This is a genomic window from Synechococcus sp. CCAP 1479/10, from assembly GCF_019038515.1.
Lineage (GTDB): Bacteria > Cyanobacteriota > Cyanobacteriia > PCC-6307 > Cyanobiaceae > Cyanobium.
This window is the reverse complement of record NZ_JAFKRJ010000027.1, coordinates 1-53,570: the sequence shown is the minus strand read 5'-3', so window position 1 is coordinate 53,570 and position 53,570 is coordinate 1. Positions and strand designations below refer to the sequence as shown.

Here is a 53,570-nt window from a genome sequence, read left to right as displayed (position 1 = left end):
CGATCGCTTCGCCCGCCTCCAGGGCCGCCAGCAGCTGGGGGATGCGGGCCGTCTGGTTGTGCTGGTGGAAGCTCAGCAGCGGCGCCTTGATGCCGAGGTGGTGCAGCAGCAGGCCGCTGCGGCGGGTGTCCTCGCAGGCGACCCGGTCGGCCCCCGCCAGCACCCGCCGGGCCCGGGGGGAGAGGTCGTCGAGGTTGCCGATGGGGGTGCCCACCAGATAGAGAACGCCGGCGGCGGGTTCGTGCTCCTGCACCGATTCCTGCACAATGCCGTTTTCGGGTCTCCATGATGCCGTCTTCCTTCGCCCTGCCCGACGGCATCGGCCGTGAGCCCCTGCTGGCGGAACTGCGCCGGCTGGCCTGGGGGGCGGCCGACATCCTGCGGGCCTATGCCCGCGGCGAGCAGCCCCCCTACGGTTTCCCGCCGGCCATGAGCGTCGACCACGGCGGCGAGGGGCCGGTCTCGGCGGCGGATCTGGCGGTCAACCGCTGGCTGCTCGACGGCCTGGCGGCGGCCTTCCCGGCCGCGGGCTGGACCCTGCTGAGCGAGGAGACCGCCGCCGAGATGCTGGTGCCGGGCCAGCCCCTGGACGCCGAGTGGCTGTGGATCCTCGATCCCCTCGATGGCACCAAGGACTTCCTGCAGGGCACCGGCGAGTACGCCGTCCACCTGGCCCTGGTGCACGGCCAGCGGCCCGTGCTGGGGGTGGTGCTGCTGCCGGAGCCGGAGGAGCTCTGGTTCGGGCTGGTGGGGGCAGGCGACGCCGGCACGGGCGGTGAGGCCTGGCGCGAGAACCGGGCCGGTGAGCGCACCCCCGCCACCCTCAGCGGCCGCGGCGAGGAGCTGGTGCTGGTGGCCAGCCGCAACCACCGCGACGACCGCCTGGAGCAGTTGCTGGCCGAGCTGCGGCCCGCCCGCAGCCTGGCGATCGGCAGTGTCGGCGGCAAGGTGGCCACGATCCTGCGGGGGGAGGCCGACCTCTACATCTCCCTGTCGGGCCGCAGTGCCCCCAAGGACTGGGACATGGCCGCCCCGGAGGCGGTGCTGGTGGCCGCCGGCGGCGCCTTCAGCCATGCCGATGGCCGGCCCCTCACCTATAACAACGGCGACGTGCGCCAGGCGGGCTGCCTGATCGCCAGCCACGGCCCGGCCCACGCCGATCTCTGCCGCCTGGCGGCGGCGGCGATGGCGCTGATCGATCCGGGTTTCGCCGTCTGAGCGGGAACCAGCCGATTCAGCAGGCGAGCAGCGCCAGCCCGCAGGTCCTGGCGGCCTCGATGAGTGCGTTGTCGCGGCTGGCGAGGGGGAGACCTGCGCGCATCGCCAGTTCCAGATAGGCGGCGTCGTAGCTGGTGAGACGGTGCTGGGCTGCCAGGCTCAGGACGTCATGCCAGACGACGGCCGGGTCTGCGGGATCGATGGCCAGATCGAGCTGAATCACAAGGGTGAGGAACTGGCTCCGATCCGCTGCGCTGATCCGGCCGCGCCGTTCGGCCATCAGCAGCACGTTGGCCAGCTCCCAGAGAAACAGCGCCGGCACGCAGAGTTCGGACTCCGGCAAACGGGCCAGGATCGCCTCTGAGGCCGCGGTGCGCTCGTCCTCGAAACACCAGGCGCAGACAGCGGAAACGTCGGCGACGAACCTCAGCACCGGCGGCCTTCGTCCCGCAACTCATGGATCGAGAGGCCGTTTAGGCGACGGCCGGTGGCGAAGCTGCGCAGACGCTCGATGGCTTCGATGCGGCGCTCGCGGCCATGGGCGTTGACCGGAACCAGCCGTGCCAGGGGCTTGCCGTGGCGGGTGATCAGGATCTCCTCGCCAGCGGACACCTCCTCCAGCAGGCTGGAGAGGTGGGTCTTGGCCTCGAAGGCCCCGACGGTCTTCATCGCCCGATTCCAACCAGTTGCCAACCAGTTTAGGGCTGAGGGCCCAGCCGCACGGCCAGGCCCCCCCGCAGCGATCAGACCGCCGCCGGCTCCTGCTGGGGAACGCCCCGCAGGGTGAGGTTGATGCGGCCGCGGTTGTCGATCTCCCGCACCCGCACCGTCACCTGGTCGCCGACGTTGACCACGTCCTCCACCTTCTCGACCCGGGCTTCGGAGAGCTGGGAGATGTGGATCATCCCCTCCTTGCCGGGCAGGATCTCCACGAAGGCGCCGATCGGGATCACCCGGGTGACCGAACCGTTGAACACCTCCCCTTCGCTGACGCGACGGGTGAGACCCTCGATGATGCGCTGGGCCTCCTCGGCGGCGGCGCCGTCATGGCTGGCGATCGTGACGATGCCGCCGTCCTCGATGTCGATCTTGGTGTTGGTGCGCTCGGTGATGCCCTTGATGGTGCGGCCGCCGGGGCCGATCACCGTGCCGATCAGTTCCGGATCGATGCGGAAGCTGAGCAGACGCGGGGCGTGGGGGGAGAGGACGTCGCGGGGCTTGTCGATGGCCTCGAGCATCTTGCCGAGGATGTGCAGCCGGGCCGGACGGGCCTGGTTGATCGCGTCGGCGATGGTCTTGACGGCGAGGCCGGAGATCTTCATGTCCATCTGCAGGGCGGTGATGCCCTTCTCGGTGCCGGCCACCTTGAAGTCCATGTCGCCGAGGAAGTCCTCGATGCCCTGGATGTCGGTGAGGATGCGCACCTCCTCGCCCTCCTTGATCAGACCCATGGCCGCGCCGCTCACCGGGGCCGCCAGGGGCACGCCGGCGTCCATCAGGGCCAGGGTGCTGCCGCAGACCGAGCCCATCGAGGTGGAGCCGTTGGAGCTGAGGCACTCCGAGACCACCCGCAGCACGTAGGGGAAGCTCTCCTTGGAGGGCAGCACGGGGATCAGGGCCCGCTCGGCGAGGGCGCCGTGGCCGATCTCGCGCCGACCGGGGGAGCGCATCGGCCGCGTCTCACCGACCGAATAGGGGGGGAAGTTGTAGTGGTGCAGGTAGGTCTTCTCGCTGATGGGGTTGAGGTCGTCCATCTCCTGGGCATCGCTCGGGGTGCCGAGGGTGGCGCAGGAGAGCACCTGGGTGAGTCCCCGCTGGAACAGGCCCGTCCCGTGCACCCGTTTGGGCAGCACGCCGACGGCCGCCTGGATGGGACGCACCTCGTCGAGGCTGCGGCCATCGACCCGCTTGCCCTCGACGATGATCTGCTGGCGCATCAGCTTCTTGGTGAGGCCCTTGTAGGTGTTGCCCAGCAGCTTGCCGTTGCTGCTCACGGCCACCTTGATCGGGTCCTCGCCGCCGAGGGCGGCGATCTTCTCGCCCACCTCGGCCTTGATGGCGTCGAGTTTCTCGTCCCGTTCGGCCTTGGTCTGGCCGAACTGCTTGAGCACCTCACCGATGCCCTTGGCGCATTCCTTCTCCAGGAACTCGGGCAGGGCGGGGTCTTCGCTGCGCTCCTCGGGCAGCACCTGCTCGATGCCGAGCTCCTTGAGCAGGGCCAGCTGGGCCCGGATCAGTTCGCCCACGGCTTCATAGCCGAAGTCGATGGCCTCGATCACGTCCTGTTCGGGCAGCTGGTTGGCGCCCGCTTCCACCATCACCACGCCGGAGGGGGTGCCGGCCACCACCAGATCCAGTTCGCTGCGCTCGATCTCGCGGAAGCTGGGGTTGAGCACGAAGTCGTCACCCAGCAGGCCGACGCGCACGGCGGCCATGGGGCCCATGAAGGGAATCTTCGCCAGCAGGGTGGCCATCGAAGCGCCGGTCACGGCGAGCACGTCGGGCGGAACCCGCTCATCGAGAGACATGCAGGTGGCGACGATCTGCAGGTCGTCCCGCAGCCAGCCCGGGAACAGGGGCCGCATCGGCCGGTCGATCAGGCGGCAGGTGAGGATGGCCCGCTCGGGGGGGCGGGCCTCACGGCGAAAGAAGCTGCCCGGGATGCGGCCGGCGGCGTAGAGACGCTCCTCGTAATCGCAGATCAGCGGCAGGAAATCGATGCCTTCCCGGCCTTTCGAGCGGGTGGCGGTGACCAGAATCGCTGTATCGCCGCATTCCACCATCACCGAGCCCCCGGCCTGGGGCGCAAATCGGCCGCTGGTCAGCCGGATCTCCCGACCATCGAAGGAGATCGACTGAGTGTGTCCTTGCACTGGGCGTTATGTCCGTTTTGTTGTCGCCGACCATTCTCGCATCCGCCGTTCCAGGCCATGAAGAAGGCGCCCTCACGGGGCGCCTGATGCGACCGAAAGCCGTTGCGGTGAAAGGGCTGGAGCCCCCGGCTCACCAGCTGGACTTGACCACGCCGGGGAGCTCACCCTTGTGGGCGCGCTCGCGCAGCTGGTTGCGGCAGAGGCCGAAATCGCGGTAGTAGCCGCGGGGCTTGCCGGTGGCCCAGCAGCGGTTGCGGATGCGGTTGGGGGCGCTGTTGCGGGGCAGCGACTGCAGCTTGCGGTGGATCTCCAGGCGCTCCATCGGATCGCCGGCCGCATCGAAGGCCTCCTTGAGGGCGGCACGGCGCGCTGCGAAGCGCTCCACGATCTTGCGGCGCTTCACGTCACGCGCGATCATCGACTTCTTCGCCATGCGGCCGGAGGAGGGGGAAACTTCAGCCCGCCATCGTACCGTCTGGCCCGCCCCGTCCACCCAGGCCGACCCGGGTCAGGGGCCCTGGTGGCTGGGGCAGAGATCGGCCAGGCCGCAGCCGGCGCAGCGGGGCTTGCGGGCCACGCAGACGGCCCGGCCATGGAAGATCAGCCGGATCGAGAGGGTCTCCCACTCCGGCCGCGGCACCAGCTTCATCAGGTCGGGTTCGATCTTCTTCGGGTCGCTGTGGCGGGTGAGGCCGAGCCGGTTGGCCAGCCGTTTCACGTGGGTGTCGACGGTGACGCCGGCGTTGATGCCGAAGGCGTGGGCCAGCACCACGTTGGCGGTCTTGCGGGCCACCCCCGGCAGGGGCAGCAGCTCCTCCATCGACGCCGGCACGGCGCCCCCATGGCGTTCCATCAGCAGGCGGGAGGCGGCCACGATGTGCTTCGCCTTGTTGCGGTAGAAGCCGGTCGACTGCACGTAGGGCTCCACGGCGTCGCTCTCGACGGCGGCGGCGGCGGCGGCATCGGGGAACCGCTCGAACAGGGCCGGGGTCACCTTGTTGACCCGCTCATCGGTGCACTGGGCCGAGAGCATGGTGGCCACCAGCAGCTCCCAGGGTGTGCGCCAGTCGAGGGAGCAGGTGGCCTCCGGGTAGAGGACGCCGAGCCGCTCGAGGATCAGGGGCGCCCGGGTGCGGGGGCTGGGGAAGCGGGGCACCTCAGCGGCTGAGCAGCTGCTGGATGGCGGGCAGCTGGCTGGTGTCCTTGACGATCAGCACCAGGGAGAGGCCCACCAGGAAAACGAAGCCCGACTGCATGAAGGCCATCTGGTAGCGGTCGGCCAGGGGCCGGCCCCGCACCCCCTCCAGCAGCAGCAGGGCGAACTGGCCGCCGTCCAGCAGGGGCAGGGGCAGGGCGTTGAGCACCGCCAGGTTGATCGAGATCAGGGCGGTGAACAGGAACAGGCTGCTGCCCCCCTGGCTGGCCAGGGAGGCCCCCATCTCGACGATCTTCACCGGCCCCGACACCTGGGGCGCGGTTTCGCCGAAGTGGGTGAGCAGGGTGCCGAAGCCCTCCACCGTGCGGCGGGTGAGCGCCATGAAGTCGTGGTTGGCCTGGAGGATCGGCTCCAGCGGGCTGGTGGGCGGCCGGAAGGATTCGGTGCCGTTCGGCTGCAGCTGGGCGCCGATGCGGCCGATGCCGCTGCTGTCGGTGGGGGTGAGGGGGAGTTGCAGGAGGGTGCCGTTGCGGTCGGCCTGCAGGCGCAGGGTGCGGCCGGGGGCGTCCTTGATGCGCTCCACCAGGGCCATCACCGCCTCCTGGCCGCCGGCCAGGGGGGTGCCATCGACCGCCACGATGCGATCGCCGGGCTGGAGGCCGGAGCCGGCCGCCGCCTGGCCGGGCTGCACGGCGGCCACCACCACACCGGGGGTGGTGCTGAAGCCGGAGGGGATGCCGAGCACCAGCCCCTGGGCCAGCAGGACGCTCCAGGCCAGCAGCAGGTTGGCGATCACGCCGGCGGCGATCACCAGGGCCCGCTGGGGCAGGGGCCGGTTGCCCATCAGATCGGGATCGTCGGCGGCGATGGTGCTGTCGTCCTCGTCGTCGGGGAAGGCCACGAAACCGCCCAGGGGGATGGCTCGCAGGGCGAACAGGACGCCGCGCCGCTTGCGCTGGATCAGGGCGGGCCCGAAGCCGATCGAGAACCCGCTGACCCGGATGCCCTGCCAGGTGGCGGCGAAGAAGTGGCCGGCCTCGTGCACCACGATCAGGCCCGCCAGGATCGCCAGCGCCGTCAGTACACCCATTCAGTTTTCCGGCTCTATTTGGCCCCATTCTGCGGGAACCGCCGCGGCACCGGGACGCTGGCGCCGCCGGAGGGGAGGGATAGCATGACCTCGTCGATGGGCGGGTCTGCCTGCATGGCCGAGCAACAGACCGGTGGGCAACCAGCCGGTGGGCAACCAGTCGGTGAAGAGCCTGAAGAACTGCGCACCTCCCTGCGCCACGCCCTGCCCGGGGGTGTTTCGGCCAGCATCCGGCTGTCCACGGGCCGCACCGTCTACGTGACGGTGGGCGATGTCAGCCGCACCGGCGCCTGCGTGGTGCGCCGGGGATCCCTCGAGGTGACGGCCGATGAGGAGGTGCTGCTCGACATCAGCGACTACGAGCAGCACCAGAGCGTCTCCCTGCCGGCGCGGGTCCAGTGGGTGAACAGCCGCAGTTACAACACCCTGGTCGGGCTGGCGTTCAGCGACGGCCCCCTGCTGCCCGGCACCATGCTCGACCAGTACTTCGACCAGACCCTGCAGACGCGCGGCAGCGTCGACGGCTGAGCCCGGAGGGCGAAATCGTTGCCGACCCTTCCGCAGGCCCGTGCTGCCTTCGCCCTCCGTGCTTAGGATTTCCGGATCGGCTGCATGGATGTACAGCCCACCGTCGGTCCTGCCGTGAACGCCAGATTTCTGCTCCACCTGCTGACCACCGCGCCGAAGCGGCGCCAAGGGCAGGCGGGTTTTTCCATGTTCGCCGGCATCCTGGTGCTGCTGGCCCTGGTGGTCGGCACCGTGGGGCTCTCCAGCCTGGTGGCCAGCAACCTGCTCGGCAGTCGCGAGCAGGGCTCCAGCAGTGAGGCGCGCAGTGCCGCCGAAGCCGGCATCGACGAGATCATCGCCACCTGGAACCAGCCCCAGAACCGCAAGCTGCTGGTGTCGGGCCAGGCGATGAGCACCTGGGCCGGCTCGACCACCACCCTTCAGAGCCCCTGCGTCACCACCGACGGCAACGCCACCAGGCCAGGGGGCACCGGCCAGCCCACGGCCCAGGCCAAGAGTTTCGGCGACGGTGAGTTCCGCGATCTGGCCGATCCGAGCAAGACCAACAGCGGCGACCGCCAGTTCGCCCTGGTGCGCGTCACCTACTCGGCCGGTCCCTCCGGCAATACGAACCGCCGGGCGATTTCGGTGGCCTCCACCAAGACCGGCGGGGTGACCACGGTGGGACCAAGCTTCACCGGCAACTTCAGCGACCTGATCAACCTTGACGACCCCGACGGCACCGGCGCAGCACTGCCGGGGTCCAACGGGGGCTTCATCACCGTCGAGGTCCAGGGGCGTGTGATGCGGGGGGGCACAGCCGTGGCCACCGCCACGGTGACCCGTGAATTCGAGGTGCTGCCCAAGTGCTGCGGGGCCTCCTTCGGCTCCAACGCGGCCACCAACCTGGGCTCCGACAAGCGGGCCTGCGGCGTCGAGTTCGGCCTGATCACCGGCATCAACGGCGGCACCCATTTCTCCTACTGGGCCAACGACCGGTTCACCACGGTGAACAAGGCGAACCAGGTGGTGAACATCACCAGCATGATCGGCATCGTCAACAAGGGCGACACCACCTTCGACCGCGCCAACTGGCGGGTAGCGCCGAACAGCAAATCGGTGAACAGCGCCGCGCTTGGTACTCCCGACGATGCCAGCTGGTGGGGCAACATCAATTGCCCCCAGTGCGGCACCGCCAGCGACAAGCTGGGCCGCAGCATCTCCGGCATTCCCATCATCCCCGGCACCATCGATCTGCCGGAGATCGGCAGTGAGACCACCGCAGGCAACTACTACTACACCTGGAGTCCCAACGGCTGGGCGGCCGCCACGATCGGAAGCAACTACAACTTCCCTGCCAGTGCTCTGACCAACACGTCAACCTCGACGGCAAGCGTCACGGCGAATGCCTTCAACCCCAACCCGCTCATGCAGCTGCAGAGCTCGGGGGCGGCATGGCGATTCACCTTCCGCACCAACACCCCCACCACTCCCACGGCTGTCAATCGCCCCAGGGTGGAGGTCTGCACCCTCGCCACGTGCACCAGCACGTCCTGGGAGAATGTGTCGGATGATCGCATCGCCGATAACTTCGATGCCGGTTCCTATTCCGGCAACACCGGCAACACCAACATCACCCCCTCCACCGCCCAGTGGCTCAACCCCAGTTCGGGGGCGGTGCTCGGGCCGTGGGTGGAAGTTGATCCGGCCGATGGCGCGCAGAGCACCACTGTGGGGAAGGTGCGCATCGCAGCAGCCACCAGTTTCGGCACCTCAAGCAACGCACTGCGCATTGGCAGCGTCGATGGCAAATCCACTACCGCCAACGCGGTCAGTGTCAGCCGTGGCATCAATCTCACCGGCTTCGAGAATTCCGGGCCTCGCCTGAAGTTCCAGGCCATCGCTTTCAACTTTGATTCGTCGACAGCTGACACCATCACCGTTCAGGCGTCCAGCAACGGCACCACCTGGGCTGACATCGGCACCATCACGACCGACAGTGCCAATACAGCCAGGACCTACATCACCAATCCCATTCAGCCGGCCAACGTGGGTGCAAACACCCGCATCCGCTTCATCAACACCACGGCCCTCGCGGCCGATGAAACCGTCACCATCGACAACGTCCAACTGGCCCCTCGGGGCGGTGTGAACAGCTTCTGCGAATACACCACCACCTCTCCCCAGACGGTCCTGCCTGGGTTCCACTGCGTCGGACCGCTCATCAACCTCAACAGCGGTGGCGGCGTGAGGATGGACACCACCGGTGGGCCGATCTCCTTCTATTACAGCCAGACCGGTGACATCCGCGGTTCCACGTTCGGAAATCCGCTGATCTCCACCAGCGACACGGCCACGATCCAGCATTTCCGCTGCGCCACCCTTTCCGATAACTGCACCACAGAGATCCCCGATTCCGATCCCTATTCGGATGTGGGGGTTCCCGATCGCCTCAACTTCTTCGGACGTGATAACGGCTCCCTGACCGGAACGCCCGGCCAGCAATTCATCACCATGGCCGCCACCGGAACGGCCACAGGCAAGATCTCCCGTGCCTGGTTCTACTTACCCTGGGGCAACCTGCGGCTGAGGTCCGATGGCTGTCAAACCGGTGTTGATCCGCCGGGCTTCGCCACCAACCCCAACAACTGGAGCATCAACGGCAGGATCTGGGTGAGCAGCTTCCGGCCCTGCGGCGCCTTCCACTTCCGGATTCCGCCGTCTTCCTCGGTGGGCCTGTCGGCGGCGTTCTCCACCGGTTTCAACCCCGACTACGTCCAGTGGACGGGCGTTGACTGGGTGGCGCGGGCCGTCTCCTCCTCCCGCAACTACCAGTGATGGCCGCCCCGGCGCGCCACGGAACCTCCAGGGTGTGGGCCCGCCAGCCCCGGGTCTGGAGGGCCGGGGGTTTCACGATCGTCGAACCCCTGGTGCTGGTGATCCTGCTCGCGATTGTCGTTTCCGGAACGGCGGTGGTGCTCACCAGCGTCAACCGGTCGTCGGCGGAAGCCCGCCGGGTGGTGACGATGGATCGGGAGATTGATTCCCAGCTCGCCGAGATCAAGCAGCTCAGCGGACGGCTCACCTGCTGTTCCTCCGTCTGCACCGTGACGCCGCCCACCACCTTCGGCCCCACCGCGAACTGCGCCACCAACAATCCGCTCGATTCCCGCTACTTCTATCCCCAGCGGGACGACCCGGCCACCACCGCCACCATCGTCGGCACCAGTCCGGCCACCTCCGATGAGCGGGCTGCCGTCGACCAGCTCTGCGCCAGCGGGGCCTTCCTGAACCCCCTGGTGACGGCGGTGAATGCCCTGGCCCAGCCCGCCGGGGTGACCCGGACCGCCGCCGCCCAGGCCAACAGAACCATCCGTGTCATCTACACCGACACGGTCAATGCCCGGGTGACCCGGGTGGCCAACATCACCCCGCCGATGGCCCGCTGGTGCCCATGAGAGCGCTCCTGCCGAAGGCACCCGTCGCTGGCCTTGCCCGTGGGTTCACGGTGGTGGAGCTGATGGTCACGGTGGCCATCATCGGTGTGGTCAGTTCGGTGCTGTTCACCGTCTCCCAGGACAGCTGGCGCCGCGAGCGCGCCAACGCCGCCACGGTGGAGCTCGCCGCCTGGCTGGATCAGATTTCCCGCTCCCCGGAGCAGAACGGCGTCAGCTGCCAGGTGACCGTGAACACCGGCACCCTGGCGCCCGGGGCGGTGCTGGCCTCCGTCAACCCCACCAACTGCGCCACCGAGGCTGACGTACGACTGCCGGGCATCAACATCAACCAGAACTTCCAGGTGGCCGCGTCGGTGGCGACGACGCTGACCACCACGGGCACCCTGCAGTGGTGGTTCACCCCCCGCGGGGCGATCAGCACCACCGCACCTGCCGTCAATGCCGGCAGCGCCGCCACCGACATCAGCGTGCGCATCAGCGTGGCCGGCCAGGTGCCGGTGCGCTGCGTGCGGCTCTCCGGCACCCTCGGCCTCCAGCGCATGGGTCGCAACAACGCCACCGGAAACCCCAACACCGACTGCACCGCCTGGAGCGTCCGTTGACATGAACCGAACCCGCCTACGCCCCGTACGCCCCTCGGGCTTCACCCTGGTGGAGCTGCTGATCGGCACGGTCCTGGGGGGAATCGCGGTGGCCGCCGCCGCCTCGGTGATCGTCTCGCACCTGAATTCCACCAACGCCACGATCTGGTCGGTGCAGCTGCAGCGGGATCTGAGCAAGTTCAACTACCTGCTCAATTCCGAGGCCGTCGAGGCCTGTCGGATGCAGGCCGGCACGCCTCCCGCCAACGACACCGCCTGCGTGCCGGGCACCTTCGCCACCCCGCTCAGCTGTGCCACGGTCACCGGGCCGGCCACCAACTTCAGCCTGCTGGTGCCCCTGGATGTGGCCAACGCCGACCCGGTGGAGCGGGTGATCACCTACCGCTTCGATGCCGGCACCGGCCGGGTGCTCAGGGATGGCCCCCGCATCCTCACCAGCGGCCGGCTCGACCCCACCGTCGCCAGCAACCAGAACAACGCCGTGGTGCTCGATGGCGTCACCGCCTTCACCCCCACCGTGTCGGCCGACTGCCGCTCGGCGACGATCGCCGTCACCCTGGCGGTGCCCACCTACGCCATCACCCGGAACCAGACGATCAGCGTGGCCGCCGGCGCCGCGCACTACATCCGCTGACCCACCCCTCCATGCACTGGGATCGCGGCTACTACTCGCAATCCACCTACACCTGCGGCACCTACCGGGAACTGGCCCCCAACTGGCTGGATTTCGCCTCCCTCGTCAAGGGCCACACGCCGCCGCGGCCGCGGGACGGCAGCCCGTTCTCCTACCTCGAGCTCGGCAGCGGCATGGGTTTCGGCCTCGCCCTGCTGGCGGCCAACTACCCCGAAGGATCGTTCGTCGGCGTCGATTTCCACCCCGAGCACATCAGCCATTCCGAGTGGCTCGTGGCCCAGCTGGGCCTCACCAACATCCGCTTTCTCGAGGCCGATTTCGTGGCCCTGCAGCGGGATCCCTCGCCGCTCGGCTGGCTGCCCGGGCACACCGGCCCGTACCACTACGTCACCGCCCACGGCATCGCCACCTGGATCGGCGAATCGGTGCAGGAGGCCCTGCTGGAGCTGGCGTCCCTGGCCCTGAGGCCCGGGGGGCTGTTCTACTGCTCCTACAACACCCATCCGGGCTGGCTGGCCCGCTCGGCCTTCCAGAAGCTCTACGCTCTCGAATCGGGCCGCAGCGACCCCAGCCAACCGCTGGCGACGATCCACCGAACCGTCGCCAGCCTGCGGCGGCTGATCGGAACGGCGGACGCGCCCACGCCCCTGGGCAGCGCCTTCCCCTCCCTGGATGGCGAGCTGGCCTGGATCAGCCAGGACAATCCCGACTACCTCTGCGGTGAGTACGGCTGCGAAGGCTGGCAGCCCCTCTATGTGGCCGACATGCACCGGCGCTGCAGCCGCCACAAGCTGCGCCATCTCGGCAGCGCCACCCTGCCGGAACTGTTCGACGAGCTGCTGGCCCCCTCCCTGAAGGAGGCGGTGCTCGAGGAGGAGAACCCCCTGATCCGCCAGACCCTGATCGATCTGGCGACCAACAAGGCCTTCCGCCGCGACCTGTTCGTCAAGGGGGCCCTCCCCCTTACCCGTCTTCAGGCCGAGGAGCGGCTGGCGGCGCTGGCGGTGCAGAGGCTGGAGGGTCCGCCGGCGGCTGCCGCCGAGGACAAGGACGACGACCCCTATCTGTTCACCACCACCTTCGGGCAGGTGGTCGGCGATCCCAAGGTCTACGGGCCGATCGAAGCCGCGGTCCACGACGGGCCGCGCACCCTGGCCGAGCTGGTGGCCCTCAGCGACAAGACACCCGAGGGGGTGTTGCTGATCGCGGCCATGCTGCTCCACGTCAGCCGGATCGGCCTCGATCGCGGCGACGCCGGGGAGGCGGCGGCCCCCGAGGCCCAGCGCGTCAACGCCGCCCTGTTCCAGCTGATCGAACAGGGCCGCTCCTACGGCTCCCTCCTGCTGCCCCGCCTGGGGGCGGTGACCTCCATCTCCCCGGTGGAGGTGCTGATCCACCGGGCCCTCACGGACGGCCTGGAGGGGCCGATGCTGGGAACCTGCGTGTTGCTGGGTCTGCAGCAGATGGGCGTGCAGCTGCTGGAGGCCGACAAGACGGTCGTCGAGGACCCCAAGGCCCAGATGCGCTCGATCGAGCGCATCACCGCCGACTTCATCGCCCTGCGGCTGCCCCAGCTGCGGCGGCTGGGGGCCCTGCCGCAGTGAGGGTCTCGGCCCCGAAGTAGGGCACCAGCGCCCCGGGCAGCCTGACGCTGCCGTCCGGCTGCTGGCCCGCCTCCAGCAGGGCGGCCATGGTGCGGCCCACGGCCAGGCCGCTGCCGTTGAGGGTGTGGAGCAGGCGGGTGGTCTTGCCGTCGCGGAAGCGGATCGAGGCCCGCCGGGCCTGGAAATCGCCGCAGGTGCTGCAGCTGGAGATCTCCCGGTAGGTGCCGGCGCCCGCCAGCCACACCTCCAGGTCGTAGGTGCGGGCGGCGGAGAAGCCCAGATCGCCGGTGCACAGCTCCAGGCGCCGGTAGGGCAGCTCCAGGGCCTCCAGGATCGCTTCGGCATCCAAGGTGAGCTGCTCGTGGGCCGCCTCGGAGTCCTCCGGGGCCACGAACCAGTAGAGCTCCACCTTGTTGAACTGGTGCAGGCGGATCAGGCCGCGGGTGTCGCGGCCGTAGGAGCCGGCCTCGCGGCGGAAGCAGGGGGTGTAGGCGGCGTACTTCAGCGGCAGCTGCTCGGCGCCCAGCACCTCGCCGCGATGCAGGGACGTGACCGGCACCTCGGCGGTGGGGGTGAGCCAGAGGTCGTCATCGGCGCAGCGGAAGCTCTCCTCGGCGAACTTGGGCAGCTGGCCGGAGCCGGTGAGGCTGGCGGTGTTCACCAGCACCGGCGGCAGCACCTCGGTGTAGCCCCGCTGGCCGTGGCGATCGAGCATGAAGCTGATCAGGGCCCGCTCCAGCCGGGCGCCCTGGCCCAGCAGGGTGACGAAACGGCTCTGGGCGATGCGCACCGAGCGCTCGGTGTCGACGATGCCGAGCCGTTCGGCGATCTGCCAGTGCTCCTGCAGCTCTTCGCCAGCGGCGGCGACGCGCGGCGTGCCCCAGCGCTTCACCTCCACGTTGTCGGCCTCGCTGCGGCCGCTGGGGCAGAGGGGCGAGGGCAGGTTGGGCAGCACCATCAGCTGCTCCAGCAGCTGCGTCTCAATCCCCTTCTCCTGCTCCTCCAGCTCCCCCACCTGGCGCTTGATGCGGTTGCCCTGCTCCCGCAGCTCCTTCACCTCCTCCCCGCCCGGGGCGGCGCCGGCCCGGATCCGCTCGCCCACCTCCTTGCCGATGCGGTTGCCCTCCGCCTGCAGCTCACTGCGCCGCTGCTCCAGGTCGCGGGCCTCCAGGGCCAGCTGGCGCAGGCCTGAGAGGTCGGTGGCCATGCCGCGCCGCGCCAGGGGGCCGGTGATCAGCGTCGGGTCGTTGCGCAGCAGGCGCTGATCCAGCACGGGAGGGCCAATCGTCTTGGGGGCAGCCTACGGACCGGCGTCACAGGTGGACACCGGCCCTACAGTTGGCGGACCTTCTGACCACCTGACCATGCGATCTGTTGGTCTGGCTGAAGCGAAAGCGCAGCTCTCCGCCCTTCTGGATGCGGTCGAGATGGGCGACGAGGTGGTGATCACCCGCCGCGGCCAGCCTGTGGCCCGGCTGGTGCGGGAAAGTCCTGCCCCAGACGAGGAAGGTCCGCTGTCTTGGCCGGAGCGGCTGCGGCGGTTCCACGACCACCAGCCCCCCTTTGCGGGGAACGCGGTGGCCCTCGTCGATGAGCTGCGGCGGGATCGGGGATGACGCCCCGACGCCGGGACCCGATGGTGGGGACCTATGTCGACACCTGCGTGTTGCTGTCGCTTTTCCTGAACGACACCGGTTTCCCTGCGGCGGAGCAGTGGTTTCTCAGCCAGGGCAATGCGCCCCTCTGGATCAGCCACTGGGTGCTGGTGGAGTTCGCCGCCGTCGTGGCCCTCTGCGTACGCCGGGGTGACCTCACCGAAGACCGTGCCGGGGCCATTCACGCCGAATTCGAGTGTTTCCGCCGCGAGCGCCTGCGATTGCTGGAACCGCGGGGAACCGATTTCCTGCACGCCAGGCAGTGGTTGCAGGAGCTGGGGAGCCTGCCGCTGCGCGGCGGGGATGCCCTCCACCTGGCCATCGCCAGCCGGGAGGTGTTGGTCCTCGCCACAGCCGACCAGGCGCTGATCAGGGTCGCCGCCGCCCTGGGCCTGAGCCACCACGCGATCAGCCCTGACCCTTAGCTCTACGGACCGGAGGTTCCTTCGATCACCTGGCGATCGCAGCGGCTGTAGGCCTCGGCGGCGGTGGGCAGCAGATCCATGCCGTTGCGGATCTCCGGGGGCAGCAGCCGTTCCAGCTCCGCCACCGCCGCGTCGTAGGCCTGCTGGGCGTCGCGGTACTCCTCGCTGCCGGGGGCGTGGCGCTTCTGGGCCACCATCCAGGGCTTGGCGGCGTTGGTGAGGCGGGCCGAAGCGGCCTGCACATCTTCCTGGTGCACCCGGCAGTAGCGGTAGCGATCGATGGGCGCCGGGGCCGGCGGCGCCACCACCGCCGGCGGCTGTACGGAAGGAGCCGGTGGTTTGTCGTGGTCCCGGAGCGCGGCGGCCAGGCAGTCGGCCTGGCGCCGCAGCGCCTCCTCGGGGGTGGCGGCGCTCTCGGCCTCGCCGCGGCAGGCGGCCCGCTGGCTCTCGCTCACCTCCACCGTGGGCCGCCGGCACGCAGCCAGCAGCAGCAGCGGCAGCAGCAGGAACGGCAGCAGGAGCGCCGGCCGCGGGGCTGGTGGGCGGGCACGCATGGGGGCGGCGGTCAGGGGAAGCTGGAGGTGCGCGAGCGACTGGAACTCGACAGCCCAGTGAACGACGCCCCCAGCCCGTCGCTGAGGGCCAGGGTGTAGGCCGGTTCGCGGCTGTTGTTGAGGGTGGGCGCGAAGGCGTCGACGTTGGTGAGCAGCACCGAGGACACGTTGGCCGTGCCACCGGTGAGGTTGAGGGTGCCGTTGTCGTTGATGGGCGGGCCCGTCCGGGTCATGGTCCGGGTGCCGCCGTCGTAGGCGTAGGTGATCGTCTGTCCCCCCGCCAGGGTGAGGGTGAGGGAGGTGCCGGGGACGGCCGTGGCCGAGGCCGATTCGGTGATCTCGCTGTCGAGCAGGTGGTTGATGCGGCCCCAGTGGTCCTGCAGCCGCCGCAGCGATTCCTGCTGGGAGGACACCCGGATCTGGGTCACCATCACGTTGCTGCCGGTGGCGAAGATCACGCCCATGATCACCGAGGTGATCAGCAGTTCGACCATGGTGAAGCCCCGGTGCCGGGGGCGCCGCCGCTGGTGCTGAAGGTGGGAGATGGGGTGGTTCATGGCGTCAGAGGGTGCCTCCGTAGCTGCTGTCCGGGCAGGTGCCGCCGCTGGAATTGCTGGAGCCCACACTGATCAGGCCGAGGCCTTCGGAGATGCGCACACAGCGCATCGGCCCGCCGCTGCCCGCCAGGGAGATCTGGATCACCACCGGGGCGTTGAGCTGGGCGTCGGCGGCCGCGGCATTGACCGTGCCGCGGGGGGTGAACTTGAAGCTGGTGGTGCCGCCCGGGGCGATCGTGTAGGTGGAGGAGCCGAGGGTTTCGCTGATCTGCATCGGCTGGCCGGTGAGGCAGTTGTTGGCGATGGTCGGGTTGGCGATGGCCGTGCCGGCGATCAGCTCCGAGGCGCTGGCGAGGATGGCGCCGCCTGTGAGGTTGCCGCCGCTGATGGTCACCTGGCAGGCATTGCCCTTCAGCGATGTGCGCCGCACCCCCTCCAGCCAGCCCGCCAGTTCGGTGGCCACCGCATTGACCCGCTCGCGCCGCCATTCATTGCCGGAGGCGGCGAGGCCGACGGCGGCGAGGATGCCCACGATCACCACCACCACGGTGGTTTCGATCATGGTGAATCCGGCGTTGGAGGGGTGTTTTTTCATCAGGGGCACCAGGCGACGGTGGTGGGCACGAGCGTGACCCGGCGCAGCAGTTCGCCGCTGCTGCTGTTCGTGTAGGTGATCGTGTAGCGGTGAAGGTTGCGCACCACGTTGGTGCCGAATTCACTCACGGTCTGCTGCCCCTGGTTGGCGGCGTCGATGCTGTAGGTGATGCCGGCCGCCGTGAGGGTCGAGGGGGTGGCGCCGATGTCGGCCACCAGCTGGGTGATCAGGCTGGTGGAGTTGCACAGGGCCTCGAAGAGCTGGCCGGCGCTGCTGTTGCCGTTGGCCGCCGTGGAGGTGGGTGGCGGGAAGAAATCGTTCTTGGAGAGCTCCACGCTGCCCAGGCTGGTGCAGGTGCCGGTGCTGCAGGTGTAGCGATCGTTGAGCCGCCGCACCCGGGCCAGATCGGTGTCCACCAGGGCCTGCTGGCGGTAGCGCGTCTCCGCCGCCGCCGAGGAGCGGTTGGACTCCACGAACAGCACCGAGGTGCCGGTGAGGGCCAGCACCAGCAGCACCGACGACACCATCAGTTCCACCAGGGAGAAGCCACCGGCGCCGCGGCTGCGGCGGGGCGGGGGAAGGGGGGGTGGATGGAAGGCAGTGGGATGGAAAGCTTTCACGGTGGCTCAGGAGTAGGTGTGTCGTCTGACGGCCCTGGTGACGTAATCGATCGCAAAGGACTCATAGAGGGAATCGTCGCCGCCGCAGAACTTCATCAGCCCGCAGACGCTCTCGAGATCGGTCGGGGAGATCGTGACGCTGATGTTGCCGTTGGCCCGGAAATCGTTCGTCCAGATCACCCCCTTGAAGTCCGGGGTGCCGCCCATCTCGATGTTGCCGAGGGGGAAGTACAGGAACATGCTCTGGGAGGCGCCGTTGCCGTTGCCGAGATCCAGGTATTGGGCCCCGCAGGGGGCGGGCGCCCCGGGGCGGCAGCCGAACAGGGCCAGGTCGGCGGCACGGGGGGCGCCCTGGGTGCTGGTGGAGCAGGTGATGGCGCCGGCATCGGAATCGCACTGGAAGATGCCGGAGGAGCCGTTCCCCCGGGTGACGCTCTTCTGGCCACTGGTGGAGGCGTTGGGGAAGTGCAGCCGCACCGGGATCGTGCTGGCGGCGGTGCTGCCGCTGGTGTCGAAGAACAGTTCGACGTTGTTGCCGGTGCTGAGGCGGTTGAGGCTGCAGGAGATGGTCTGGAACGTGCCGGGAGGCGAGGCGCCGCCGTTCTCGTCCTCGCGGGTGCAGAGCGTGTTCCAGGGGGCGGGCCAGCTGGCGAAGTTGCGGCTGGCCAGGGTCAGGTCGCTGGTCACGCTCACGTTGCAGTTGGCCGGGGGCGAGGTGCTGCGGCAGGTGGCGTTGGCGGTGGGCAGCGGTGGCGGCAGGTTGACGTCGACCACGTTGACGCTGGTGTGGGCCAGGCCGTCCACGCAGCCCCCGGCAAAGGACGCAATGCAGGTGACCGGATCCACGTTGAGGTTGTAGGCGCCGCCGGAGATCACCAGATCGCCGGTGTTGTCGTCGGCGGCACCGGCCACGAAGCCGAAGCCCGGGGCCAGGCTGCAGCGGCGGATGTCGTTGCCGAAGCTGTTGCCCAGGCCGCGCAGGCTGCGGTCGAGGCACTTGGGCACCACCTCCAGGGTCTGCTGCAGGGTGCTGGCGGCCACGACCGAGCCGCCGCGCAGGGCGAAGCCGCGCACGGTGAGGGTGAGCTCGCCGGCGGTGGGGGGCACGGCGGCGACCCCGGTCATGGGGTTGGCCAGGGTGCCCTGGCGCACGCTGGCGGCGGTGGCGGCGGAGCAGTCCACATCCACCAGCCGCCAGCGCTGCTGGGAGCCGTCGCCGACGTTGATCGTCTGGGCGGTGGGGAGGGCCCCGGCGGTGGGGAAGGTGGCGCCCACGTTGGCGAAGGCCCGGCCATCCGGCACCTTGACGGCGTTGTTGACGGCGATGGCGGCGGGCGTGGATGTCTCGAGCAGGCAGGCGTTGACCAGCAGCTGGCGGTTGCGGTGGCGGTTCAGCTCACTCACCACCGCCGTCATGCCGATGTCGGCCGCGGCCCGGGCATCCCGGGCCTGGCTCTGGTAGGCCGAGGCCAGCTCCGCCATGGAGGAACGCTTCGCCACGGCCAGCCCCCCGAGGAGCACGGCCATGATGATCAGGAAGCAGGCCACCATGAAGCCCCTGGCATCGCGGGGCCTGCGGGAGCCCGCCAGCGTCAGCAGCAGCAGCCGGCCAGTCATCGCTCCAGGCCTCCTCCGACGTGGACAGGAACCCCATTCGCCGCAGCACTTCTGCTGCCCCTTCAACGTACCCCCGGATCACCCGGAGGGATTGAGAACCGTGACGTAATCGGCTGGGGGGATCGGAAGAGAACGATGACAATCGGCCATGAAAAAAGCCCCCCGGATGGGGGGCGGTTCCCGGTTCATTCCGGCAGGGTTCAGAGCACCTGCACCACCTCGTTCACTTCGGGGATCGCCTCGCGCAGCTTGCGCTCGATGCCCATTTTCAGGGTCATGGTGCTGCTGGGGCAGGAACCGCAGGCGCCCTGCAGCCGAACCTTCACCACCGGGCCGTCGATCTCGACGATCTCCACGTTGCCGCCATCGGCCATCAGGTAGGGACGCAGCTCGTCGAGCACCCGCTCCACGTTCTCGATCGTCAGGGCGCGGGGGTCGCTCTCCACGGCGGGCGCCATGGTCCCGGCGTCGGCGGTCTCGGGGCTGGCGGTGTCGGTGGTCATGGCAGATGCAGAGGGTCGTTTGGTCAAGCTTAGGGAGGCCGGCGCCCTCCGGGCCGGGGGCAGGCCAGGGGACCTCCCTAGGATCGCTCCAGCTTCTTCCGTGGCTGCCTGAGTGATCGGGCGCCGGCCTGATCCCACCCCATGACCGACGTTCCCGCCCAGCGGATCCGTAACTTCTGCATCATCGCCCACATCGACCACGGGAAATCGACCCTGGCCGACCGCCTGCTGCAGGACACCGGCACCGTGGCCGCCCGGGACATGCAGGCCCAGTTCCTCGACAACATGGAGCTGGAGCGGGAGCGGGGCATCACGATCAAGCTCCAGGCCGCCCGCATGGAGTACAAGGCCGCCGACGGCCAGACCTACATCCTCAACCTGATCGACACGCCGGGCCACGTCGATTTCTCCTACGAGGTGAGCCGCAGCCTGCTGGCCTGCGAGGGCGCCCTGCTGGTGGTGGATGCCAGCCAGGGGGTGGAGGCCCAGACGCTGGCCAACGTGTACCTGGCGCTGGAGAACGATCTGGAGATCATCCCGGTGCTCAACAAGATCGACCTGCCCGGGGCCGATCCCGACCGGATCAAGGCGGAGATCGAAGCGATCATCGGCCTCGACACCTCCACGGCCATCAACTGCTCCGCCAAGACCGGCCTGGGGGTTCCGGAGATCCTGCAGGCGGTGGTGGACCGGGTGCCGGCGCCGCCGGACCAGGCAGACGAACCGCTGCGGGCCCTGATCTTCGACTCCTACTACGACCCCTACCGGGGCGTGATCGTCTACTTCCGGGTGATCAGCGGTGTGATCGCCCGCAAGGACAAGGTGCTGCTGATGGCCAGCGGCAAGGTGGTGGAACTCGACGAGGTGGGGGTGATGGCGCCGGACCAGCGGCAGGTGGACAGCCTCCATGCCGGTGAGGTGGGCTACCTGGCCGCCTCGATCAAGGCGGTGGCCGATGCCCGCGTCGGCGACACCATCACCCTGGCGGCCAACCCGGCGAGTGAACCGCTGCCCGGCTACGCCGAGGCCACGCCGATGGTGTTCTGCGGCCTGTTCCCCACCGATGCCGACCAGTACCCCGACCTGCGGGAGGCCCTCGACAAGCTGCAGCTCTCCGATGCGGCGCTGCAGTACGAGCCGGAGACCAGCAGCGCCATGGGCTTCGGCTTCCGCTGCGGCTTCCTGGGCCTGCTGCACATGGAGATCGTGCAGGAGCGGCTGGAGCGCGAATACGACCTTGACCTGATCGTCACCGCGCCCTCGGTGATCTACCAGGTGAACATGATCGACGGCAGCACCATGATGGTGGACAATCCCGCCACCCTCCCCGATCCCCAGAAGCGGGAATCGATCGAGGAGCCCTATGTGAAGCTGGAGATCTACACCCCCAATGTGTACAACGGCGCCCTGATGGAGCTGTGCCAGGAGCGCCGCGGCGAGTTCATCGACATGAAATACATCACCACCGACCGGGTGACGCTGCACTACGAGATGCCGCTGGCGGAAGTGGTGACCGACTTCTTCGATCAGATGAAGAGCCGCACCAAGGGCTACGCCTCGATGGAGTACAGCCTGATCGGCTATCGCAAAAATGAGCTGGTGCGCCTTGACGTGCTGATCAACGGCGAGAAGGCCGATCCCCTCACCACCATCGTCCACCGTGACAAGGCCTACAACGTGGGCAAGAGCCTGGTGGAGAAGCTCAAGGAACTGATCCCCCGGCAGCAGTTCAAAATTCCCATCCAGGCCTCGATCGGCAGCCGCATCATCGCCAGCGAGAGCATCAGCGCCATCCGCAAGGACGTGCTGGCCAAGTGCTACGGCGGTGACATCTCCCGTAAGAAGAAGCTGCTCAAGAAGCAGGCCAAGGGCAAGAAGCGCATGAAGGCCATGGGCCGGGTGGAGGTGCCCCAGGAGGCCTTCATGGCGGTGCTGAAGCTGAATCAGTGAGCCGGCTCTGAAGCGGCGGGCCGGGCCTGAATCGGAAGGCTCCGCGCCCTTTCGTGCAGCGGGTGGTCTCACCCTTTTGCAGCGCCAAACGGATTCTGTACAGGATGTACAGATCTGGACATCATGCTGGCCGCGCCTCAACGTCCCCTGGCTGCGCCTCAACGTCCCCTGGCTGCGCCTCAATGTCCCCTAGCCGACCGCGCGATTCCGCCCGGCCCACCACCCGTACCTAGTCCGTCGAGCGGCGCCGGTGCTGATGGACGGGCCCGGTGGCGTCGGTGCGGAAGAACAGGCTCGGGGTGAGGCCCACCCGCCGCATCTGGCGCCGGCCGCGGAGCTGCATTACCACCAGCCCGGCGCCGGTGACCCCCTGCAGCAACAGGGTGGTGATCAGGCGCACGGGGTTGAGCAGGTGCTGCTGCAGCGGTGTGACGGGGGCGAGCTGCCGCTGGCTGAACAGGGTGGCGGCGTCATGGATGGTGACCGCCGGCAGCAACAGCAGCAGGATCAGCCCCAGGGGCAGCAGGGTGCGGTGCAGCGCTCCGGTCCAGGGTTGTTCGCGGGGGTGGCGCCGATGGCCGCCGCCGATGAGATAGAGGCCGAAGCCCACCGGCAGCAGCGGCAGGGCGGGGGAGAGGCCGATCAGGCCGTTGAGCCGGCCGGCGGGAGCCTCGACGCTGGCGAAGCTGCCCGCCAGCAGCAGGGTGCTCAGCTCCAGCACCAGCAGCAGCAGCCCCACCAGCCGCAGCTGGCCCAGGGAATAGTCCAGCTGGTGGCGATTGACGATGCTGTCGACCTCATCGCGGGTGTCCCTGTGCCGGCGATCGTTCATGGGGCGCTGGTGCGTCATTCCCATGGCAACACTGACAGGCGAAGCCCGGATCAGGGATTTTCAAGCCAGATCTGAAACTCTGCCGGCGTCAGGATCAACAAGGGGAGCAAGGGGTTCCTCAGGGCGAGGAGATCGGCATCGCCGCTGACGAGGACCGGCACGTCAGCCGCCAGGGCCAGGTCGAGAAACACCTGACCTTTCGGGTCGCGAACCTGGATCTGACAAGGCTTGAGGGAGCCGGCATGGGTTTCACACCACGGCAGCACATCCGCCAGCAGCCGATCAACGTCGGCCCGCGTGAGCCGAAACTTGGGGCAGGCGAGCACACGGATCAGTTCGCGGGCTGAGGATTCGCTCAGCACAGGCGTGATGGCGGCTGTCTGCCAGGTCCGGCGCAGCCAGGCCAGGCGGCCGTTCTCAAACAACAGCGCCGAGACCAGCACATTCGTGTTGTGAACAACGCGGATCGTCACGCCTGGCGGGACCATGCCACCGCGGCGGCCACATCCTCTTCTGTGATTCCCAGCTCCTCCAGGCGGGATCGAACCTGGGAGGCCGCATTCGGGTGGACAGGGGTGAGCACGATGCGACCGTTCTCGGTCGCCACGTCGTAGTAGTCAGCGATCCCCACGGCCTCCACCACGGCCTTGGGCAAGGTGAGCTGGTTCTTGCTGGTGCGCTTGGCCAGGACCATGAACGCCGCCGGCTTTGTCCGGAATAAAGGATTCCTTACTTTGGGCCGGCGGCAGCCCGTGACCCCTCGGGGGAACCCTGAAAAGGCGTTCGCTGTCATCGCCATGCGCTCGTTGCACCGCCACCGATCCGGGGAGCGGGGATTCGCCTTGCCCCTGGCCATGGGGGCGTCCCTGGTGCTGCTGCTGGGGAGCCTCTCGGCCCACACCGCCAGCCTGCAGCTGCGTCTGCAGGGGATCCGGGAGCAGCAGCAGCGCCGGGCGGAGGACCGGCTGGCCTCGGCGGGCCAGCAACTGCTGGCGGAGCTGCACCGCAGCCATCCATGTCTGCTGGCGCTGCCGCTGCCGCAATGGGATGTCCAGGGCCTGGCCTGCGCTCCGGCCCAGGCGATCGCGGCCCTGCGGCAGGGCCAGGTGCTGGGGGGCTCCTACCGCCTGGTCGCCTGGCGCCCGGAACTGCAGCCGGCCGAACTGCTGCTGGAGCTGGCCGCCGGCGGGGGCCAGCCGGCGCGGCAGGGGGCCTTCACGGTGCAGCTGGCGCCGGCCCAGCCACCGACCCAGCCCCAGCCGCAGATCACCGACGTGCGGCTGGTGGGCCTGCGGGGGGTGGCGCCATGAGCCTGATCGAACGGCAGACCGGATCGGCAAGGCAGAATTGGAGCTGATACCTCCAGAAAGGCGGCGGATTTGGCGATGGTAGGGCGATTTCTGCAGGAACCTGCCGGCAGCTTTTTCCTGTTCGGTCCCCGTGGCACCGGCAAGTCGACCTGGTTGCGCCAGGCCCACGGCAGCGCCTACCGGCTCGACCTGCTCGATCCCGAAGCTCAGCGCCTCCACCAGGCCAGGCCGGAACGCTTGCGCGAGAGGGTGGCCGCCGAACCCGGCATCGCCATGGTGGTGATCGATGAGGTGCAGAAGGTTCCGGGGTTGCTGGATGTGGTCCATGCTCTGGTGGAGGAGCATCCCGGTCTTCGTTTCGTCTTGACCGGATCCAGTGCGCGAAAGCTGCGCCGCGGCAGCTGGAATCTGCTGGCCGGGCGCCTCGTGTCGGCGTCAATGCACCCCTTTCTGGCGGCGGAGCTGGGGGCTGATTTCAGTCTGGAACGGGCTCTGCGCTTCGGGCTGGTGCCCCTGGTCTGGGAAGCGAAGGATCCGGAGCAGACCCTGCGGGCCTACGCCTCGCTGTACCTCCGGGAAGAGGTGCAGGCCGAGGCGCTGGTGCGCGATCTTGGCGGCTTTGCCCGGTTCCTCGAAGCGATCAGCTTCTCCCATGGCTCCACCCTCAACCTGTCCGCCGTCGCGCGGGAGTGCCAGGTGGGCCGCAAATCCGTCGAGAACTATCTGGCAATCCTGGAGGACCTGCTGCTGGCCTTCCGGTTACCGGTCTTCAGCCGGCGGGCAAAGCGCCAGGTGGTGGCCCATGAGAAGTTTTTCTACTTCGATGCCGGTGTGTTCCGATCCCTGCGGCCGGCCGGCCCGCTGGATTCCCCTGCCGAGATCGAGGGCATGGCCCTGGAGGGTCTGGTCGCCCAGCATCTGCGGGCCTGGATTGCCTACCGCTGCAGCGGCGATCAACTCTTCTACTGGCGCACCAAGGCGGGTCGGGAGGTGGATTTCGTGCTGTACGGACCCGACAGCTTCACGGCCCTGGAGGTGAAGCGCAGCCGCCAGATTCACTCCAGGGATCTGCAGGGTCTGAAGGCCTTCCAGGCTGACTACCCGGAAGCCACGGTGGCCCTGCTCCACCTGGGCGCGGAGCCGCTGCGGATCGATGGGATCCTCTGCCTCCCCTGCGGGGATTTCCTGAAGGGGGTGGATCCGCGGCAGCCGCTGCCGATCCATTGACGAGCACCGACACGCCCGCAGGGTCCTCCTGTCGACGGCTTCCGCTGCTGTCCTCGGCTGGGAACTCTGGAGAAGTCGTTGCTGCCATCGCCATGCCCAGACGTGTTTGTTGGCTTTGTTTTGATCACCCCCCACGGTCGTGGAGGGTGGCGCCATGAGCCTGATCGAACTGCTGACCGGATCGGTGCTGTTCACCGCCGCGGCGGGATCCTCCCTGCAGCTCTGGGCCCTGGCGGCCGCCGCGGCCGTGGCCGAGCAGCGCCAGCAGGAGCGGCTCGAGCAGGCGGAGGCCGCCCTGTCGCGGGCCGAAACCTCCCTGCGCGCCCTGACTCCCTCCGCCGGCGATTGCACCACGGCGACGGCCCAGCTGCTGCAGGCCCTGGCGGCCCAGCCCCTCGCCCCGGGGCTGGCGCGCCAGCTGGAGGTGTCCCCCAGCGGAGACGGGGTGGTGCTGCGGATGGCGGTGGCCGGCGAGCCCGAACCGCGCCAGCGGCTGTACGCGCCGGCGGCCTTCGGGCGTTGCGGGATCCCGCAGGGAGGGGGCGGTGGCACACCCTGAGCCGGGGGGCTTCACCCTGCCGGAGGCCCTGCTGACGCTGGTGCTGGTGGGGCTGCTGGCCCAGCTTGGGTTCAGCTCCGCCAGCCGGGAGCTGGCCCTGGCTCGGCTGGAGGGGGCCAGCCGCCGGGTGATGGTGGGGCTGGAGCGGGGACGGGATGCCGCCCTGCGCAGCGGCCGCCCCTGTGCCCTGAGCCTGGAGGCCACGGGCTGGCGGGAGCCCCAGGCGGGCGGCCTGCCGGCCTGCGAGGGGGCGGCCCTGGAGCTGGGGGAGGGGATCGGTGGGCCGGATGTGACGGTCAGCCACAACTTGCCGGCGGCGGTGCGCTTCACCAGCAATGGGCTGATCATCGACGGCGGCACCGTGCTGCTGAGCACCGAGGGCACCGATCTGGTGCGCTGCGTGGTGGTGGCCCTGCCCCTCGGGGTGACCCGCCTGGGACGGCAGGGGCCGGGCGGCTGCCTGCCGGATCCCCAGTCCTGAGCCGCCCTCTCTATCTGTACTGGAGTTGCGCCATGGCCTTGCTGTGTTCCCACGGCCGTTCCGTCAGGGGGCCGGCGGGCTTCTCGCTGGTGGAGCTGCTGGTGGCGGTGAGCCTCGCGCTGCTGCTCTGGGGGGTGGTGCTGCAGGCCCTGGTGGCCGATGGCCGTCAGGTGGAGCGGATGGTGCGCCAGGTGCGGGAGCGGGGCCAGCAGCGACGGGTGCTGGCCCTGCTGCGGGGGGACCTGCAGCGGGCCACCCGGGTGGACGTGGCCCTGGGGACCGGTGCCGCCTGCGCCCTTGGGGGCCGGGATCCGGTGCTGCAGCTGCAGACACCGGCCGGCCCGATCACCTACACGGTGGGCAGCCCACCGAGCGCCATCTGGCGCCGGCGGGTGCTGATGCGTTGTGGTCCGGCCTTCGGGCTGGATGGGGAACCGGGCACCGGAGCGGCCCAGAACCGGGTGCTGCTGGATGGGCTCACCCAGCCGGGGCTGGAGGCCACCGTGGAGCCCGACGGACTGCTGCATCTGCGGCTGCGGCAGGAGTTCGAGCCCTCAGGGGGTGGAACCCAAAGGATCCAGACGGAGGTGCGGGTGGGGGGGCCTTCCTGAGACGAGACCATTCCAGAGATGCGTCACCACAACGGCGTCGACTGAGCCTCTGAACGGAGACCAAATTGGCAACCTGAGAAAGCAGGCCCTGCGACTGGCGGAACGGCGGCTACAATCAGCTGTCGGCAAAAGCTCTGGGATGACAATTGATTCTTTCCGAGAAACGCTGATCGCCGCAGGCATGGAAGCAAATACCGACAAGATATCCACCCACCATTACGAAAGACCATACGCAAAGTCTTTGTATCGCTTTCGAGATAAGGGCCCTTTTGCGATGCTTGAAATCGGGTATGGATCCGGTGCGGGTGTCAAGTTCTGGAAAAGTCTGTTTCCTGAAGCATTTATCTACTGTTTTGATCGAGATGTCGAAGGCGAAGAGGATCGTGTCAAAGTTCTGAAAGTTGATCAGTCGGATCTGCAAGGCCTGCAGTTGGCCATGAAGCAAATTGTCCATCCCATTGATTTGATTGTTGACGATGGTTCGCACCACCCTTCCCATCAGATTCTGACGTTCTCTTCCTTGTTTCCAGCTTTGCTGAGTGATAATGGCTTGTATGCCATTGAAGATATCGAGACATCCTATTGGCGAAATGGCTCGCTGTATGGATATGCAATGAATTATGGACTTAATGATCCCTGGTCAGTGATGGAAGCGTTCAAAGTCGCCTCTGATTACGTCAATCGACGCTTTCTTTGTGAGGAGGATAAGTCTCTTCTTCAGTATCGGATGTTGAGTATTGGGCTAGATCCTGATGCGATTGAATCGGTAGAGAGTATTCTTTTTTCGAGAAATTGCATTTTTCTTGAGAAGCTTAATGCGTCAATGAATGACATGGATTCATACAAAAACTCTTTTGCGTCATCTAGGTTTCTCTCTGGCTGATTTCTTGAGAAGTGAAGAGAGTATTTGGCACTTGGAAACAGCTTCTGTAGGTTGTCTGATTCGTTGTTCACGCTCTGTAGTGTTTCCATAGGTCAAAATCTTTTCTTGACAAGACTACAATTCATTGTAGTCTTGCATACTGTGCATGATCCCTTTTGTCAATCTTTGTTCCCGGCTCTAGTCGGCGCCCTTCGTCCTTGGACAACGACTCAGTAGTCTAAATTTGGTGGGCTTTCGTTGATGGGCCTTGAATGGTAGTCGTACATGCTGACTCTTCTGATGAGATAACTGCTAGTTCCAGAAAGATATGAAGATCAACATGAAGTCAACGCCACTAGTTAACCGTGGTGTAGGCAGAAACTGGTTAGGACGATCAACTGACAGGACGTCACAGTTGGCTAGCCACTTGGTAGAGAAACTTCTCACAGGATTGAATGTAGTCAAGATTGTTGTAAATTGTTGACTGGCTTTTCTGCTGAATCTCCTCTTTGAGCTTGCGCCTGCGGTCAGGATCACCCATCAGATCTTTGAATAGGGCAATGTATTCATCTTTGCTGTTGGCGATTGGCGCATCATTAACCTTTGCGTACTCGTACGAGCGAGACACTACGGACGATCTTAAGGTCTTGCCTCGTAAGGTAATGCAAGGAGGTCCGCACCAAGCCGTCTCGATAAACGTAACTCCAGCACCGTAATGGATCGGATCCAGATTTAGATCCAAGAGCTGATTAAGACTGTGGTAATCATTCATTTCCATTCTCTGGACAAAACAAATCTGATTGAATACGGTTGGGGCATTCTTCTTTATGCGTTGAACAAAGCGCTGGTTCAGTGTATCGTTCTCTGATGCAGCGATAATGATGAGTATGGACTCGTCAATCTTTGCGATCTCTTCTAGGTAGAAGTCAAAGGCTGGATGAATCTTGTGGAGAGACTGCAGACATCCCACTAGAAATCGATCAGGAGGGAGCAAGAAATAGTCCGTGCTCTTTTCGATGGGCGCCGACTTTTCAAGTTCAAAGTAGCCGAGATAGCCATTTATTGATATAAGTCTTTCGGTGTACTCACTTTGGTCTTCGCAATCATGAAAGATCATTGATCGGAGATAGTAGTCAATCTCGGAGAGCCCCGTTGTATGGGGGAGCCCCCATCCAGTTACCTGCAGAGGAGCAAGCCGTACCATGGGTAAAATTCCGTCAAGGGGATTCATCCCGATATCTGTGATGAAGTTTATGTCAAGATGAAGGCCGGAAATCTGCTTACAGGCACTGCCAAAGTCGGAGGCAAGATAAACTGATTGATCAGCATGATTATTGATATCAGTATGAGCAAGATCTGATTTTACGCCGTGCCGATGGATGAGGACAACTTCAAATAAATCCCGGCTGAGGTTCTTGATCAGTCCTGCGTGAGCTTGAAGATTGCTGTGCTGAAAGAAGGCTCTAGACATAAAGCCGATTTTGACTTTTCTGTTCACCCTACAAAAAACAGGAGTGGATGGGACTGATTTGCATTGGGGTGAATGGGAAGTCGAGTTTTCCTCGATGATTTGACGAGCGACGTATCGGATGTGCTGGTAGTAGGCTTCCAGCAGCCACTTCAAGTTGATATCGCCGTGATAAGCTAAATAGAAAGTATGACAGGCCGATGTGGCTACAGACAATGATCGGATGAATCCAAAGGACTGTTCGTCCAACGAGAGACTATTGAGATTGACGATGAATGAATCAAGAGCCTGCGATAAATCGTTGGCCGATACCGCAACTTGCGGCATGATAAAGAGCGTATTCAGTTTGCTGATCTCATCTCCAGTTATCTCATGAAGGAGAGCGTAGGCTTTGCGTGCGGCTTTCCAGTGGGACTCTGCGTTCAAGGCTTGTCCGAGAATGTCAAGCGCTTCGATATCTTTACGGTCACGCTTCAGCAGATGACAGGCATACCTCCTGGCAGGATAATAGTGGCCTGTATCCAATAGTATTCGAGCCGCCAGTTTAGTCGATGCTTGGGAATGGTCTTGATCAGACTGGTTGGCTTGCAGCAGACGCATGGCCGAGGACAAATCGCCCTCTCGATAACTGATGTAAGCAGAGATGTAGCTCATCTCACTATCGGTAAAGAGATATCTGTTTGCTGCTTCCTCCACAAACAGTGAGCGTAACTTTGCATCTTCAAGACCAGCTGCAATAACTGCGGCTTCTGTGGTTAGCAACGAAAATCCGCTGATGTAGTCAAGGGCCTTGATTATGTCTGAGGGCTGGATCGTCAGGCGTTTAAGCGCACTGGCAATAATGATGATCAAGTCACCACGAAAGGATAAGCTAGTGGTTAGGAGCTTTAAGGCGCTTCGGATTGATGCGCGATAGTGGCCACATTTTCCTAACGCAGTCGGAAGGACCAAATCAAAGTCATCAACGGCTTCTTTTCTGAGCCGTGCTAGCTTCAGTGCAAGCAGAGCCGCTTTGCGGTACTCTCCAACGCGGCAAAAGAGACAAGCTCTGCGTGCTTCCTCCTGCATCAGTGCCTCCCGGCTATGACGGCTGGTGGCATTCATGGGCAGGGTAAAACGGTTTTCACAGTCTAGCAAGCATCACCGAACATCGGATCAGCTAATTTCTTTGTCTTGTGATGTTTCCCGCAATCACCAGCAGGCCAATGAGCTTGACTTTGCGGCTACAACTGGAGCAGAAAGGCTGGAGAATGGATCAACGACCCGTTGAGTATGGTCGGTTTTCTCTGTGCAGATGCTGAGAAGCCCGAGCATTGGCATTTTTTTGGAGATGGGCCGGTCCATTGGACTATCACAAACCCTGAAGTTTGTGATTCAGGTGAGTGCACAGCTCAGGTTTCCGTTGGTCGCGACAGTAATCACTGCTTGTGAGGCCCCAGTTGAGGTTGCCGCAAGGCATCGCAGACCGGATACGGTTCCTCCCCAAGTGGCAGAATATGTCTGGGATGCCGTGCCACTGCATGTGACACCTCCACCCGTTGGCTCAACGCCAACGCCACCTGAGCCTTTGAAGGTGGCACATTCCTTAGCCAAGCCGATGATTTCACCGATCGCAGCACCGGCAGAAGCAGCATTCCTTGCGCGAAGGAAGTTGGGCAGGCCGACGGCGGAAAGAACCCCAACGATCGCCACAACGATCATTAGTTCGATGAGAGTAAAACCTTGCGCTCCATTCGGCTTCTTCTCCCTCAGGCTACGGAACAAGACTAGTTTTGTCTTTGGGGAGATTTTCATTGAAGGGAAGAGCGTTGAGACGGCTTGCCGAGTATGGCGCGTCGAGCAAAGATGAAATATTCCTATGGCTAGATGATAATTCAGAAGTTCATGTTTCGCACAAATGCCTTAAAAAAAACAAGCCCCATGAAGGGGCTTGAGCGTATAGGTTCTGAACGGGTGCTCAAGTCAGAGCGCAAGTGAGGCCGCCATCGGTGGCGACGGTAATCGTGGCCACCGATGCAGCAGCGGAAGTCGCCGTTAGGCAACGAATGCCGGAAACCGTTGCACCCCAGGTAGCAACATAGTTCTGTGAGCCATCTGAGGAACAGGTGACGCCACCGGCGGTGGGTGCAACCCCGACGCCCCCAGAGGCTTTGAACGTGGCACATTCCTTGGCAAGGCCCACAGCTTGGCCGATGGCAGCACCGGCGGCAGCGGCAGTACGGGCACCGAGGAAGTTGGGCAGGGCCACGGCGGAGAGGATGCCCACGATCGCCACCACGATCATCAGCTCGATCAGGGTGAAGCCTTGAGCCACCTTCGACTTCTTCTCGCGCAGGCTGCGCATCAGCGCCAGTTTGGTCTTGGGGGAGATGTTCATTGGAAAAGCTGGGAAGCTCCTGACTCGATCCAGTTTATGCACCGTAAGGAGTGACGTCCATGAGGTCCCCGTTGTGGAGGGCAGAGCGGCATTGTTGTATCTCCTAAGGTTCGGAACCCTTGATGGGGCAGGGTTCGGCGGGTTGCCCACTCTCTGCAGCACTGGCGGAGTGACGGCCTTTTCATTGTTCATTACGATCCAATTGGCGTCGGGTCTTGCCGAGTTCTAATGAAGCTCTTATGAAAATGATGGGTTTTTCTCGGTTGCCAGGTCAGTTCGGCTGGCCTTCCCAGGCGTTTTCGATGCGCCGGCGCCTGCTGGGGCTCAGTCTCCTTGCCGTTCTGGGGGGCTATGCCCTCCTGATCGGCGCCACCGCCCTGCTGGCCAGCCAGGAGCGACGCGACCAGCACCGTGCCACCGCCGCCAGCGTGCGGCAGGTGCTGCTGTCGCGGCGGCCCGTGCCAGGCACCCTCAACGAGATCAGTGACGCCCTGGCCCGGTTGATCAGCCCAAACTTCCTCGGCTGGGTGGAGACCGAACAAGGCGTTCCCTATGGTGCAGCCGACCAGATCCGCCTGTTCTCCATTCCCACCGGTGTGCCGCTGACGCGTCTGCCCGCCCAGGGGAACGGCCTCGGCCAGGTGGCCGTGCTCCACTTCGGGGGACTCACCTATCTCACCAGTTCGGAGCAGATCCATCTCGGGTCGCGCAAGGTGCGCCTTCGCTTCCTGGAGGACATCACCCAGAAGCTCGCCCAACAGCGGTTGCTGCTCACCGTTCTGATGGTGGCCGCCGGCCTGGCCACCTTATTCACGGGTCTGCTGCTGCGGCCGGTGCTGGTGCGGGGCCTTGCCCCTCTGCATGATCTGGGGCTGCGCATGCAGGCGATCAGTTCCGACACCCTCGACAGCCAGCGGGTGTCGGTGGCCGCCCAGCCCCGGGAGCTGGCCCCCATCGCCGAGGCCTTTAATGACCTGCTCGATCGTCTCTCGGCCTCCTGGGAGCGCCAGAGGGGTTTCGCCAACGGCGTCAGCCACGAGCTGCGCACCCCGATCAGCCTGATCCGCAACTACGCCGGCCGCCTCAGGCGTCGCTCCCATGGGCTCTCGGAGGAGGATGCCGCCCAGCTGGGGCTGATCGAGGAGGAGGCGGGCCGGATGGGGAAGCTGGTGACGGATCTGCTCGCCCTCACCCGCATCGATGCCAACCGCACCTTGATGCCCTTCGAGCCCTTCGATGTGGCCCAGGCGATTGAGCGGGTGGCGGAGCGGCTGCGTTCCCGCTGCCACGGCCGCCTGCGGATCTGCCCCGGCGCCACCCAGGGCTCACGCACCTTCGCGCTTGGGGATGCCGACCGCTTCGAGCAGTGCCTGGCGAATCTGATCGAAAACGCCCAGAAATACGATCCCAGTGGCGGCCCGATTCAGCTACGGCTCGATGCCAGCCTTGATCGGGTGGTGGTGCACGTGATCGATGCCGGCCCGGGCGTTCCCGACCGCGAGAAGACGCTGATCTTCGAGCGTTTCGGCCGGGGGCGCAACACCGCTGCCATCCCCGGCAGTGGGGTGGGCCTGGCGGTGGTCAGGGCGCTGATGGAGGCGATGGGGGGGAGCGTCTCGGTGGCGGATTTGCCGGAGGGGGGCGCCGATTTCCAGCTGCGCCTCAAGGGCGCGGCTCCCCTTCACGCAGCATGAAGCCCACGCCGCGGACCGTCTGGATCAGGGTGGGAAGCCCTTCGGGCTCGATCTTGCGGCGCAGGTAACGGATGTAGACCCCCAGCAGATTCTCGTCGCCGAAGTGGTTTTCGCCCCACACCTCGCGCAGGATCTCCTCCCGCTCCACCACCCGTCCGGTGCCGCGCAGCAGGCAGAGGAGCAGGTCGTATTCGCGCACGGAGAGGGAAATCGCCTGGCCCGCCCGGATCACCTCCCGGGTGGCGGTGTTCACCGTGAGATCGGCGCAACGCAGCAGGTCGGATTCGGCCACACCGCGCCAGTAGGCGGTGCGCCGCAGCTGGGCGCGGATGCGGGCCAGCAGCTCCTCGATGGAGAAGGGTTTGAGGATGTAATCGTCGGCCCCGGAATCGAGCGCCTCGACGCGGTCGCGGATGTCGTCGTGGCAGGTGAGCATCAGCACGGGGGTGATGTCACCGCTGGAGCGCAGCCGCCGGCAGATCTCGACGCCGCTGAAATCGGGCAGCGTCCAGTCGAGCAGCACCAGATCGGTGCAGGCGTCCCTCAGGTGCATCAGCGCGCCCTGGCCGTCTTCGGCCTCGGTGACGTCGTAGCCCTCGCAGTTGAGTTCCCCGGCCAGGAACGTGCGCATCCGCTGGTCGTCCTCGACGATCAGCAGCCGCGACTGGGAGGTGGCCTCCGCCATCCTCAGCGGGGCGGCCCTTCCTTCAGCATGAAGCCGACGCCGCGCACCGTCTGGATCAGGGTGGGCTGGCCGGCGGGCTCAAGCTTGCGGCGCAGGTAGCGGACGTAGACATCGAGGAGATTGTCGTCGCCCAGCCAGTTCTCACCCCAGAGCGCATCGAGGATCGCCCGCCGCTCCTGCACCTGATTGGGGTGGCGCAGCAGATGCATCAGCAGATCGAACTCCTTGGCCGTGAGGTGAATCGACTCTCCGCCCCGCGCCACTTCCCGGCTGGCGGGATTCACCTCCAGATCGGCCATCCGCAGCAGGCCGCCTTCCTGTTCATCGATGCCGCTGCGACGCAGGCGGGCCCGCACCCGGGCGAGCAGTTCCTCGATCGAGAACGGCTTGATCAGATAGTCGTCGGCGCCGGAATCGAGCGCCTCCACCCGTTGCTGCACCTCATCCCGGGCCGTGAGCATCAGCACGGGAGTGGAGATGCCCCCTTTGCGCATCCGCCGGCACACCTCGACGCCGCTGAAATCGGGCAGGTTCCAGTCGAGGAGCACGAGATCCCATGTCTGGCTGCGGATCCGGCCCAGGGCCTGCTGGCCGCAGGAGGCTTCTTCACACTCGTAGCCCTCGACCGCCAGCTCGGAGGTGAGGAAGCCGCGCATTTCAGGGTCGTCGTCGACGATCAGGAGGCGGGCGCTGGTCATCTGATCGGAAAGGCTGAACGACGCTCGGCCACGATGGAAGTCAGCACTCTGGAGTTGAGTGGCGCATATGATGCACATTATACCAGCGTGAGAATTCACCTGCAAGCACACCTGCAGGCACTCTTGCAACGCGGTAGAAATCCCATTGCATCACTGCCACCTTCCTGTAGGCCCGGTGAGTACGGCCCGATGTCGATCCCCGTGGCCTGGCTTGACGTCGACGCCGTCAGAGGCATAAATTCCGCCGCACTTCACGGCTGCCGGAGTTATCCGTGACTCCGCTGATCGGCCAGCCGCCACATTGGCAATGGGCAAGGTTACTCTTCTGGCGATCCTCCACAGCTTCCGGCGTTCCTGATCTGCGCCCGTTTGAGCGCAGATGCGCACGACTCCGGGGCATGCCCGTCCACTTGTGATACCAAAGTCCACTGGTGATGCCGACATGGAGGCCCCCCGGGTCGCAGGCTCCACCCTCGCGGAACGGATGGCGCGCTGGGGCCTGGCGATCGTGGTCGTCTACGGGCTGATCGCCCTGGCCACCCCGCTGCTGGTGCACGGGGGCCTGCTGAGCGATCCCAATGCGGGCCTGGAGAACCCCATCTACGCACCGCCCTCCTTCGGCCACTGGTGCGGCACCGATCGCCTCGGCCGTGACGTCTGCGTACGCACGCTCTCCGGCAGCAGCGTCGCCCTGCAGGTGGTGCTGACTGCCCTGGTGCTTGCCCTCGCCATCGGCGTTCCCCTCGGCATGGTGAGCGGCTACCTCGGCGGCGGGGTCGATCGCCTGCTGGTGCTGGTGATGGACACCCTGTACACCCTGCCGGTGCTGCTCCTCTCTGTTGTGCTCGCCTTCCTGCTGGGCCGGGGCCTGCCCAACGCCGCCGCCGCCCTCTGCGTGGTGTACGTGCCCCAGTACTTCCGGGTGGTGCGCAACCAGTCGGCCCAGGTGAAGGCGGAGCTGTTCATCGAGGCAGCCCGCTCCCTGGGGGCCGGCCCCGCCTGGATCATGCGCCGCTACCTGTTCCGCAATGTGATCACCTCCGTACCGGTGCTGCTCACCCTCAATGCGGCCGATGCGGTGCTGGTGCTGGGGGGGCTGGGTTTTCTTGGGCTCGGCCTGCCCGAGACCATCCCGGAATGGGGCAGCGACCTGCAACAGGCGCTGACCGCCCTGCCCACCGGCATCTGGTGGACCGCCCTGTTCCCAGGGCTGGCCATGTTCGTCCTGGTGCTCGGCCTGTCCTTCCTGGGCGAGGGCCTGGAGAACTGGCTGAGCGGCGTTCCGGCCGGTGAGCGCGGCTGAATGTCTACGGGCCGCCCCCAAATGCCTGGGGTAGCGTTCCAGTGAACGGCGGCTGCGGCGATGCCCTGGTGGTTGGATCTGGCCCTGCTGGCCCTGGCCGTGGCCCTCTGGCAGAAGGCGGGCAACACGCCCGACGACGTCTGGAGCGTCTTCCAGAAGTTCCTGGCCTTCGTGGCCGTGCTGGTGGTGCTGCTCGGCGGCCGCCAGCTGCTGCTCGAGATCCTGGCCCTGGGTCTCACCTTCTGGCTGCCGAGCGCCTCCCGCTTCGACGGCGGCCCCCTCAACAGCGAAGCCGCACGGTCCGCGGAAGCTCCTCGAGGATGGCGCCTTCCGGGCTGAGGGCCGGATAGGGGCGCCCCTCGCGGCGGCACCAGTCCGCCACCTGCGGATAGGCCCACTCGAACAGCAGCCGGGAGTACTGCTCCGGCGCCAGCCCTTCGCCCCGGGTCGGCAGGCCGCCCTTCGCCTGCCGCTGCCTCAGCGCCTCGAACAGCAGGATCGCGGTCGCCACCGACACGTTGAGCGACTGCACCATGCCCACCATCGGAATCACGATCGCCTGGTCGATCGCCGCGGCCGTCTCCTCGCTCAGTCCCCACTTCTCCGCCCCCAGCACGAAGGCCGTGGGTCCGGTGAAGTCACAGTCGCGGTAGTCGACCGCCCGGGCCCCCAGGTGGGTGCCGTAGAGACGGAAGCCGCCGGCCTTGAGCTGGGCGATGGCGTCGCTGCTGCTCCGGTGGCGGTGCAGCGCCACCCACTTCTGGCTGCCCAGGGCCGTGCTGTTGAAGGTGGGCGTGCGCCCCGGGAGGCTGACGGCATGGGCTTCGAGCACCCCCACCGCATCGCAGCTGCGCAGGATCGCCGAGAGGTTGTGGGGCTTGTCCACCTGCTCCAGCAGCAGCGTCAGATCCCCCATGCGGCGATCGAGCACCGCGCGCAGGCGCTCGAAGCGGCGGGGCAGCAGCGGCATCGGCGTGGCAAAACGCCATCATCGGCGTTGCCCTCCCTGTCCCCCGCGCCGCGTCCGCCATGGCCAGCCCGGTTGCCGCCGACTCCGGACGCCCCTTCGACCGTCGCGTCTACGCGATGGTGGCCCACATCCCCCCCGGCCAGCTGGCCACCTACGGCCAGGTCGCCGAACTGATCGGGGCCTGGGGCTGCGCCCGCCAGGTGGGCTGGGCCCTGCGGCGACTGCCCCTGCCCTCCGAGGTGCCCTGGCACCGGGTGGTGAATGCCCAGGGGCGCATCGCCATGAGCCCCGGCCGGGAGGGCAGCGACTGGATGCAGCGGGAGCTGCTGCTGGCCGAGGGGATCGCCGTGGCCCCCGATGGGCGCCTGCCCCTGGCCCGGCACCGCTGGTATCCGCCGGCCGAGCTCCTGCCAGCGGCCGGCGACGCCTGGACGCCCGAGCCCTCTGGCCCAGCCCAGCGGTCCTGTACAAAGGACTGATCCGTCCCGGGAGTCCGCCGATTCACGCCAGCGACGTCGTCCCCGGCCTGGCCTCCCGGCAGCTGGCCTGGCAGGTGCTGCAGGCGGTCGCGGCAGGGGCCTACGCCGATGCCGCCCTGGACCGGGAGCTGGCCTCCCTGGCCCGCGCAGGCGGTGGCCTCTCGCCCGCCGACCGCGCCCTGGCCACCGAGATCGCCTACGGGGCCATCCGCCAGCGGCTGCTGCTCGACGCCTGGATCGACGCCCTCGGCAAGGTGAGCGCCCAGCGCCAGCCCCCGGCCCTGCGCTGGCTGCTGCACGTGGGGCTCTACCAGCTTCTGTTCAGCGACCGGGTGCCGGCGGCGGCGGCAGTGAGTACCACGGTGGCGCTGGCCAAGCGCGCCGGCCTGGCCAAGCTGGCGCCGGTGGTGAACGGCTTGCTGCGCTCCCTGCTGCGGCGGCGCGAGCGGCCGGCCGGCAGCGGACCCGACCAGGAGCCCTGGGATGGGCTGGCGCTGCCGGCCGACCCGGCCGCCGCCCTGGCCGTGCGCCGCTCCCTGCCCCCCTGGCTCGCCACCGGGCTGCTCGACTGGCTGCCGCCGGAGCGGGCCGAGGCCTTCGCCCTGGCCTGCAACGCGGTGCCGCCCCTCGACCTGCGGGTCAATGGCCTGCGCACCACCCGGGACGCCCTGCTGCAGCGCTTCACGGATGCAGGCGTGGCCGCCCGCGCCCTGCCCGGTGCTCCCCACGGCCTCACCCTGCTGGAGCGGGTGGGCGATCCCCGTGAGCTGCCGGGCTACGCCGAAGGACTCTGGTGCGTGCAGGACCGCAGCGCCCAGGCCATCGCCCCCCTGCTCGACCCCCGACCCGGCCAGCGGATCCTCGATGCCTGCGCCGCCCCGGGGGGCAAGAGCACCCACCTGGCGGAGCTGATCGGCGACCGGGGTGAGGTGTGGGCGCTGGATCGCTCCGAAGCCCGGCTGCGGCGAGTGGATCGCAATGCCGAGCGGCTGGGGCTCACCACGATCCGCTCCCTGGCCGCCGACGCCACCGGCCTCGGGGAGCTGAAGCCCCACTGGCAGGGCAGTTTCGAGCGAATTCTCCTCGATGCCCCCTGCTCGGGACTCGGCACCCTGGCCCGCCACCCCGACGCCCGCTGGCGGATCACCCCCGAGGCCATCGACGGGCTGGTGATCCTGCAGCGCCAGCTGCTGGAGGCGATGCTGCCGCTGCTGGCCCCCGGCGGCCGGCTCCTCTATGCCACCTGCACGGTGGAACCGCGAGAGAACGGCGCCCTGATCGCCGCACTGCTGGCGGCCCATCCGGACTGGAGCCTGCTCGAGGAGCGTCAGTGGTGGCCCACACCTGCCGTGGCGGAGTGCGGCGGTGGCGACGGCTTCTACGCGGCGCTGCTGCGGGGGCCGGGCACCGCCTAGGGGGGTGGCGGTGGGGCGGCGACGGGGGGCGGCGGCGGCAGCGGGGCGGCGGGTTCCGGCGGTGGGGGCGGGGGGATGGCCGCGTCGCGGGAGCGGGGTGCGGCGACGGGATTGTTCGGCGGCACCGGCTGGGTCGGCTCGCTCTGGGTGGGCGGCTGTTCCGTGGAGGGCTCCCGGTCGGGGGGATCGGTGCGGCTGGGCTCCTGCACCGGCGGCTGCCAGCGGGGGCTCTCGCGGCTGCCGCTGTCCTCCGGTCGGGCGTCGCGCTCGGTGGTCTTCTTGCCCGGCACCGGCTTGAAGGTGCCGGTGAGCTTCGGCTTGGGCGGGAACGTCTGCACCGGCATCCCCTTGGTCACCGGCTCCATGAACGTCCGCCAGGCGTAGGTGGCCAGCACGCTGGTGGTGCCCGTCTCCCGGTTGTTGTCGTAGCCCAGCCAGACGCCGGTGGTGAGCTGGGGGATGGAGCCGATGAACCAGAGATCCCGCCCCCCTTCCGAGGTGCCCGTCTTGCCGGCCACCGCCCGGTCGGCCAGGGCGGCGCCGCCGCCGGTGCCGCCCTGCACCACCTGCTGCAGCATCCAGACCATCGCGTCGGCGACGTCGCTGCTCACCGCCCGGGTGCCGCGGGGGCCGTTGGCCCGCCGCGACCAGAGCAGCTCCCCTTCCGGCCCGTAGATCTCCTCGAAGGGCAGCGGCTGGATGTACACGCCGCGGTTCACCAGCGCCGCATAGGCCGCCGTCATGTCGAGCACCGTCTGCTCGTTGGCGCCGATCGCCATCGACAGGTACCGGCCCAGTTCCCGGTGGATGCCGAGGCTCTTGGCGGTGGCGATCACCGGGTCATAGCCCAGCTTCTGGAGCAGCCCCACCGCCACGATGTTGAGGGAGTTCTGCATGGCCGTGGCCAGGCTCACCCGGCCCATGTAGCGGTTGCCGAAGTTCTTGGGGCAGTAGCTGCCGAAGCACCGTGCCGAATCCAGCACCGTGTCCTCCGGCTTCATGCCCAGCTTGAGGGCTGTCAGGTAGACGAACAGCTTGAAGGTGGAGCCCGGGGAGCGCAGCGCCTGGGAGGCCCGGTTGAACTGGGTCTTCTCCCAGTCCTTGCCCCCCACCATCGCCCGCACCAGCCCCGTGCCGGGCTCCATGGCCACCAGGGCCCCCTCCATGCTGCCGGTGGCGTAGGAGTCGATCGTCTTCTGGGCCTGGGCCTGCCAGGCCGCATTCAGACCGCTGCGGATCGTGAGTCCGCCCACCTCCAGCTGCTCCTTGCTGAGCACTTTTGGCAGCTCCTGCTCCAGCCAGCTGGTGTACCAGGGGGCCGGGTTGTAGAAGAACTTCGGCTCCGCCGGTTTCAGCGCCAGGGGGGCGGCGTCGGCCCGCTGCAGCTGCTCATCGTCGATGAAGCCCGCCTCCCGCATGCGCTGCAGCACGATCGAGCGCCGCCGCAGCGCCACCTCCGGATTCACCAGGGGCGAATACACCGAAGGGGCCGGCGGCAGGCCGGCGATCAGCGCCGCCTCCGGCAGGGTGAGCTGGTCGGGACGTTTGGAGAAGTAGATCCAGGCCGCATCGGAGACGCCGTAGGCGCTGGAGCCCAGGTAGACGTAGTTGAGGTACTGCTCGAGGATCTGCGCCTTGCTCAGCTGGCGCTCGATCTTTCCGGCCAGGGCCGCTTCCTTGAGCTTCCGCATGATCGTGCGGTCCTGGCTCAGGAACACGGTGCGGGCCAGCTGCTGGGTGATCGTGCTGGCGCCCTCCTCCACGGCACCCTGCTGGACGTTGCGCATCACGGCCCGGCTGATGCCGAGCAGATCGATGCCGTCGTGCTGGTAGAAGCGCCGGTCCTCGGCGGCCACGAAGGCGCGCTGGATCAGCAGCGGCATCTTGCCGGCGGGCAGTTTCTCGCGGGTGGCGGGCCCCTTCTTGAGCACCACCTGGCCGTCGGAGGAGAGGATCGTGATCGTCCCCGGCCGGTTGAAGCTGGTGATGCGGCCCGCATCGGGGAGCATCCCGTCGAGGGCGCGCACCAGGGTCGTCTGCCCCAGGGCCACCACTCCGCCGACGGCGGTCGCCGCCAGGGCCGGGGCGAGCAGGCGCCAGCCGGAGCGTCGCTTAGGCCGGCTGGGTGGCGGCTCACCGGGTTGCCGCGGGCCGCTGGTGGCCGTCGACAGGCCCACCCTGGTCATGGCAGCGGTGCCGTCAGCGCAGCGATGCGGGTCAGATCACTGTGGCCGATGGCCAGGGCGGTGACAAGCATCCCCAGCACCAGGAACGGCTGGGCGCTGGCCTGGTACTTGACGTCGAAGGCGACGGGATCGCGCAGCAGCCAGATGTCCTGGAAGGTGATCTGGGGAATGATCAGCAGCACCAGAAGCACGGCGGCGAAGTGCTGGCCGATGGCGATCAGCACCACCACCATCGCCAGCTGGAAGATGTCGATCATGCCGGCACTGATCCAGCTGGCCCGCTGGATGCCGAACACCACCGGCAGCGATTGCAGGCCCAGGGCCCGGTCCCCTTCAACGCTCTTGAAATCGTTGACGACGGCGATGCCCAGCCCCGCCAGGCTGTAGGCCAGGGTGAGCAGGGCCGTGCTCCAGGTGAGCTGGCCGAACAGGGCCTGGCCGGCCCACCAGGGCAGGGCGATGTAGCTGGCGCCCAGGGCGTAGTTGCCCAGCCAGCCGTTCTGCTTCAGCTTCAGCGGTGGCGCCGAATAGATGTAGCTCACGAACGAGCCGCCCAGGGCCAGCAGCAGCAGCACCGGTGTACTGTGGCCGGCCCAGACATCCAGGCCCCAGGCCACGGCCAGCCCTGCCAGCAGCAGCACCACGATCTGCAGACGCACCTGGCCGAGGGGAATCGCCCCGGAGGGGATCGGCCGGTAGGGCTCGTTGATCGCGTCGATCTCGCGGTCGTAGTAGTCGTTGATCGTCTGGGTGTAGCCGGCCAGCAGCGGCCCGCTCATCAGCATGCAGGCCACGGACGCCCCCACCTCCGGCAGGGTCCAGTGGAAGTTGCCGGAGGCCGCCGCCCCGCAGATCACCCCCCAGATCAGGGGGATCCAGGTGACGGGCTTCATCAGCTGCAGCCGGATCTTCCAGATGTTGGAGGTGCCGGTGGCGCCCTTCATCCCGAGCAGCTGCCGGGCGCCACCGGAGACGCCTGGGGAGCCGGCGCTGGGTTCGGGGCTCTGGCTCATGGGTTGGGCCGTCTCAGGCAGGGGTGATTTCGTCGTCGAAGAACCAGGTGGTGGTGCCGCCGCTGAGCTCCACCACCACACCGATGCCGGTGCCGTCGGTGACACGGAAATCCTTCACCGTGCCGGTGGCATCGGCCTTGAGGGCGGCCACTAGGCCGGCCGGGATCCGATCGCGCACGCGGGTGACCCGCACCTTCGAACCGATGGTGATGCCAGCCTGGGCCATGTCCGGCGCGATTAGAAAGTCGCGCAACCCTAACAGCGAACCCGTGGTAGCCAAGCGGATCATCCCCTGTCTCGACGTGGCCGACGGCAGGGTGGTGAAGGGGGTCAATTTCGTCGGGCTGCGCGACGCCGGCGACCCGGTGGAACTGGCCTGCCGCTACAGCGCCTCCGGGGCCGACGAACTCGTCTTCCTCGACATCGCCGCCAGCCACCAGGGCCGCGCCACCCTCGTCGACATGGTGCGCCGCACCGCCGAGGCGGTGACGATCCCCTTCACGGTGGGGGGTGGCATCGTCAGCGTCGATGGCATCACCGAGCTGCTGCGGGCCGGCGCCGACAAGGTGAGCCTCAATTCCTCGGCGGTCCGCACCCCCGAGCTGGTGACGGCCGGCGCCGATCGCTTCGGCTGCCAGTGCATCGTGGTGGCCATCGACGCCCGCCGCCGCCCCAGCGGTGGCGAGGAGCCCCCGGGCTGGGACGTGTTCGTCAAGGGGGGGCGGGAGAACACCGGCCTCGATGCGGTGGCCTGGGCCCGACGGGTGGTGGCGCTCGGGGCCGGGGAGATCCTGCTCACGTCCATGGACGGCGACGGCACCCAGGCGGGCTACGACCTCGCCCTGACCCGGGCCGTGGTGGAGGCCGTGGAGGTGCCGGTGATCGCCTCCGGAGGCGCCGGCTGCATCGACCACATCGCCGCCGCCCTCGAGGTCGCCGGTGCCTCAGCCGCCCTGCTGGCCTCCCTGCTGCATGACGGGGTCCTCACCGTCGAGGAGATCAAGACCGACCTGCTGCAGCGGGGCCTGCCGGTGCGGCCCCTGCTGACGGCCCTGGCGGCGGGCTGAAGCGCTCGCCGCAGCGGCGATCGCACCGCCTCCCTCAGGCGCCGTAACATTGAGTAACGTCCGTGGCCTCCGGTGCATCGTTGAACGCCTTCCTGCTGCTGCCGACGCCCCTGTTCACGGTCATCGCACTGGTGGTGGTCGTGGTGGTGATCGCGCTGGTGGCCTGGGCGCTCCAGCTGATGCAGGCCGCCACCGACCGCCGCGAGTTCTCCCTGATGCTCGCCGGCTGCATGGTCTGCTCGGCGGCGGTGGGCCTGGCCACCGTGATGGTGCTCACCTTCACCAGCCCGGTGCGGCTCGAGGCCCGTGGTCTGGCGGCCCCCGACCATGAAGTGACCGGCGTCAGCCTGGATGCGATCGTGCTGCCCTGGGACGACTCCCTGACCCTGCAGGGCAAGGGCTGATGCCCGATCCCACCCCCGATCCACCCCGATTTGGCCACCGTTGATCCCCGGCAGATCAGCGATCTGTTCGACACCATCGCCCCCCGCTACGACCAGCTGAACGATCTGCTCAGCCTGGGGCTGCACCGGCTCTGGAAGCGGCAGGCCCTTCTCTGGTTGCGCCCCCGCCCCGGCCAGCGCCTGCTCGACCTCTGTTGCGGCACCGGCGACCTGGCCCTGGTGCTGGCCTCCCGCGTCCGGCCCGGCGGGCTGGTGCTGGGCCTGGATGCGGCCGCCGCCCCGCTGGCCATCGCCGAGGGCCGGGCGGCGCGCCAGCCCTGGCTGCCCCTGCAGTGGCAGCAGGGCGATGCCCTGGCCACCGGCCTGGCCGATGGTTGGGCGGATGGGGCGGTGATGGCCTACGGCCTGCGCAACCTGGCCGATCCAGCCGCCGGCCTGGTGGAGCTGTTGCGCCTGCTGCGGCCGGGTGGTCGGGCGGCGGTGCTGGATTTCAACCGGCCCGATCCGGCCTCAGTGCCGGCGGCCTTCCAGCGCTTCTACCTGCGCCGCCTGGTGGTGCCGGCCGCCCGTGCCGTGGGCCTGCCTGAGCAGTACGCCTGGCTGGAGGAGAGCCTGGCCCGCTTCCCCACCGGCCCGGTCCAGGAGGAGCTGGCCCGCTGCGCCGGCTTCACCACGGCCCGCCACCGCCCCCTGGCCGGCGGCCTGATGGGGTTACTGGAGCTGCAGGCCTGAGGCGATCTGGCAGCATCAAACCGACTTCCCTGCCGTCCTGGCCCGTACCCGACCGGCGCACCATGCTCTTCCAGGACATCATCGCCAGCCTCAACCGGTTCTGGGCCGACCAGGGTTGCCTGATCCTGCAGCCCTACGACACGGAAAAGGGCGCCGGCACCATGAGCCCCCACACCGTGCTGCGGGCGATCGGCCCGGAGCCCTGGGCGGTGGCCTACCCCGAGCCCTGCCGGCGCCCCACCGACGGCCGCTACGGCGACAACCCCAACCGGGCCCAGCACTACTTCCAGTACCAGGTGCTGATCAAGCCCTCCCCGGACGCCATCCAGGAGACCTACCTGGCCTCTCTCGAAACCCTGGGCATCCACGCCGCCGACCACGACATCCGCTTCGTGGAGGACAACTGGGAATCCCCCACCCTCGGAGCCTGGGGCGTGGGCTGGGAGGTGTGGCTCGACGGCATGGAGGTGACCCAGTTCACCTATTTCCAGCAGTGCGGCGGCCTCGACTGCCGGCCCGTGTCGATCGAGATCACCTACGGCCTGGAGCGGCTGGCGATGTACCTCCAGGACGTGGAGAGCATCTGGGACCTGCGCTGGAACGGCGAGCGCAGCTACGGCGACATCTGGCTGCCCTTCGAGAAGGGTCAGTGCACCTACAACTTCGAGGCCTCCAACCCCGAACGCCTGCTGCAGCTCTTCGCTCTGCATGAGGCCGAGGCCGCCGATCTGGTGGCGGCCGGGCTGCCCGCCCCGGCCCTCGACCACGTGCTCAAGTGCAGCCACACCTTCAACCTGCTGGAGGCCCGCGGCGTGATCTCGGTGACCGAGCGCACCGCCACCATCGGCCGCATCCGCCACCTGGCGCGTCAGGTGGCCGAGGCCTGGCTGGAGGAGCGCCGCGCCCTGGGCTTCCCCCTGCTGAACGAACCGCCGGCGTGAAGCGCACCCTGCTGGTGGCGGTGCTGGTGCTCGGCGCCTTCCAGGCCGGCCGCCTCACCGAACGGGCCATCTGGCCCTGCCGGCTGCGGCCCCTGGCTGCCCTGGTCGCGCCGCTGCTGGGTCAGGAGCTGCCCAGCCCCCAGCTCTGTGAACTGATGCTCAAGCTGCCGAGTTTCTGAGGCTCAGGGCGTGCTGGCCACCGCCGTGCCCCTGGGAGCGCCGCCGAAGAAGAACTTCACACCGATTTCGATGCCGTTCATGTTCACGGAAAAGCCGTTGGCCTGCTGGTCCCCGTTGTTCCATTTCAGGCCCATGTAGCGCCAGGAGACGTTCAGATCGGTGTTGTCGCCGACCGCATAGCCCAGGCCCACCTGGGCATTGCCGCTGAGGTCCTGCTGGCCGCCCAGGCCGAAGCCGCCGATGTCGCCGCGGGCGAAGGCCCGCAGGCGCGGCGAGAGGAAGACGGTGGCCTGGGTGCCCACCAGGGGCTGCACCCAGGTGCGCTGGAAGTTGCGGGTGGGCTCCAGCAGGGTGCGTCCGAAGGGGCCGTCGAGGGTGGCGGCCAGGTTGAGGCGGCCATCGATCAGCCGGATACCGGCATAGGGGATCACCGTGTAGGTGCCGGGCTTGCCCAGGGCCGATTCCCGCTCGCCGAACCGGTAACGCAGGGCGAAGTCGTAGATCCCCAGGGTCTGGCCCACATCGGCCGTCGTCGTGAACAGCTGCCGGGGGCCGACCAGGCGCGCCGCCGAGTCGCCCAGGCTGGTGTACCAGAGGTCGGCCTGCAGGCCCACCCGGTCCTTTTCGATGCTGCCGCGGGCGGAGGCGGCGAACCGCAGGATGTCGAGGATCTCCCCCAGGTCCTGGTCCACCTCCGCCTCCTGGCCCCGGATCGTGGTGGTGCCAAGGGTGCGCAGCGGTGCGAAGCCGTACAGCTCGACGGTGCCGCTCCAGGGGGGGGCGGACGGGGTGGCCGGGGCCGGCTCCCCGGAGGCCGGCTCCGCCTGAGCCCTCTCCTGCGCCGTCGCCTCCGCCGGGCCTGCGGGCGGCAGCCGCAGCTCCTGGCCGATCCAGGTGGCCTCCGTCGCGCGGCCCCGGCTCGGCTCGGCCAGGCTCGCCGCCGGCACCAGGGCCGGCAGCACCAGGGCCAGGCTGGCCAGGACAGGCAACGGGCGGGGCTTGCTCTCGTTCATGGGGAGGGGAGGGGCGTTCAGGACGTTCAGGCCCGGAGGCTGGTCCGGGGATGTTCGCCGAACAGGCTGTGGTAATCGCGGGCGAAGTGCCCCGCGTTCATGAATCCCCACTGAGCGGCCAGCTCGGAGATCCGCGTGGCCTGCGGATCGGCCGCCAGCAGGGCCTGCCGCATGCCGTGCAGGCGACGGATCTTGAGGTACGCCATCGGGCCCATCCCCAGGTGCTCCCGGAACCCCTGCAGCAGGCTGCGCCGACCGGCCGCGACCTGGCGGCAGAGCCCATCGAGGCTGATCGGTTCGTGGGGATGCTCCGCCATCCAGGCCTGGGCGGCCTTCACCAGCTCGATCCGGGCCGGCGGCCGGGCCAGCCGCTCCCCGTGGCCGCTGCGGTGCACCAGGGCCTCCACCAGCAGGGGCACCAGATCTCCCCCCAGCCGCCGGCGGATCGCCGGATCCTCCAACAGGGCCGGCGACCGCTCGGCCAGGCGGAAGATCCGGCGCAGGCAGGCCCTCACCCCCTGGAAGCGCAGCGGATCGATCGTCTCCCAGTTGACACCCTCCAGCTGCTCCTCCAGCCCCGGTCCGCCCAGATCCCGGGCCCATTGCAGGAAGGTGTCCCGATCCAGGCTCAGCAACGCCAGGCTGCAGCGCTCGGGGGTGGTGAGGTGGATCTCACCGCGTGCGGAGAGGCCGAAGAACGCCGTGGCCGGCAGCTCCAGGCCGTGGGAGCGCATCACGGGCCGGCCGGCGGTCTCCTCCAGGTCGAGGGCGATCAGCTGGCGGCCGCTGGGTTTGGCCCCACCCGCGTGCAGGGGCCGATCGAAGCGCAGCCGCAGGACCTGGAGCGCGCCCAGGTCGAGGGCCAGCAGCTCGCTGCTCAGACGGCCGCCGGCGAGCTGGGTGAGCTGCACCGGCAGCAGGGGGCTGAGCACGGCCTCCAGGCGGGCGATGTCCTGGACGGACCGGGAGACGGGAACGGCGGAACCGCACTTTTTGAGTGTTCGGATCGCGCCGCTCTGTGCATCCTTTGGGGGCGTGTCCTCCGGATCCGTGGCGACCGTCACGTGACAACTGGGGGCCTTTGCCCTCTTCCTACCCCACTTCCTCACCCGCCGGGTGTTCCCCGCCATGCCCAACGGCCAGCCCAACATCCTCATCCTCTGGGGCGATGACATCGGCCAGAGCAACCTCAGCTGCTACAGCGACGGCCTGATGGGGTACCAGACCCCCAACATCGACCGGGTCGCCAGCGAGGGCGGCCGCTTCATCCACTACTACGCCGAGCAGAGCTGCACCGCCGGCCGGGCGGCCTTCATCTCCGGCCAGAGCGTGTTCCGCACCGGCCTGAGCAAGGTGGGGCTGCCGGGCGCCGAGCTGGGCTACCGCCCCGAGGATCCCACCATCGCCGAACTGCTGCAGCCGCTGGGCTACCGCACCGGCCAGTTCGGCAAGAACCACTTCGGCGACCGCGACGAGCATCTGCCGACGATGCACGGCTTCGACGAGTTCTTCGGCAACCTCTACCACCTCAACGCCGAGGAGGAGCCGGAACTGCCCGACTATCCCAAACCGGAGGACTTCCCCGATTTCCAGAAGAACTTCGGCCCCCGCGGCGTGCTGCACTGCTGGGCCAACGGTGATGGCACCCAGCGGATCGAGAACACCGGCCCGCTCACCAAGAAGCGGATGGAGAACTGCGATGAGGAGTTCCTCGCCGAGGCCAAGCGTTTCATCCGCGATGCCGTGGCCTCCGGCGAGCCCTTCTTCGTGTGGTTCAACACCACCCACATGCACTTCCGCACCCATGCCCGTCCCCAGGACGTCGGTCAGGCGGGGCGGTGGCAGTCGGAGTACCACGACGTGATGATCTATCACGACAACTGCATCGGTGAGATGCTCGACCTGCTCGATGAGCTGGGCATCGCCGATGACACGATCGTGATGTACAGCACCGACAACGGGCCCCACATGAACAGCTGGCCCGATGCCGGCATGACCCCGTTCCGCAACGAGAAGAACTCCAACTGGGAAGGGGCCTACCGGGTGCCGGCCCTGGTGCGCTGGCCCGGAAAGATCGCGCCCGGCACGCTCTTCACCGGCATCGTCAGCCATCTCGACTGGCTGCCCACCCTGGTGGCGGCGGCCGGCGAACCGCAGATCAAGGAGAAGCTGCTGGAGGGCCACACGGTGGGCTCCAAGACTTTCAGGATCCACCTGGATGGCTACAACATGCTCGACTACTGGACCGGCCAGAGCGACAAGAGCCCCCGGGTCGAATTCTTCTACTTCTCCGACGACGGCGACCTCACCGGCCTGCGCTACGACAACTGGAAGTTCGTGTTCATGGAGCAGCGGCAGCAGGGCACCTGCCAGATCTGGGCTGAACCATTTGTGGAGCTGCGCCTGCCCAAGATCTTCAACCTGCTCACCGATCCCTATGAGCGGGCGGACATCACCTCCAACACCTACTGGGACTGGATGCTGGACCACGCCTTCGCCCTGGTGCCGGCCCAGACGATCGTGGGCCGGTTCCTGGCCACGTTCCAGGCCTATCCGCCCCGCCAGAAGGCGGCCAGCTTCTCGTTGGGCGATGTGATGAACAAGATGGCCTCCGCCGCCAGCGGCGGCCACTGAGGGGGTCTCTCCTGCCACCCCCGCCATGACCCCGGAGCGCTCCCCCTCACCGACGCGATCCGCCCCGGCCCCCCGGCCGGGGCGCCCGCCGGCGCGGGACATGGTCTGGATTCCCGAGGGTTCCTTCGAGATGGGCTCCGACCACCACTACCCGGAGGAGGCTCCGGCCCACCGGGTGGCGGTGGGGGGCTTCTGGATCGACCGCACCCCGGTCACCAACGCCCAGTTCCAGAAGTTCGTCAAGGCCACCGGCTACGTCACCCTGGCGGAGCGGCCGGCCGATCCGGCCGACTATCCCGGAGCCCTGCCGGAGCTGCTGGCCCCTGCCTCGATCGTGTTCGTGCCGCCGCCCGGGCCGATCGGCACGGGCGATCCCTACCGCTGGTGGCAGTACCTGCCGGGCGCCTGCTGGCGCCATCCCGAAGGGCCCGGCAGCTCGATCCGGATGCGGGAGCACCATCCCGTGGTGCATGTGGCCCACGGGGATGCGGCGGCCTACGCCGCCTGGGCCGGCAAGCAGCTGCCCAGTGAGGCCGAGTGGGAGCGGGCCGCCCGCGGCGGCCGCGAGGCGGGTGAGTTCGCCTGGGGGGACGAACTGCACCCCGGCGGCCGGCCCATGGCCAACACGTTCCAGGGGGACTTCCCGCACCACAACAGCCTCCTCGACGGCTGGGAGCGCACCTCGCCGGTGGGGGCCTTCCCGGCGAACGGCTACGGCCTGCTCGACATGATCGGCAACGTCTGGGAGTGGACCGACGACTGGTACGGCGGCCATGCCGCCACGGGCGACCAACCCGAAGGGTGTTGCCGGCAGCAGGCCAGCATCGATCCGGGCTCCCAGCATGGGAACCAGCCGCGCAAGGTGGTGAAGGGCGGGTCCTTTCTGTGCGCCCCCAGCTACTGCCGCCGCTACCGGCCCGCCGCCCGCATGGCCCAGGGGATCGACACCTCCACCTGCCACATGGGTTTCCGCTGCATCGTGAGGGGCTGATCCATGCCGGAGTTTCCCCTGGTGGAGTGGCTCGAGCGGTTCGCCGTCGGCCTGCGCTTCGTGCTCGAAGGCGTGTCGCTGGTGTGCGTGGCGCTGGGGTTCGCGGCCACCCTGCTCCAGGCCGTGCGCCAGCGGCTGGGCCCCGGCCGCCACCGCCGCGAACCCGTCAGCCGGCGCTTCAACAGCCTCCGTCTCACATTCGGCAGCTGGCTGTCGATGGCCCTGGAGTTCCAGCTGGCCGCCGATATCGTCGCCACCACCACGGCCCCCTCCAACCAGAACCTGATTCAGCTGGGTGTCATCGCCGTGATCCGCACCTTCCTCAACGTCTTCCTGGGCCGGGAAGTGGAGCTGGAGTTGAAGTTCGAGGAGGCCCAGCGCCAGCAGCGTCAGCAGAGTTCCACCACCGAGACCCTTTCTCCCTAGATGGCCAACCTCAACAACGAACTGGCCAAGGAGCGCAACCGGGCGGCGGCTGAGCGCACCCTGATGGCCTGGATCCGCACCTGCCTGTCACTGATCAGCTTCGGCTTCGGCCTCGACAAGATCATCGGGGCGATCAACAGCAGCCGCTTCGATCGCAGTGCCCATGCCGGCCTGAGTGTGCGGCTGGTGTCCATGGGCTTCATTCTGGTCGGAATCCTGGCGATGGCGGCGGCCACCCGCCAGCACCTGCGCACACTCAAGCTGATCCGGCGTGACGACTTTCTCTATGCCGATCAGCGTTCGATCAGCACCCTGACGGCCATCGCACTCACAGTCATCGGTGTTGTCGCGTTTGCGCTGCTGGTGATGGGTTCCCCTCTCGGCTGATCACCATGCGCGAAGCCGCCGGCGTTCTGGTCTCGGCCACCATCGTCATCCTGATGTTCAGCCTTGGCCTGGGGCTGAAGCGGTACCCGTTCCTGCTGCTCAGGGATCGCCCCGCCTTCCTCTGGCGTGTGCTGCTGGGCACCTGTGTGCTGGTGCCCCTGGCCGGGCTGGCCCTGGTGCTGATGCCCCTGCATGGCCTGCTGAGTCGGCCCGCCTGGGTGGCGATGGCCCTGATGCTGGCCTGCCCCAGCGCCCCCCTGATCCTGTTCCGGGTGCGCAGCAGCGGCGGCACGGCCGAGCTGGCCGCGCGGCTGCAGATCGGCGCGGCGCTGCTGGCGATCGTCACGGTTCCGCTGATGGAGGTGATCTTCCGCACCGGCGCCGGCCTGCGGGGCTGGGAGGTGGCCGACTGGGGGATCACCCCCGGCCAGGTGGCGGGCCAGGTGCTGAAGGTGCAGGTGCTGCCGGTGGTCGCCGGGGTGCTGCTGGGGCAGTGGCAGCCCGAGCTGGCGCGGCGCTGCAGCCGGGCCCTCGGGTCCCTGGCCACCGTGCTGCTGATGGTGATGATGGCGGCCCTGCTGCTGCTCGCCGGCCGGCAGCTGCTGCCCTTCCTGCAGCAGAACCTGGTGGCCCTGGCAGGGATGGCCGTGCTCAGCGTGCTCAGCCTGGCGATCGGTTACGGGCTGGCCGGTTCGGACCCGCTGGAACGCCGCACCGTGGCCCTGGTCTCGGGCATGCGCAACACCGGACTGGCCGCCCAGCTGGCCCTGACCTACGGCAAGGGGTTGCCGGGCCTGATCCCCGGCCTGCTCAGCTACGTGTTGATCACCGTGATCATCAGCACCCTGTTCCTGAGCTGGCAGAAGCGGCAGCTGCCGTCCGCCGGCTGAGGCATCCCACCTGATCAGCCCTGCTTCGGCACGGTGCTTCGGTTGCCGTTGCGGATGGCGTGATAGCCCGGCGAGAGGATCTCCACGTCGGCGGCGGCGAACTGATCCTGAAGGGCCGCCAGCACCTCCGAAAGGGTCTGGCGGTAGGTGTCCGGTGCGCGCACGAAGGCCGTGAGCTCATAGCTGATGTGGAAGTCGTTGAGGGCGGTCTGGAGCACGAACGGATCGATCTCGTCGGTGATGCCAGGGACGCTTTGCGCTGCCGCCAGCATCAGCGCGTGCACCTGCCGCCAGGGAACGTCGTAGCCGATGGTGATCGTGGTGGCGATCGCCACGGGCTGGCTGATCTCCCGGCGGGAGAAGCTGTAGTTCACCACCGAGGCGCCGATCACGCTGGCATTGGGAATGCTCACCAGTTCGTTGCGCGGTGTCTGCAGGCGGGTCACCAGCAGGGCCCGGTCCTGCACCACCCCCACCACCCCGTTGATCTCCACCCGGTCGCCTTCGCGGAAGGCCCGGGTGTAGATGAGCATCAGGCCGCTGATGATGTTGCTGGCGATGGCGCTGGAGCCCAGCGCCGCCAGGGCGCCGATGAACAGACCGGCCCCCTGGAACACCTTGCTGCCGGAGCCGGGGATGTAGGGGAAGGCCGCCGCCAGACCGGCCATGCAGAGCAGGATCGCCACCAGCCGGGCCGTCGGCAGGGCCCACTCCTGGTAGAAGCCGGGAAGCCGGATCCGGCCATGGTCGACGGCGCGGAACCACGACTGGCTGGCGCGGATCGCCAGCACGGTGATGACCACGATCACCCCGATCGAGACGAGGTTGGGGATCGCCTGCACGATGCCGCCCAGGAACCCCAGCACCACCGTCTTGATCTGGCCCCGCAGACCTTCGGCGATGCCGGCGGTGGGTGGGAAGAAGCCCAGCAGCAGCGGAATCAGCAGGTAGCTGATCACCAGCACCAGCGACCAGTGCACCACCTGGCGCAGCCACTGCATGATCTGTCGCACGTGGTCCGCCTCGACGAACCCGCCCAGCCCCAGACGACTCAGCTCCTGCATCATGAAGCGGGGGCGTTCGGCGAAGTGCAGCCGGAGCCGCCGGTTGAGCCCCCCCTGCACCCGCAGCCACAGGATGTAGAACCCCAGCACCAGCGCCGCCAGGGCCGTTCCCCTCAGCCAGGACCCGATCGTGTGGCTGCCCCGGTAGCTGGTGATCGCCCGCCGCATGCCGTCCCGGTAGCGCAGCGCCAGTTGCTGCCGCGTCACCCCGAAGCAGGCCGCCGCGCGATCGCCCACGGCCAGTTCGGGGTTGAAGCGACCGTCCTGCTCCCTGATGCCCACCAGGGAGAAGGGGGGCTCGTCCTGCACCACGAGCTGGTGGGGCTGGACGGTGTGATCCTGCGCCACTTCCAGCAGGCGGGCATTGGCGCGGCGCACGTACTCGTCGAGCTTCTGGGCGGCCGGGGCCCGGCGGATCTCCAGGTAGCGGCGGCCATCGAGGCCGACGAACAGGGGCGTGGTCGCACAGCCCTGGGCGGCCGCCGCCGTGGTGCCGCCCTCGCCGGCCCATGCGGGCCTGGGCGGGCCCTGGCCGACCCCCAGGCCAAGGCAGAGCAGGAGCGCCAACAGGGCGATCTGACGTCCGAGGGTCAACGGCCGCCACGTGAATCTCTGCCGCTGCATCACCGATCACCTGGATCCGCCGAGGGGATTGTCCCGTGGCGCTGCCAGGAGTGTCGATGGCGGCGGGGGCCCACGGCCGCCATCGGGAACCCTGGAGCATGCTCCGCTCCCCCCTGCTGCCGCTGCTGCTGCTGCTCGTGGTGCTGGTCCAGGCCCAGCTGCGGCCGCTCCAGCCCGGACCGGCCGACCCGCTGCGGCTGCTCGCCGGTGGCGATGGGCCGCAGCCGGTGATCCTGCAGGGCCGTCTGCTGGGCGACCCGGTGGCCGCCGGGGCCCCCGTGGCCGGAGCGGCGGGGCAGGCGACGGGTCCGGGTCCCTGCCGGGTGCTGCTGCAGACGGCCGGGGGGCGCAGCGAGCTGGTCTTCCCCGCCTGTCCGGCGCTGCGCGAGGGCTGGGGCGTGCGGGTGAGCGGGCTGCTGCGGCGCCCCC

General features: G+C 67.7%; 60 protein-coding genes and 1 pseudogene (1 of these 61 running past the window's edge). 32 read left to right on the top strand and 29 right to left on the bottom strand.

Annotated features, from left to right (window positions below):
- Positions 1 to 253: the start of a 16S rRNA (cytidine(1402)-2'-O)-methyltransferase gene (gene rsmI, locus KUG39_RS10635; RefSeq protein ID WP_353617376.1), read on the bottom strand. Its footprint begins 602 nt before the window's first position; only the first 253 of its 855 coding nucleotides appear in the window; the start codon lies at positions 251 to 253; its stop codon lies beyond the left edge, outside the window.
- A gap of 32 nt (positions 254 to 285) precedes the next feature.
- Here rsmI and KUG39_RS10630 point away from each other — a divergent pair, with 32 nt between their 5' ends.
- Entirely contained in the window at positions 286 to 1,218 is a 933-nt protein-coding gene (locus KUG39_RS10630; protein ID WP_216915014.1) for a 3'(2'),5'-bisphosphate nucleotidase CysQ family protein, read from the top strand.
- A gap of 16 nt (positions 1,219 to 1,234) precedes the next feature.
- Here KUG39_RS10630 and KUG39_RS10625 read toward each other — a convergent pair whose 3' ends face one another.
- The 6 genes from KUG39_RS10625 to rseP form a co-directional block, all read right to left on the bottom strand.
- Positions 1,235 to 1,651, bottom strand: a complete 417-nt coding sequence (locus tag KUG39_RS10625) for a type II toxin-antitoxin system VapC family toxin (RefSeq protein WP_216915012.1) — start codon at positions 1,649 to 1,651, stop codon at positions 1,235 to 1,237.
- Entirely contained in the window at positions 1,645 to 1,887 is a 243-nt protein-coding gene (locus KUG39_RS10620; protein WP_216915010.1) for a type II toxin-antitoxin system Phd/YefM family antitoxin, read from the bottom strand. The genes KUG39_RS10625 and KUG39_RS10620 overlap by 7 nt, the downstream gene beginning before the upstream one ends.
- A 74-nt stretch (positions 1,888 to 1,961) precedes the next feature.
- Positions 1,962 to 4,091 carry a polyribonucleotide nucleotidyltransferase gene (locus KUG39_RS10615; RefSeq protein ID WP_094586153.1) on the bottom strand — a complete coding sequence of 710 codons (2,130 nt, stop codon included), beginning with the start codon at positions 4,089 to 4,091 and terminating at the stop codon, positions 1,962 to 1,964.
- A gap of 130 nt (positions 4,092 to 4,221) precedes the next feature.
- Positions 4,222 to 4,524 carry a 30S ribosomal protein S14 gene (rpsN, locus tag KUG39_RS10610; protein ID WP_043325519.1) on the bottom strand — a complete coding sequence of 101 codons (303 nt, stop codon included), beginning with the start codon at positions 4,522 to 4,524 and terminating at the stop codon, positions 4,222 to 4,224.
- Between the two features lie 75 nt (positions 4,525 to 4,599).
- Positions 4,600 to 5,247 (bottom strand): endonuclease III, encoded by a 648-nt coding sequence (gene nth / locus KUG39_RS10605; protein WP_216915008.1) that lies wholly within the window; start codon positions 5,245 to 5,247, stop codon positions 4,600 to 4,602.
- Between the two features lies 1 nt (position 5,248).
- Positions 5,249 to 6,337 carry an RIP metalloprotease RseP gene (gene rseP / locus KUG39_RS10600; protein WP_216915006.1) on the bottom strand — a complete coding sequence of 363 codons (1,089 nt, stop codon included), beginning with the start codon at positions 6,335 to 6,337 and terminating at the stop codon, positions 5,249 to 5,251.
- A 114-nt stretch (positions 6,338 to 6,451) separates the two neighbouring features.
- Between rseP and KUG39_RS10595 the strand changes: the two genes are divergently transcribed.
- The 6 genes from KUG39_RS10595 to KUG39_RS10570 all read left to right on the top strand — a co-directional run bounded on the left by KUG39_RS10595 (position 6,452) and on the right by KUG39_RS10570 (position 13,142).
- On the top strand, positions 6,452 to 6,865 hold the full coding sequence (locus tag KUG39_RS10595) for a PilZ domain-containing protein (protein ID WP_216915004.1): 414 nt from the start codon (positions 6,452 to 6,454) through the stop codon (positions 6,863 to 6,865).
- Between the two features lie 114 nt (positions 6,866 to 6,979).
- Positions 6,980 to 9,682 carry a type IV pilus modification PilV family protein gene (locus tag KUG39_RS10590; RefSeq protein WP_216915002.1) on the top strand — a complete coding sequence of 901 codons (2,703 nt, stop codon included), beginning with the start codon at positions 6,980 to 6,982 and terminating at the stop codon, positions 9,680 to 9,682.
- Positions 9,682 to 10,302: a hypothetical protein gene (locus KUG39_RS10585; RefSeq protein WP_190610891.1), complete on the top strand. Its 621-nt coding sequence runs from the start codon at positions 9,682 to 9,684 to the stop codon at positions 10,300 to 10,302. Before KUG39_RS10590 ends, KUG39_RS10585 begins: the two co-directional genes overlap by 1 nt.
- Positions 10,299 to 10,904 (top strand): type IV pilin protein, encoded by a 606-nt coding sequence (locus KUG39_RS10580; protein WP_216915001.1) that lies wholly within the window; start codon positions 10,299 to 10,301, stop codon positions 10,902 to 10,904. The genes KUG39_RS10585 and KUG39_RS10580 overlap by 4 nt, the downstream gene beginning before the upstream one ends.
- Position 10,905: 1 nt before the next feature.
- On the top strand, positions 10,906 to 11,538 hold the full coding sequence (locus KUG39_RS10575; protein WP_190610893.1) for a prepilin-type N-terminal cleavage/methylation domain-containing protein: 633 nt from the start codon (positions 10,906 to 10,908) through the stop codon (positions 11,536 to 11,538).
- A gap of 11 nt (positions 11,539 to 11,549) precedes the next feature.
- Complete coding sequence (locus KUG39_RS10570) at positions 11,550 to 13,142, top strand: class I SAM-dependent methyltransferase (RefSeq protein ID WP_216914999.1); 1,593 nt, start codon at positions 11,550 to 11,552, stop codon at positions 13,140 to 13,142.
- Here the strand turns inward: KUG39_RS10570 and serS are convergent.
- Entirely contained in the window at positions 13,090 to 14,415 is a 1,326-nt protein-coding gene (gene serS / locus KUG39_RS10565) for a serine--tRNA ligase (protein WP_216914997.1), read from the bottom strand. The two genes, KUG39_RS10570 and serS, sit on opposite strands and share 53 nt — an antisense overlap.
- A 91-nt stretch (positions 14,416 to 14,506) precedes the next feature.
- Here serS and KUG39_RS10560 point away from each other — a divergent pair, with 91 nt between their 5' ends.
- Together KUG39_RS10560 and KUG39_RS10555 are read left to right on the top strand one after the other, a co-directional pair.
- Complete coding sequence (locus KUG39_RS10560) at positions 14,507 to 14,758, top strand: type II toxin-antitoxin system Phd/YefM family antitoxin (protein ID WP_216914995.1); 252 nt, start codon at positions 14,507 to 14,509, stop codon at positions 14,756 to 14,758.
- Positions 14,755 to 15,222, top strand: coding sequence for a type II toxin-antitoxin system VapC family toxin (locus KUG39_RS10555; RefSeq protein ID WP_216914993.1), 468 nt, complete (start codon positions 14,755 to 14,757; stop codon positions 15,220 to 15,222). Before KUG39_RS10560 ends, KUG39_RS10555 begins: the two co-directional genes overlap by 4 nt.
- Before the next feature lie 2 nt (positions 15,223 to 15,224).
- Here KUG39_RS10555 and KUG39_RS10550 read toward each other — a convergent pair whose 3' ends face one another.
- The 6 genes from KUG39_RS10550 to KUG39_RS10525 all read right to left on the bottom strand — a co-directional run bounded on the left by KUG39_RS10550 (position 15,225) and on the right by KUG39_RS10525 (position 19,623).
- Positions 15,225 to 15,776, bottom strand: a complete 552-nt coding sequence (locus KUG39_RS10550) for a hypothetical protein (protein WP_216914991.1) — start codon at positions 15,774 to 15,776, stop codon at positions 15,225 to 15,227.
- 11 nt (positions 15,777 to 15,787) lie between these two features.
- Entirely contained in the window at positions 15,788 to 16,333 is a 546-nt protein-coding gene (locus KUG39_RS10545; protein ID WP_216914989.1) for a PulJ/GspJ family protein, read from the bottom strand.
- A 4-nt stretch (positions 16,334 to 16,337) separates the two neighbouring features.
- The gene (locus tag KUG39_RS10540; RefSeq protein WP_216914987.1) at positions 16,338 to 16,928 is read right to left on the bottom strand and encodes a pilus assembly FimT family protein; all 591 of its coding nucleotides are present in this window, start codon (positions 16,926 to 16,928) and stop codon (positions 16,338 to 16,340) included.
- On the bottom strand, positions 16,928 to 17,548 hold the full coding sequence (locus KUG39_RS10535) for a type IV pilus modification PilV family protein (protein ID WP_216914985.1): 621 nt from the start codon (positions 17,546 to 17,548) through the stop codon (positions 16,928 to 16,930). The genes KUG39_RS10540 and KUG39_RS10535 overlap by 1 nt, the downstream gene beginning before the upstream one ends.
- Positions 17,549 to 17,554: 6 nt before the next feature.
- Complete coding sequence (locus KUG39_RS10530; RefSeq protein WP_216914983.1) at positions 17,555 to 19,165, bottom strand: hypothetical protein; 1,611 nt, start codon at positions 19,163 to 19,165, stop codon at positions 17,555 to 17,557.
- A gap of 200 nt (positions 19,166 to 19,365) precedes the next feature.
- Complete coding sequence (locus KUG39_RS10525; protein ID WP_261351723.1) at positions 19,366 to 19,623, bottom strand: NifU family protein; 258 nt, start codon at positions 19,621 to 19,623, stop codon at positions 19,366 to 19,368.
- Between the two features lie 186 nt (positions 19,624 to 19,809).
- On the opposite strand from KUG39_RS10525, the gene lepA reads away from it, so the two are divergent.
- The gene (gene lepA / locus KUG39_RS10520; RefSeq protein ID WP_094586135.1) at positions 19,810 to 21,618 is read left to right on the top strand and encodes a translation elongation factor 4; all 1,809 of its coding nucleotides are present in this window, start codon (positions 19,810 to 19,812) and stop codon (positions 21,616 to 21,618) included.
- Between the two features lie 229 nt (positions 21,619 to 21,847).
- Here the strand turns inward: lepA and KUG39_RS10515 are convergent, their stop codons facing one another.
- From KUG39_RS10515 to KUG39_RS10505, 3 genes are read right to left on the bottom strand one after another with little or no spacing between them, the layout of a single operon-like run.
- The gene (locus KUG39_RS10515) at positions 21,848 to 22,450 is read right to left on the bottom strand and encodes a hypothetical protein (protein WP_216914981.1); all 603 of its coding nucleotides are present in this window, start codon (positions 22,448 to 22,450) and stop codon (positions 21,848 to 21,850) included.
- Between the two features lie 50 nt (positions 22,451 to 22,500).
- Positions 22,501 to 22,923: a putative toxin-antitoxin system toxin component, PIN family gene (locus tag KUG39_RS10510; RefSeq protein ID WP_198960129.1), complete on the bottom strand. Its 423-nt coding sequence runs from the start codon at positions 22,921 to 22,923 to the stop codon at positions 22,501 to 22,503.
- Positions 22,920 to 23,144, bottom strand: coding sequence for an AbrB/MazE/SpoVT family DNA-binding domain-containing protein (locus KUG39_RS10505; RefSeq protein WP_094586133.1), 225 nt, complete (start codon positions 23,142 to 23,144; stop codon positions 22,920 to 22,922). The genes KUG39_RS10510 and KUG39_RS10505 overlap by 4 nt, the downstream gene beginning before the upstream one ends.
- Before the next feature lie 103 nt (positions 23,145 to 23,247).
- Here KUG39_RS10505 and KUG39_RS10500 point away from each other — a divergent pair, with 103 nt between their 5' ends.
- The 6 genes from KUG39_RS10500 to KUG39_RS10475 all read left to right on the top strand — a co-directional run bounded on the left by KUG39_RS10500 (position 23,248) and on the right by KUG39_RS10475 (position 27,521).
- Positions 23,248 to 23,760, top strand: a complete 513-nt coding sequence (locus tag KUG39_RS10500) for a hypothetical protein (protein ID WP_143594143.1) — start codon at positions 23,248 to 23,250, stop codon at positions 23,758 to 23,760.
- 75 nt (positions 23,761 to 23,835) lie between these two features.
- On the top strand, positions 23,836 to 24,987 hold the full coding sequence (locus KUG39_RS10495) for an ATP-binding protein (RefSeq protein WP_216914979.1): 1,152 nt from the start codon (positions 23,836 to 23,838) through the stop codon (positions 24,985 to 24,987).
- A 154-nt stretch (positions 24,988 to 25,141) separates the two neighbouring features.
- Entirely contained in the window at positions 25,142 to 25,546 is a 405-nt protein-coding gene (locus KUG39_RS10490; protein ID WP_216914977.1) for a hypothetical protein, read from the top strand.
- Positions 25,533 to 26,027 (top strand): GspH/FimT family protein, encoded by a 495-nt coding sequence (locus KUG39_RS10485; RefSeq protein WP_094586129.1) that lies wholly within the window; start codon positions 25,533 to 25,535, stop codon positions 26,025 to 26,027. Before KUG39_RS10490 ends, KUG39_RS10485 begins: the two co-directional genes overlap by 14 nt.
- Positions 26,028 to 26,059: 32 nt before the next feature.
- A complete protein-coding gene (locus tag KUG39_RS10480; RefSeq protein ID WP_216914975.1) occupies positions 26,060 to 26,638 on the top strand; it encodes a prepilin-type N-terminal cleavage/methylation domain-containing protein in 579 nt (192 codons plus the stop codon).
- A 139-nt stretch (positions 26,639 to 26,777) separates the two neighbouring features.
- Positions 26,778 to 27,521 carry a class I SAM-dependent methyltransferase gene (locus tag KUG39_RS10475; RefSeq protein ID WP_216914973.1) on the top strand — a complete coding sequence of 248 codons (744 nt, stop codon included), beginning with the start codon at positions 26,778 to 26,780 and terminating at the stop codon, positions 27,519 to 27,521.
- Positions 27,522 to 27,909: 388 nt separating this feature from the next.
- Here KUG39_RS10475 and KUG39_RS10470 read toward each other — a convergent pair whose 3' ends face one another.
- The 3 genes from KUG39_RS10470 to KUG39_RS17320 all read right to left on the bottom strand — a co-directional run bounded on the left by KUG39_RS10470 (position 27,910) and on the right by KUG39_RS17320 (position 31,345).
- Complete coding sequence (locus KUG39_RS10470) at positions 27,910 to 30,072, bottom strand: O-linked N-acetylglucosamine transferase family protein (protein WP_216914971.1); 2,163 nt, start codon at positions 30,070 to 30,072, stop codon at positions 27,910 to 27,912.
- Between the two features lie 270 nt (positions 30,073 to 30,342).
- Positions 30,343 to 30,762, bottom strand: a complete 420-nt coding sequence (locus KUG39_RS17325) for a prepilin-type N-terminal cleavage/methylation domain-containing protein (RefSeq protein WP_286194002.1) — start codon at positions 30,760 to 30,762, stop codon at positions 30,343 to 30,345.
- 163 nt (positions 30,763 to 30,925) lie between these two features.
- Positions 30,926 to 31,345: a prepilin-type N-terminal cleavage/methylation domain-containing protein gene (locus tag KUG39_RS17320; RefSeq protein WP_286193107.1), complete on the bottom strand. Its 420-nt coding sequence runs from the start codon at positions 31,343 to 31,345 to the stop codon at positions 30,926 to 30,928.
- A 302-nt stretch (positions 31,346 to 31,647) separates the two neighbouring features.
- Between KUG39_RS17320 and KUG39_RS10455 the strand changes: the two genes are divergently transcribed.
- Positions 31,648 to 33,039, top strand: coding sequence for a sensor histidine kinase (locus KUG39_RS10455; protein WP_216914969.1), 1,392 nt, complete (start codon positions 31,648 to 31,650; stop codon positions 33,037 to 33,039).
- On the opposite strand, the gene KUG39_RS10450 is transcribed toward KUG39_RS10455, so the two are convergent.
- Entirely contained in the window at positions 33,008 to 33,724 is a 717-nt protein-coding gene (locus KUG39_RS10450) for a response regulator transcription factor (RefSeq protein ID WP_190610927.1), read from the bottom strand. The genes KUG39_RS10455 and KUG39_RS10450 overlap by 32 nt on opposite strands.
- 2 nt (positions 33,725 to 33,726) lie before the next feature.
- Complete coding sequence (locus KUG39_RS10445; RefSeq protein ID WP_094586123.1) at positions 33,727 to 34,422, bottom strand: response regulator transcription factor; 696 nt, start codon at positions 34,420 to 34,422, stop codon at positions 33,727 to 33,729.
- 442 nt (positions 34,423 to 34,864) lie between these two features.
- On the opposite strand from KUG39_RS10445, the gene KUG39_RS10440 reads away from it, so the two are divergent.
- Both KUG39_RS10440 and KUG39_RS10435 read left to right on the top strand, forming a co-directional pair.
- Entirely contained in the window at positions 34,865 to 35,725 is an 861-nt protein-coding gene (locus KUG39_RS10440; RefSeq protein WP_094586122.1) for an ABC transporter permease, read from the top strand.
- A 60-nt stretch (positions 35,726 to 35,785) separates the two neighbouring features.
- On the top strand, positions 35,786 to 36,064 hold the full coding sequence (locus KUG39_RS10435; protein WP_216914967.1) for a hypothetical protein: 279 nt from the start codon (positions 35,786 to 35,788) through the stop codon (positions 36,062 to 36,064).
- Here KUG39_RS10435 and trmH read toward each other — a convergent pair.
- Complete coding sequence (trmH, locus tag KUG39_RS10430; protein ID WP_216914965.1) at positions 36,006 to 36,695, bottom strand: tRNA (guanosine(18)-2'-O)-methyltransferase TrmH; 690 nt, start codon at positions 36,693 to 36,695, stop codon at positions 36,006 to 36,008. The two genes, KUG39_RS10435 and trmH, sit on opposite strands and share 59 nt — an antisense overlap.
- A gap of 59 nt (positions 36,696 to 36,754) precedes the next feature.
- Here trmH and KUG39_RS10425 point away from each other — a divergent pair, with 59 nt between their 5' ends.
- A complete protein-coding gene (locus KUG39_RS10425; protein ID WP_216915043.1) occupies positions 36,755 to 37,174 on the top strand; it encodes an MGMT family protein in 420 nt (139 codons plus the stop codon).
- Positions 37,171 to 38,589: a 16S rRNA (cytosine(967)-C(5))-methyltransferase gene (locus tag KUG39_RS10420; protein WP_216915041.1), complete on the top strand. Its 1,419-nt coding sequence runs from the start codon at positions 37,171 to 37,173 to the stop codon at positions 38,587 to 38,589. The genes KUG39_RS10425 and KUG39_RS10420 overlap by 4 nt, the downstream gene beginning before the upstream one ends.
- Here KUG39_RS10420 and KUG39_RS10415 read toward each other — a convergent pair.
- The 3 genes from KUG39_RS10415 to petP are packed head-to-tail and all read right to left on the bottom strand — an operon-like array spanning position 38,586 to position 42,014.
- Complete coding sequence (locus KUG39_RS10415) at positions 38,586 to 40,775, bottom strand: transglycosylase domain-containing protein (protein WP_216914963.1); 2,190 nt, start codon at positions 40,773 to 40,775, stop codon at positions 38,586 to 38,588. The two genes, KUG39_RS10420 and KUG39_RS10415, sit on opposite strands and share 4 nt — an antisense overlap.
- The gene (gene chlG / locus KUG39_RS10410; RefSeq protein WP_216914961.1) at positions 40,772 to 41,788 is read right to left on the bottom strand and encodes a chlorophyll synthase ChlG; all 1,017 of its coding nucleotides are present in this window, start codon (positions 41,786 to 41,788) and stop codon (positions 40,772 to 40,774) included. The genes KUG39_RS10415 and chlG overlap by 4 nt, the downstream gene beginning before the upstream one ends.
- 13 nt (positions 41,789 to 41,801) lie before the next feature.
- On the bottom strand, positions 41,802 to 42,014 hold the full coding sequence (gene petP / locus KUG39_RS10405) for a cytochrome b6f subunit PetP (protein WP_094586115.1): 213 nt from the start codon (positions 42,012 to 42,014) through the stop codon (positions 41,802 to 41,804).
- Positions 42,015 to 42,057: 43 nt separating this feature from the next.
- On the opposite strand from petP, the gene hisF reads away from it, so the two are divergent.
- From hisF to KUG39_RS10380, 5 genes are all read left to right on the top strand, one after another.
- Entirely contained in the window at positions 42,058 to 42,855 is a 798-nt protein-coding gene (gene hisF, locus KUG39_RS10400) for an imidazole glycerol phosphate synthase subunit HisF (RefSeq protein WP_190610939.1), read from the top strand.
- Positions 42,856 to 42,935: 80 nt separating this feature from the next.
- Positions 42,936 to 43,259, top strand: coding sequence for a hypothetical protein (locus tag KUG39_RS10395; protein ID WP_094586113.1), 324 nt, complete (start codon positions 42,936 to 42,938; stop codon positions 43,257 to 43,259).
- Between the two features lie 30 nt (positions 43,260 to 43,289).
- Positions 43,290 to 43,991, top strand: coding sequence for a bifunctional demethylmenaquinone methyltransferase/2-methoxy-6-polyprenyl-1,4-benzoquinol methylase UbiE (gene ubiE, locus KUG39_RS10390; RefSeq protein WP_216914959.1), 702 nt, complete (start codon positions 43,290 to 43,292; stop codon positions 43,989 to 43,991).
- Between the two features lie 62 nt (positions 43,992 to 44,053).
- Positions 44,054 to 44,932 carry a glycine--tRNA ligase subunit alpha gene (gene glyQ / locus KUG39_RS10385; RefSeq protein WP_190610942.1) on the top strand — a complete coding sequence of 293 codons (879 nt, stop codon included), beginning with the start codon at positions 44,054 to 44,056 and terminating at the stop codon, positions 44,930 to 44,932.
- On the top strand, positions 44,929 to 45,111 hold the full coding sequence (locus KUG39_RS10380; protein ID WP_159815919.1) for a hypothetical protein: 183 nt from the start codon (positions 44,929 to 44,931) through the stop codon (positions 45,109 to 45,111). The genes glyQ and KUG39_RS10380 overlap by 4 nt, the downstream gene beginning before the upstream one ends.
- A gap of 3 nt (positions 45,112 to 45,114) precedes the next feature.
- Here the strand turns inward: KUG39_RS10380 and KUG39_RS10375 are convergent, their stop codons facing one another.
- The gene (locus KUG39_RS10375) at positions 45,115 to 46,125 is read right to left on the bottom strand and encodes a hypothetical protein (protein ID WP_216914957.1); all 1,011 of its coding nucleotides are present in this window, start codon (positions 46,123 to 46,125) and stop codon (positions 45,115 to 45,117) included.
- A gap of 26 nt (positions 46,126 to 46,151) precedes the next feature.
- Positions 46,152 to 47,057, bottom strand: coding sequence for a helix-turn-helix domain-containing protein (locus tag KUG39_RS10370; RefSeq protein ID WP_353617375.1), 906 nt, complete (start codon positions 47,055 to 47,057; stop codon positions 46,152 to 46,154).
- A 196-nt stretch (positions 47,058 to 47,253) separates the two neighbouring features.
- Here KUG39_RS10370 and KUG39_RS10365 point away from each other — a divergent pair, with 196 nt between their 5' ends.
- Genes KUG39_RS10365 through KUG39_RS10345 form a run of 5 tightly spaced genes read left to right on the top strand, consistent with a single transcriptional unit; the run spans position 47,254 to position 51,453 of the window.
- The gene (locus KUG39_RS10365) at positions 47,254 to 48,759 is read left to right on the top strand and encodes an arylsulfatase (RefSeq protein WP_216914953.1); all 1,506 of its coding nucleotides are present in this window, start codon (positions 47,254 to 47,256) and stop codon (positions 48,757 to 48,759) included.
- Between the two features lie 25 nt (positions 48,760 to 48,784).
- Complete coding sequence (locus KUG39_RS10360) at positions 48,785 to 49,750, top strand: formylglycine-generating enzyme family protein (protein ID WP_216914951.1); 966 nt, start codon at positions 48,785 to 48,787, stop codon at positions 49,748 to 49,750.
- Between the two features lie 3 nt (positions 49,751 to 49,753).
- Complete coding sequence (locus KUG39_RS10355) at positions 49,754 to 50,176, top strand: DUF1622 domain-containing protein (RefSeq protein ID WP_216914949.1); 423 nt, start codon at positions 49,754 to 49,756, stop codon at positions 50,174 to 50,176.
- Complete coding sequence (locus KUG39_RS10350) at positions 50,177 to 50,563, top strand: YidH family protein (RefSeq protein WP_216914947.1); 387 nt, start codon at positions 50,177 to 50,179, stop codon at positions 50,561 to 50,563. It abuts the gene before it with no gap.
- 5 nt (positions 50,564 to 50,568) lie between these two features.
- On the top strand, positions 50,569 to 51,453 hold the full coding sequence (locus KUG39_RS10345) for a bile acid:sodium symporter family protein (protein WP_216914945.1): 885 nt from the start codon (positions 50,569 to 50,571) through the stop codon (positions 51,451 to 51,453).
- A 14-nt stretch (positions 51,454 to 51,467) separates the two neighbouring features.
- Here the strand turns inward: KUG39_RS10345 and KUG39_RS10340 are convergent, their stop codons facing one another.
- On the bottom strand, positions 51,468 to 53,111 hold the full coding sequence (locus KUG39_RS10340; protein WP_286193106.1) for a mechanosensitive ion channel domain-containing protein: 1,644 nt from the start codon (positions 53,109 to 53,111) through the stop codon (positions 51,468 to 51,470).
- 128 nt (positions 53,112 to 53,239) lie between these two features.
- Between KUG39_RS10340 and KUG39_RS10335 the strand changes: the two are divergent.
- Positions 53,240 to 53,570 (top strand): annotated as a pseudogene (locus KUG39_RS10335) (ComEC/Rec2 family competence protein); the annotation flags it as partial.

Coding starts and splice junctions, on each gene's coding strand:
- KUG39_RS10630 (WP_216915014.1), top strand. CDS start 286: ATGATGCCGTCTTCCTTCGCCCTGCCCGACGGCATCGGCCGTGAGCCC.
- KUG39_RS10620 (WP_216915010.1), bottom strand. CDS start 1,887: ATGAAGACCGTCGGGGCCTTCGAGGCCAAGACCCACCTCTCCAGCCTG.
- rpsN (WP_043325519.1), bottom strand. CDS start 4,524: ATGGCGAAGAAGTCGATGATCGCGCGTGACGTGAAGCGCCGCAAGATC.
- rseP (WP_216915006.1), bottom strand. CDS start 6,337: ATGGGTGTACTGACGGCGCTGGCGATCCTGGCGGGCCTGATCGTGGTG.
- KUG39_RS10595 (WP_216915004.1), top strand. CDS start 6,452: ATGGCCGAGCAACAGACCGGTGGGCAACCAGCCGGTGGGCAACCAGTC.
- KUG39_RS10585 (WP_190610891.1), top strand. CDS start 9,682: ATGGCCGCCCCGGCGCGCCACGGAACCTCCAGGGTGTGGGCCCGCCAG.
- KUG39_RS10580 (WP_216915001.1), top strand. CDS start 10,299: ATGAGAGCGCTCCTGCCGAAGGCACCCGTCGCTGGCCTTGCCCGTGGG.
- KUG39_RS10575 (WP_190610893.1), top strand. CDS start 10,906: ATGAACCGAACCCGCCTACGCCCCGTACGCCCCTCGGGCTTCACCCTG.
- KUG39_RS10570 (WP_216914999.1), top strand. CDS start 11,550: ATGCACTGGGATCGCGGCTACTACTCGCAATCCACCTACACCTGCGGC.
- KUG39_RS10560 (WP_216914995.1), top strand. CDS start 14,507: ATGCGATCTGTTGGTCTGGCTGAAGCGAAAGCGCAGCTCTCCGCCCTT.
- KUG39_RS10555 (WP_216914993.1), top strand. CDS start 14,755: ATGACGCCCCGACGCCGGGACCCGATGGTGGGGACCTATGTCGACACC.
- KUG39_RS10550 (WP_216914991.1), bottom strand. CDS start 15,776: ATGCGTGCCCGCCCACCAGCCCCGCGGCCGGCGCTCCTGCTGCCGTTC.
- KUG39_RS10545 (WP_216914989.1), bottom strand. CDS start 16,333: ATGAACCACCCCATCTCCCACCTTCAGCACCAGCGGCGGCGCCCCCGG.
- KUG39_RS10540 (WP_216914987.1), bottom strand. CDS start 16,928: ATGAAAAAACACCCCTCCAACGCCGGATTCACCATGATCGAAACCACC.
- KUG39_RS10530 (WP_216914983.1), bottom strand. CDS start 19,165: ATGACTGGCCGGCTGCTGCTGCTGACGCTGGCGGGCTCCCGCAGGCCC.
- KUG39_RS10525 (WP_261351723.1), bottom strand. CDS start 19,623: ATGGCGCCCGCCGTGGAGAGCGACCCCCGCGCCCTGACGATCGAGAAC.
- lepA (WP_094586135.1), top strand. CDS start 19,810: ATGACCGACGTTCCCGCCCAGCGGATCCGTAACTTCTGCATCATCGCC.
- KUG39_RS10515 (WP_216914981.1), bottom strand. CDS start 22,450: ATGAACGATCGCCGGCACAGGGACACCCGCGATGAGGTCGACAGCATC.
- KUG39_RS10505 (WP_094586133.1), bottom strand. CDS start 23,144: ATGGTCCTGGCCAAGCGCACCAGCAAGAACCAGCTCACCTTGCCCAAG.
- KUG39_RS10500 (WP_143594143.1), top strand. CDS start 23,248: ATGCGCTCGTTGCACCGCCACCGATCCGGGGAGCGGGGATTCGCCTTG.
- KUG39_RS10495 (WP_216914979.1), top strand. CDS start 23,836: ATGGTAGGGCGATTTCTGCAGGAACCTGCCGGCAGCTTTTTCCTGTTC.
- KUG39_RS10490 (WP_216914977.1), top strand. CDS start 25,142: ATGAGCCTGATCGAACTGCTGACCGGATCGGTGCTGTTCACCGCCGCG.
- KUG39_RS10480 (WP_216914975.1), top strand. CDS start 26,060: ATGGCCTTGCTGTGTTCCCACGGCCGTTCCGTCAGGGGGCCGGCGGGC.
- KUG39_RS10475 (WP_216914973.1), top strand. CDS start 26,778: ATGACAATTGATTCTTTCCGAGAAACGCTGATCGCCGCAGGCATGGAA.
- KUG39_RS10470 (WP_216914971.1), bottom strand. CDS start 30,072: ATGAATGCCACCAGCCGTCATAGCCGGGAGGCACTGATGCAGGAGGAA.
- KUG39_RS17325 (WP_286194002.1), bottom strand. CDS start 30,762: ATGAAAATCTCCCCAAAGACAAAACTAGTCTTGTTCCGTAGCCTGAGG.
- KUG39_RS17320 (WP_286193107.1), bottom strand. CDS start 31,345: ATGAACATCTCCCCCAAGACCAAACTGGCGCTGATGCGCAGCCTGCGC.
- KUG39_RS10455 (WP_216914969.1), top strand. CDS start 31,648: ATGCGCCGGCGCCTGCTGGGGCTCAGTCTCCTTGCCGTTCTGGGGGGC.
- KUG39_RS10450 (WP_190610927.1), bottom strand. CDS start 33,724: ATGGCGGAGGCCACCTCCCAGTCGCGGCTGCTGATCGTCGAGGACGAC.
- KUG39_RS10445 (WP_094586123.1), bottom strand. CDS start 34,422: ATGACCAGCGCCCGCCTCCTGATCGTCGACGACGACCCTGAAATGCGC.
- KUG39_RS10440 (WP_094586122.1), top strand. CDS start 34,865: ATGGAGGCCCCCCGGGTCGCAGGCTCCACCCTCGCGGAACGGATGGCG.
- KUG39_RS10435 (WP_216914967.1), top strand. CDS start 35,786: ATGCCCTGGTGGTTGGATCTGGCCCTGCTGGCCCTGGCCGTGGCCCTC.
- trmH (WP_216914965.1), bottom strand. CDS start 36,695: ATGCCGCTGCTGCCCCGCCGCTTCGAGCGCCTGCGCGCGGTGCTCGAT.
- KUG39_RS10425 (WP_216915043.1), top strand. CDS start 36,755: ATGGCCAGCCCGGTTGCCGCCGACTCCGGACGCCCCTTCGACCGTCGC.
- KUG39_RS10415 (WP_216914963.1), bottom strand. CDS start 40,775: ATGACCAGGGTGGGCCTGTCGACGGCCACCAGCGGCCCGCGGCAACCC.
- chlG (WP_216914961.1), bottom strand. CDS start 41,788: ATGAGCCAGAGCCCCGAACCCAGCGCCGGCTCCCCAGGCGTCTCCGGT.
- petP (WP_094586115.1), bottom strand. CDS start 42,014: ATGGCCCAGGCTGGCATCACCATCGGTTCGAAGGTGCGGGTCACCCGC.
- glyQ (WP_190610942.1), top strand. CDS start 44,054: ATGCTCTTCCAGGACATCATCGCCAGCCTCAACCGGTTCTGGGCCGAC.
- KUG39_RS10375 (WP_216914957.1), bottom strand. CDS start 46,125: ATGAACGAGAGCAAGCCCCGCCCGTTGCCTGTCCTGGCCAGCCTGGCC.
- KUG39_RS10365 (WP_216914953.1), top strand. CDS start 47,254: ATGCCCAACGGCCAGCCCAACATCCTCATCCTCTGGGGCGATGACATC.
- KUG39_RS10360 (WP_216914951.1), top strand. CDS start 48,785: ATGACCCCGGAGCGCTCCCCCTCACCGACGCGATCCGCCCCGGCCCCC.
- KUG39_RS10355 (WP_216914949.1), top strand. CDS start 49,754: ATGCCGGAGTTTCCCCTGGTGGAGTGGCTCGAGCGGTTCGCCGTCGGC.
- KUG39_RS10350 (WP_216914947.1), top strand. CDS start 50,177: ATGGCCAACCTCAACAACGAACTGGCCAAGGAGCGCAACCGGGCGGCG.
- KUG39_RS10345 (WP_216914945.1), top strand. CDS start 50,569: ATGCGCGAAGCCGCCGGCGTTCTGGTCTCGGCCACCATCGTCATCCTG.